The sequence below is a fragment of the Mesorhizobium loti genome (assembly GCF_003148495.1).
Classification (GTDB): domain Bacteria; phylum Pseudomonadota; class Alphaproteobacteria; order Rhizobiales; family Rhizobiaceae; genus Mesorhizobium; species Mesorhizobium loti.
Genome location: NZ_QGGH01000006.1, coordinates 281616 through 337493, shown reverse-complemented (window position 1 = coordinate 337493; position 55878 = coordinate 281616). Strand labels below are relative to the sequence as shown.

Genomic DNA, 55878 nt, shown 5'->3' with positions numbered 1-55878 from the left:
CGGCTGCGGAAAGTCGACGCTGGCCAAGGTGCTGCTCGGGCTGGAGACGGCAAGTGCCGGCACGGTGACGCTGGGCAATAAGGAAATCCAGTCGACCGGTATCGAGAAACGCAGCGTCGAAACCGTATCGTCGATACAGATGGTGTTCCAGAACCCGTTCGACACGCTCAATCCCAGCCACTCGGTCGGTTCGCAGATCATCCGTACGCTGGAGAAGTTCAATGTCGGCAAGACGGTTGCCGATCGCCGCAAGCGCATGCTGGAACTGCTCGACCTGGTGAAGCTGCCAAGGGCGTTCGAGACCCGCAAGCCGCGCCAGCTTTCGGGCGGCCAGAAGCAGCGTATCGGCGTGGCGCGGGCCTTTGCCGGCGACGCCAAGGTGGTGGTGGCCGACGAACCGGTGTCGGCGCTCGACGTGTCGGTGCAGGCGGCGGTAACCGAACTGCTGATGGACATCCAGCGCAAGAACAAGACGACGATGCTGTTCATCAGCCACGATCTGTCCGTCGTGCGCTACATCGCCGACCGCGTCGTCGTCATGTATCTCGGCTATATCGTCGAGCAAGGCACGACCGACCAGATCTTCGCGCCGCCCTATCACCCCTATACCGAGGCACTGCTATCGGCGATCCCGATCGCCGATACCAGCGTGGTCAAGCGGCACATCGTGCTGGAAGGTGACATTCCGTCGGCGATGAACCCGCCGTCGGGCTGTCCGTTCCAGACCCGCTGCGGCTACAAGAAGCTGGTGCCGGACAATCTGTGCGAGACCAAGGTGCCGCCGGTCAAGCATCTCGGCGACGGCCATATGAGCCTGTGCTGGCTCTCCGACGACGTGCTGGCCAAGATGGAGCCGGTGATCAAGTTCGACAAGGAACACGCGGCAAATGAGGGTGTGCCGGAAGACGCGCCGCATGTGACGGATACAGGCCCGACTGCCACCCCACCGAAGCGTCCGCGCGGCAAAAAGCCGAGCTGACGGTCGGAAGGTCGAGATCAGTGATGCGGAGCGTTCAGTTGCCGCACTCGCTCAGTTGCTGCGCATAGTCCCGCGACATCTTTTCGGTGGCGCGGGCATAGCCCTGCACTCCGGCGTCGCCGCGGTTGCCGCGGCCATAGGCGGTCCAGCCGAGATAGTAGGCAAGGTAGAGATTGTAGGTGTCGTTGCGGGCGACGCCGTACGTGTCAGCGGTCTTGGAATGATACCAGCCGACGAAATCGACCGCATCGGCGAATTTCGTCCGCCGCGCTGCCCAGTTGCCGGTCTCACGCTGATATTGCGACCAGGTGCCGTCCAGTGCCTGCGAGAAGCCGGTGGCCGTCGAGACATGCTTCCACGGAATGAAGCCGAGCAGCTTGGTGCGCGGCGGCCGGGCATTGCTCTTGAAGCCGGATTCCTTGCGCACCGTCGCCATCAGCACGGGAACAGGGATGCCGTATTTCTGCTGGGTGCGCTCGGCGGCCGACTGCCAGTTGTCGAACCAGCCGTCATTCTGGTCGAAGACGGCGCAGACATTGTTGATGTGATTGGGCGGCGTGGCGCAGGCCGAAAGCGCCAGCAGCACGCAAACCGCACCAATTTTACTAAAACTCGAACTACGCATTGGCAGAGCAATAGGCCGAAATCATAAAGGGAATCTTGCAGCGTCCGTTAACGCTTGGCCGGAGCAGTCCCTTCAGGAAATCCCGCGCCTGCAATCCGACATATTTTGTCGCTTTTTCTAAACAGATATTGCAGAAATGCCGCCGTGGCTAAAATCACGCCCGCAAACGGCGTATTTCTGACAGCTTGCCCGGGTTGCCGGGGCTTTGATGCCAGGCATGAACGAACCAAGACGCAAACGCGGCGCCGAGCGCACCAGCAACAGGGGCCCGTCGGCCATCCCGCAACTGCCGCTCAGGCGGGTGACAAATCCCTATCCGCCGATGGCCATGCTCTCGCCCGACCAGATCGAGCAGATCCACCAGGCTTCGATGCACATCTTGGAGAATTTCGGCATCGAGGTGATGAGCCCGCGCGCACTGTCGCTGTTCGAGAAGGCAGGCGCCAGCGTCGATCATGCCTCGGCGAATGTCCGTATTGATCGCGGCCTGGTCGAAGACGCGCTGAAGACCACCCAGTCCAGCTATGTGTTGACGCCGCGCAACCCGGCCAACGCGGTTCATCTCGGCGGCAACACCATCAATTTCACGCTCGTTGCCGGGCCGCCCAATGTGCACGACATGGAGCGCGGCCGCCGCGCCGGCAATTTGCGCGATTATTCGGATCTCACCCGGCTGGCGCAGCATTTCAACTGCATCCACATGCTCGGCAACCAGGTCTGCGCGCCGGTGGAACTGCCGGCCAACTCCCGCCATCTCGACACCTATTTCACCAACCTGACGCTCACCGACAAGAGTTTCCATGTCTCGGCGATAGGCCGGGGCAGGGCACTGGACGGCATCGAGATGATGGCCATCGCACGTGGGCTGACGCTCGACCAGATGCGCGACGATCCCGGCATCACCACCATCATCTCGGTCAACTCGCCGCGCCGCTTCGACGAGATGATGGCCGAAGGGCTGATGACGATGGCCGAGTTCGGCCAGTCGGTGGCGGTGACGCCGTTCACGCTGATGGGAGCGATGAGCCCGGTGACGCTGGCCGGGGCGCTGGCGCAGCAGAATGCCGAGGCGCTGTTCGGCGTCGTGCTGACGCAGCTGGTGCGGCCCGGCGCGCCGGTGATGTATGGCGCCTTCACCTCCAATGTCGACATGAAGTCGGGCGCGCCGGCCTTCGGCACGCCCGAGAATACCAAGGCCAACATAGCGTCGGGGCAACTGGCGCGGCGCTACGGGCTTCCGTACCGCACGACGCCGGGCTCGGCTTCCAACGCCGCCGATGCGCAAGGCGCCTATGAGACGCTGATGGCGCTGTGGGGCGCGGTGCTCGGCCATGGCAATCTCGTCTACCACGCCGCCGGCTGGCAGGAGGGCGGGCTGACGGCGTCGTTCGAAAAACTCATCATCGACGTCGAGATGATCCAGCACATGATGGAGTTTCTGCGCCCGATCGAGGTCAACGAGGCGGAACTTGCCGTCGAGGCGCTGGGCGCGGTGCCGACCGGAGGGCATTTCTTCGGCGAACTGCACACGCTGGAGCGCTACGCCACCGCCTTCTACCAGCCGATGCTGTCCAACTGGCAGAATTACGAGGCCTGGCAGGAGGCCGGCGGGCTCGACGCCACGGCGCGCGCGACGCGACTGTGGAAGAAGGCGCTGGAGGACTATGTCGAGCCGGTGATGGATATCGCCGTGCGCGAGGCGCTGGAGGCTTACATGGCCAAGCGCAAGGAAGCGATCGGGCAGGGCGAGCCGTGATGCCTCGCAGCTTGAATCCACTCACCCATCCAACTCACTGATATCAGAGAAGAATCCATGAAATCGCATGCAAAGGTCGTGGTCATTGGCGGTGGCGTCGTCGGGTGCTCCGTGCTGTTCCATCTTGCCCGCCATGGTTGGACCGATGTTGTCCTGCTGGAGCGCGACGAACTGACATCCGGCTCGACCTGGCACGCGGCCGGCGGCATGCACACCATCAACGGTGACCCCAACGTCGCCAAGCTGCAGAAATACACGATTAGCCTCTACAAGGAGATCGAGGAGCTTTCCGGCCAGGCGACCGGCGTGCATCTGACCGGAGGTGTGCTTCTGGCGGCGACCGAGGCGCGGCTCGACTGGCTGCGCGGTGTTGTTGCCAAGGGCCGCTATCTCGGCATCGAGCTCGAGGAGATCTCACCCAACGAAGCGGCCGAACTCATGCCGCTGCTCGATCCCAAGCAGTTCGTCGGCGCCGTCAGGAACAAGGAGGACGGCCATCTCGATCCGTCGGGCGTCACCCATGCCTATGCCAAGGCCGCACGCAAGTTGGGCGCCGAGGTCGAGCGCTTCACCAAGGTCGAGGACATCGTGCGGCGCGCCGACGGGCTGTGGCGGGTCATCACCAACAAGGGCGAGGTGGTGGCCGAGCATGTCGTCAATGCCGGCGGCCTGTGGGCGCGCGAGGTCGGCCGCATGGTTGGCCTCGAACTGCCGGTGCTGGCGATGGAGCACATGTACCTGATCACCGAGGATATGCCGGAGGTAGCCGCCTGGAACGCCAAGACCGGCACGGAGATCATCCACGCGGTCGATTTCGACGGCGAGCTCTATCTGCGCCAGGAGCGCGGCGGCATGCTGATGGGCACCTATGAGAAGGCCAACAAGCCGTGGTCCGAATACCAGACGCCGTGGAATTTCGGCCATGAATTGCTGGCGCCCGACATCGACCGCATCGCACCGTCGCTGGAGGTTGGGTTCCGGCATTTCCCGGCCTTCCAGAACACCGGCATCAAGCAGATCATCAACGGCCCTTTCACCTTCGCGCCGGACGGCAACCCGCTGGTCGGGCCAGTGCGCGGGCTGCCTGGTTTCTGGGTCGCCTGCGGCGTCATGGCCGGTTTTTCGCAGGGCGGCGGCGTCGGCCTCGCTCTGTCCAACTGGATGATCGAGGGCGATCCCGGCGCCGACATCTGGGCGATGGATGTCGCGCGCTATGGCGACTGGGCGACGATGGCCTACACCAACGCCAAGGTGCGCGAGAATTATTCCAGACGCTTTTCGATCCGCTTCCCCAATGAGGAGCTGCCCGCCGGGCGGCCGCTGAAGACGACGCCGATCTACGACCTGCTGTCGGCCAAGGGTGCGCAATGGGGCGTTGCTTACGGGCTGGAGGTGCCGCTCTGGTACGCGCCGGAGGGCGTCAAGGACGAGTTCTCCTGGCGTCGCTCGAGCGACTTCACCCAGGTCGCCAAGGAGGTTGCGACCGTTCGTGACGGCGTCGGCCTGTCCGAGATTTCGAGCTTCGCCAAATACAAGGTGACGGGCGAGGGGGCGGCCGCCTGGCTCGACCGGATGCTTGCCTGCAAGCTGCCGAAGCCCGGCCGCATGACGCTGGCGCCTATGCTGAAGGAAGATGGCAGGCTGATCGGCGACTTCACGCTGGCCAATCTTGCCCCTCTTGATCGAGATGGGGAAGGCTGGTTCCTCGCCGGTTCGGGCATCGCCGAGCAATACCATATGCGTTGGTTCGAGAAGCACTTGCCTGACGACGGTTCGGTGCGCATCGAGGCGCTGGGCGCGAAGCTCACCGGCCTGTCGATCGCCGGGCCGAAGGCGCGCGATGTGCTGGCAAAGGCCACACGCTCGGATGTCTCCAATACGGCATTTCCGTTCATGGCCATTGGCAGGATGGATATCGGCATGGCGCCGTGCCTGGTCGGCCGCGTCAGCTACACCGGCGATCTCGGCTACGAGATGTGGGTAGCGCCGGAGTATCAGCGCGCCGCCTTCCAGGCCCTGATGGCTGCGGGTGAGGAATTCGGCATCGGCCTGTTCGGCTCGCGTGCGCTCAACGCGCTGCGGCTGGAGAAGAACTACGGCTCATGGGCGCGCGAATACCGGCCGATCTACGGTCCGCTGGAAGCCGGGCTCGACCGCTTCGTCGCTTATGGCAAGGACGCCGACTTCATCGGCAAGGCCGCGGCTCTCGCCGAGCGCAAGCAGGGCGGCAAATTGCGCCTGCGTGCCTTCATCGTCGAGGCCGACGACGCCGATGTCATCGGTGACGAGCCGATCTGGTTCGACGGTGCGGTGCGCGGCTGGGTGACCTCGGGCGGCTATGCACATCACTCGAAGAAATCCGTCGCCGTCGGCTACGTGCCGAAGGAGATCGCCGATGAGAGCGACGGCTTCGAGATCGAGTTGCTGGGCAAACGCCATGCGGCGCGCATGCAGCCGGCGCCGCTGTTCGACGCCAATTTCGAAAGGATGCGCGCCTGAAGCCTAGGCGCGCATTATTCAAATTATCAAGGTGCTACGTGCTGCGGCGGTTGTCCAGCGCGAAGGCGCCGGCGCCGGCAAAGAACAGATAAAGGAAGATGAAGCAGAACGAGATTGCCAAATCGCCGCCGTTGTTGACCGGGAAGAAGTCGCGCGGCATATGCGCCATGAAATACGCGATCGCCATTTCGCCGGCCAGAAGGAACGCGACAGGTCGGGTGAACAGGCCCAGCGCCAGCAGAATGCCGCCGGCGAATTCGAGAATTCCAGCGGCGATCGTCAACCCAGTGAGCGCATGGGGTTGGTCGCTGACAGGAAAATTGAACAATTTCTGGGTGCCGTGTTCGATGAATTGCAGCGCGGTCACGATGCGCAGCATGCCCAGGGCTTGCGGCTGGTATTTGGCGAGGCTTTCGAAAAGCTTCATCTAAAACTCCGTTTAGCCTCCCGGACCGGCCGTAGATTATCTCCGGGCATCGGACCATTCACTTCCCATGGTCCGCCATCAACAATCGGTGACCGGAAATGTTCCCGCCCTGACCTTTCATATTTTTCTCGTCAAGGTTGCATTTGTATCGCAATGGTTGTATCGATGGATGGCTGTTCCGAACATGTGGGTTCCCTTTGCCATGAAAAAACTCGTCATCAGCCTGTTCGCAATCCTTGCAAGTACCAGCTTCGCCATAGCCGAGGAGGCCGGCTGTGAGGCCTTCAAGTGGCCGGTCACGCGGGAACAGGCGCTGTTTGCCGCCGCCCCGGCAACACCGTCGGGAGCAACGCTGGCGGTGGGCGCTGCCGCGGATCTGGCACTTGTGCCGGTGGAGAAGGCCGGCTTCGCACTGGCACCCGAACGTGCCCCGGCCTCAGACACGTTTGGCGCCGTCGCCAGCGTGGAAGTGCCGCCTAAGGGAGCCATCCAGATAAGTCTGTCAGGCGAGGCCTGGGTCGATGTTATTCAGGATGGCCACGCCATCAAGTCGGCGGGCTATAGCGGCGTGAAAACCTGCCCCGGCATCCGCAAGAGCGTGCGCTTCAAGCTTGCGCCCGGCCCGGCCACCGTCCAGTTCAGCGGTGCGAAAAAGGCGGACCTGAAGGTCGCGGTGCTGGCGCCGGAATAAATCGGTCGCCAAGCAGAGGAATACAGCCCTTCATCGGTGGTGCGATGAAGGGCCGGCGCTTTGTACCAGCGGTGTTTATCGCCGTCAGCGGACCGGCGCCATCAAGGCGAAGTGTGCGCCTTGCGGGTCCTGGCACTGCACGATCCAACTGCCGCCGGGGACCTCCATCGGCCCCATCAGGATCTTGCCGCCATTGTCGGTCACCCGTTTGGCCGCCGCATCGATGGCCGGAACATTGAAGTAGAACTGCCAGACCGGCACGGGGATCTGCTGCGGCTTGTTCATGATGCCGCCGCCGGATTCGGGGCCGGCCGTGAAGGTCTGGTAGGTGCCCATCGGGCCCATGTCGAAATCGCCGGCATCGACCCAGCCGAACTGGTCGGAATAGAAATCGAACGCGGCCTTCCAGTCACTCGTATAGAGCTCGTGCCAGCCGATATGGCCCGGCGTGCTGGCCGGCACGACAGGCTGGTCGGGGCCGTTCGGCTGCAGGAACATGAAGGTCGCGCCCTGCGGATCGGCGACGACGGCAAAGCGGCCGACGCCGGGAATGTCGTCGGGCTGGCGGTGAACGGTGCCGCCGGCTTCCTCCAGTGATGCCGTTGCGGCATCGACATCCTTGGTGTGGATATAGCCGAGCCAGGCGGGCGGCATGCCCATCTTGGCGGCATCCTCGGGCATCGTCATCAGGCCGCCGACGCCACGTTCGCCGACATTCATGACGACATAGCGCGGCATGCCGGGCGCCACGTCGAAAGGCTGCGCCGTCCAGCCAACCACCTTGGGGTAGAACGCCTCGGCGGCGTCGAGATCTGTGGTCATCAATTCGTACCAGAAGAAGGGCATCGGGGATTTTGGCATTTTCGGTCTCCTCACCTTTCATGCATCGATCGTCGTCCGATCCATCCTAGGACGATCTTCACGACAGAAATCCGACACCGCCCGAACAACAATGTCTCTACATGCCAAGCGTTCCCCGGTTGCGCGCCCCGCGGTTTTCGATTTCTCTGCGGTGATGAGGGGTTGTCGTTCATGCGCTTGATGTCGCTCACGCCCGAGCTTGTCGCACTGTGCCATCGGGAAGAGGCCGATCCCGGTCCGGACCCGAGCTGGACGGAGTTGAACGACGAGGATTTCCGCACCCTTGCCTTGCGGCTGTCTGAGGAAGCCGACGAGGGGCCGCTATGGGTGTTTGCCTACGGATCGCTAATCTGGAAGCCGGAATTCGAGTCGGTCGAGCAACAGCTGGCCACTGCCTTTGGCTGGCACCGCTCTTTCTGCCTCGACATTGTGCGTTGGCGCGGCAGCGCCGAGCAGCCGGGTTTGATGATGGCGCTCGAGCGGGGCGGACGCTGCAAGGGGGTGATCTATCGCTTGCCGGAGGGCGAAAAACCGGCCCAGATCGAAAGGCTGCTGCGGCGCGAGATCAGTGACCACGAAAGCATCGACACGGTCAGGTGGCTGCCGGTGCATACGCCGCAAGGCGCGCTGCGCGCGCTTGGCTTTTGGGTCGGCGTGAAGGGCAGGGGAACGTCGCTGAACCAGCCGCTGGACAAGGTGGCGAGCGTGCTGGCCAGAGCCTGCGGGCATATCGGATCCGGCGCCGAATATCTTTACAACACAATCAGCCACCTCGAAGCGTTCGGCATCCACGACCGCAACCTGTGGCGATTGCAGCAACTGGTCGCGGAGGAGGTCCGGGCTATCCATGGCCACGGACTTGAGCCCGCCCATTCGCTCCCGCTGCAAACGCAACCGCAGTCGCAATAATATGAGTGAAAAAATCATGTTATTGTCCAGCCTTTTCAGGGGCTTGCGTCGAAAATTGACCAATTGATAAAAAAATAAAACGTGCTAGCCTTCCCCAAAACAAAACATGGGGAACTGACGATGCCAGAAGGCCAATTCAGGGAAGGCATTGCAGGCGGCAGGCTCTCGGCCGACCAATATGCGGACAATTTTTCCGACCTGCACCCGCCGCTCGATCACCACGAGGCGCTGGTCGAATCCGACCGCTGCTATTTCTGCTACGATGCGCCGTGCATGAATGCATGCCCGACTTCGATCGACATTCCGCTGTTCATCCGCCAGATCTCGACCGGCAATCCGATCGGTTCAGCCAAGACCATCTTCGACCAGAACATCCTGGGCGGCATGTGCGCGCGCGTCTGCCCGACCGAGACGCTGTGCGAAGAAGTCTGCGTGCGCGAGGTGGCGGAAGGCAAGCCGGTGCAGATCGGCCGCTTGCAGCGCTACGCCACCGATGTCGCCATGGGCGAGAACAAGCAGTTTTATCCACGCGCCGAGCCGACCGGGAAGACGGTCGCCGTGGTCGGCGCCGGCCCGGCTGGGCTTGCCGCCGCGCATCGGCTCGCCCGCCATGGCCATGACGTGACCATCCTCGAAGCGCGGCCGAAGGCCGGCGGCCTCAACGAATACGGCATCGCCGCCTACAAGAGCGTCGACAATTTCGCCCAGGCCGAAGTCGACTACGTGACCGCGATCGGAGGCATCGACATCCAGAACGGCAAGGCGCTCGGCAGCGACTACCAGCTGTCCGACCTGATCCGCAACTACGACGCGGTGTTTCTCGGCATGGGGCTTGGCGGCGTCAATGCGCTGCGCGCCGATGGCGAGGACGCCGACGGCGTCATCAATGCGGTCGAGTTCATTGCCGAACTGCGTCAGGCCAGTGACCTTTCCGGCCTGCCGGTGGGCCGCCGCGTGGTCGTCATCGGCGGCGGCATGACGGCGATCGACGCGGCCGTGCAGTCGAAACTGCTCGGCGCCGAGGAGGTGACGATCTGCTACCGGCGCGGCCAGGAGCACATGAACGCTTCCGGGTTCGAACAGGATCTGGCCGCCGCCAATGGCGTCACCATCCGCCACTGGCTGCAGCCGAAGCGGGTAATCGTCGACGGGGGCAAGGTATCGGCCATCGAACTCGAATACACCGCCATGAACGGCGACAGGCTTGCCGGCACCGGCGAGATGCTGACGCTCACCGCCGACCAGGTGTTCAAGGCAATCGGCCAGAGTTTTGTGCCGGCCGCGCTCAACGGCAGCGGTGCGTCGATCGACCTCGAAGCCGGCCGCATCAAGGTCGATGCGGAAGGACGCACCTCGCTGGCGAAAGTCTGGGCCGGCGGCGACTGCATCTTCGGCGGCGACGACCTGACCGTCTCGGCCGTGGCGCAAGGCCGCGACGCGGCGGAGAGCATCAACAGGAGTCTCACGCAGGGATAGGGATCATGGCTACGGTGGAACCGGGCATCGCCCGTCACTACGACATATCGGGTTTAGAGCAGCGGATCCTTGCCGCGCTCGCCGATACCGGCGTGGAAATTGCCCATCTGCGTGCCGGCGATCTCGAAGCGGTCGACGAATTCCATATTGGCGGTGTCGCCGCCACCAGGGAACTCATCGATCGGATGGGGTTGAAGCCAGGGGCCGAGCTTCTCGATATCGGATCCGGTGTCGGCGGTCCGGCCCGCTTTGTCGCGAACAGCATCGGCGCCGATGTTACCGGCATCGACCTGACGCAAAGCTATGTCGATATCGCCACCAGCCTGTCGAAGCGAACCGGATTGGCCGACAAGACGCGCTTCGTGCAAGGCAGCGCGCTGGACATGCCATTCGCCGATGCCAGCTTCGATGCGGCAATGATCCTGCATGTCGGCATGAACCTTCCCGACAAGCCGAAGCTGATGAGCGAGGCTGCCCGCGTGTTGCGGTCGGGCGGTGTCTTCGCCGTCTACGATGTCATGCGGCTGAAGGACGGAGCGCTGACCTATCCGTTGCCATGGGCGTCCGATGAAACCATGTCCTTCGTCGCTACGCCGGACGACTATCGCTCGGCGGCAGTCGCCGCGGGGTTCTCGGTGACCGCTGAACGGCCACGCGGCGCTTTTGCCGTCGAGTTCTTCGCGACAATACGTGCTCGAATGGCCGCCGCGCAAGCGGAAGGCAGGAAGCCGCCGCCCGGCGTCGGCCTGATCATGGGCGAGGACGCCCGCACCAAGGTCGCCAATATCACCGCCGCGCTTGAAGGCGGCATTCTCGCACCCGTCGAACTGCTCCTTCGTCTCGGCTGAAAGGGACCTGTCATGGCAGACATCCGCAACAATTTCGTCGGCATCAAATCGCCAAATCCGTTCTGGCTGGCCTCGGCGCCGCCGACCGACAAGGCCTACAACGTCATCCGCGCCTTCAAGGCCGGCTGGGGCGGCGTGGTGTGGAAGACGCTGGGCGAGGAAGGTCCGCCGGTGGTCAACGTCAACGGCCCGCGCTATGGCGCGATCTGGGGCGCCGACCGCCGCCTGCTCGGCCTCAACAACATCGAGCTGATCACCGACCGCGACCTGCAGGTCAATCTGCGCGAGATCAAGCAGGTCAAGAAGGACTGGCCCGACCGCGCCATCGTCGTTTCGCTGATGGTACCCTGCGTCGAGGAGGCCTGGAAGGCGATCCTGCCGGTGGTCGAGGAGACGGAGGCCGACGGCATCGAGCTCAATTTCGGTTGTCCGCACGGCATGTCGGAGCGCGGCATGGGTGCCGCCGTCGGCCAGGTGCCGGAATACATCGAAATGGTCGTGCGCTGGTGCAAGCAGAACACCCGCATGCCTGTCATCACCAAGCTGACGCCCAACATCACCGATGTGAGGAAGCCCGCGCGCGCGGCACACGCCGGCGGCACCGACGCCGTGTCGCTGATCAACACCATCAACTCGATCACCGGCGTCGATCTCGATAGTTTCGCGCCGCAACCGACCATCGACGGCAAGGGCTCGCATGGCGGCTATTGCGGCCCGGCGGTGAAGCCGATCGCCATGAACATGGTGGCCGAGATCGCGCGCGATCCGGAAACGCACGGCCTGCCGATCTCCGGCATAGGCGGCATCACCACCTGGCGTGACGCGGCCGAGTTCATGGCGCTCGGCGCCGGCAATGTGCAGGTGTGCACGGCGGCGATGACCTACGGTTTCAAGATCGTGCAGGAGATGATCGCCGGCCTCGAAAACTGGATGGACGAGAAAGGCCATGCCTCGCTGGACGACATTGTCGGCCGCGCCACGCCCAATGTCACCGACTGGCAATATCTCAACCTCAACTACGTCGCCAAGGCGCGTATCGACCAGGACGCCTGCATCAAATGCGGCCGCTGCCACATCGCCTGCGAGGACACCTCGCACCAGGCGATCACCAGCATGGTCGACGGCGTCAGGCACTTCGAAGTGATCGAGGCTGAATGCGTCGGCTGCAATCTGTGCGTCAATGTCTGCCCGGTCGAGAACTGCATCACCATGGAGCCGCTGGCCGCCGGCGTGATGGACCAGCGCACCGGCAAGCCGGTGTCGCCGATCTACGCCAACTGGACGACGCACCCGAACAATCCGATGGCCAAGGTAGCGGCGGAGTAGGGGCCGGCGCTCAACGAAAAAACGGCGCCTTCGGGCGCCGTTTTTCATTTTCTTATTGCAGATAAAAATTATCCACGATAAGAGATATCCATGAATTGGAGACCAACACAGTGAAGCTGGGCGAGGGCGTTGAAGCAGCCATCCACTGCGCCGCCATGCTGGCCGGCGTCGAGGGCAACAGCACCATGGCGGCCTCCGCCATGGCGGAGGCCTTTGGCCTGTCGCCAAGCTATCTGCTGAAGCATCTCAACATGCTGAGCGCGGCGCGCATCCTGGAATCGGTCTCGGGACCGGCCGGCGGCTACCGGCTGGCGCGGCCGGCCGAGCGGATTTCGCTGCTCGATATCGTGCTGGCGGTCGAAGGGCGCGAGCCGGCTTTTCGCTGTGGCGAAATCCGCCGCAACGGTCCGGTCACGTTCGACGCCTCAGCCTACGTTAAACCCTGCGGCATCAATGCCGCGATGCTGAAGGCCGAACGGGCTTATCGCGCCGCACTCGCCGAGGCAAAGCTGTCGGATATCGTGGCCACTTACGCGGCAGAAGGCGACCCCAGATCGCTTGCCGCGAGCTGCGCCTTCGTCGAGCGCCATCAGCGGCCGCAGAAATCCAGTTCAACCAAGCAAGCGTAAAGGACATCAAGATGAAACAGAGGCTGCAATTTTTCGCCAGGGCGCCGGAGATCATGAAGGCGGTGTCGGCGCTCAACAAGGCGGTGGACGAATGCGGGCTCGAGGAGAGCCTGCTGCACCTGATCAAGCTCAGGGCGTCGCAGATCAATGGCTGCTCGTACTGCGTCGAGATGCATAGCCGTGAGGCGAGGCGTGACGGCGAGACCGAGCAGCGGCTCTATCTGGTTTCGGCCTGGAAGGAATCGCCGCTGTTTTCCGAGCGCGAACGCGCCGCCTTGGCCTGGACCGAGGCCGTCACCCTGATCGCCAACAATGGCGTGCCGGACGAACTCTATGCAACGACACTCGAGCATTTCTCGGAAGAGGAACTGGTCAAGCTGTCCGTTGCGCTCGGCATGATCAACACCTGGAACCGGCTGTGCATCCCGTTCCAGGCCATTCATCCGATGCCGGCGGCCAAGGCCGCCTGATTGTCCGGATTGTGTTTTGGAGCGCCGTCGAGAAGGCGGCGCTCCAATCGTTTTCAAAGGGAGAGTTTGATGCCTGCCGATTTGCCTTCGACACTGTTGTTTCTCGGCCGCCTTTTGCTCGGCGGCGCCTTCGTCTTCGCCGGCCTGCGCAACATCCAGAACGCGGCCTTCCTGACCCAACTGATGGCCGCGCGCGGCGTGCCGCAGGCGCGGTTGGCGCTGTGGCTCGGCATCGTGCTTCAGGTCGCTGCCGGTGTGCTGGTGATCGCCGGCCTGTGGACGGCAATTGCTGCATCGGTGCTGCTGCTGTTCCTGATCGTCGCTACGCCGATGTTCCACAATTTCTGGGACCATCAGGGCGCGGACCGTGCGTCGCGCATCAACGGCTTCGTCGGCAATGTCGCGCTGAGTGGTAGTTTTCTGACGCTGATCGCGCAGTCTGCTTGATGCGGCTCCATGCCGAGTTCGGCAGTGTGGTGCCGACGGCATCCATCATTAAATCGGAACCAATCCAGCCGTTGACGCATTTCGCACCTGTATGCCGAGCATCCAGGATGAAATATGAAAATAGCCCATGTCGCGCCGCTTTATGAATCGGTGCCGCCCAGACTCTATGGCGGCACCGAGCGCATCGTCTCGTATCTGACCGAAGCGCTGGTCGATTTGGGCCATGAGGTGACACTGTTTGCCAGTGGCGACAGCCAGACCTCCGCGAAGCTGGTGGCTGGCCGGGAGTGCGCCCTTCGCCTCGACCCGCGCCCGCTGAAATCCGAGATTGCGGCACATCTTTCGATGTTGGCGCAGGTGCGAGACCGGGCGCGAGAGTTTGACGTCATCCACTTCCACCTCAGCCACTTCCTGCACTTTTCCTTCTTCGAGGACATTGCCGAGCGGACGGTGACGACGCCGCATGGCAGGCTGGACTATGTCGACCTGGCGCCCACCTATGAGCGTTTCCCGCGTTTTCCCCTGATTTCCATTTCGCACAGCCAGAAGGCAGGCCTAGCCAAGGCCAACTGGCTGGCGACGATCCACCACGGACTGCCGACCGGTATCTACGAACCCACTTTCGGGGCGACACCGGAAGAACCCTATCTTGCCTTCCTCGGCCGGTTTTCACGCGACAAGCGCCCCGACCGTGCCATCGAGATCGCGATGCGCTCGGGGCTCAAGCTGAAGCTTGCGGCAAAGATCGGCGACGACGATCGCGCCTATTTCCATGAGGTGGTCGAGCCGTTGATCGACGGCGATCGCATCGTCTATGTCGGCGAGATCGAGGAGCACCAGAAGGCGGAATTTCTCGGCAAGGCGGCCGGCTTGCTGTTCCCGATCGACTGGCCGGAACCGTTCGGCCTTGTCGCTATCGAGGCAATGGCCTGCAGCACGCCGGTGATCGGCTGGAATTGCGGTGCACTGCCGGAAATCATCGATCACGGCGTGACCGGGTTCATCGCGGAGTCGGTGGATGGCGCGGTCGCAGCGGTGCCTGACCTGCTGCAACTCGACAGGCGAAAGGTGAGAGCGGTTTTCGAAAAGCGGTTTTCCGCCAGAAGAATGGCCGGCGACTATCTAGCCGCCTATGCGCGGCTGATCGGCGTCCCGAGCGAGGCGAAAGCGTCGTGAGCAGCGGTGTGCACCAGCGGCAAGACCGCAACAACGGGGATCTGTGACCAATGGCCCTACTCGATGAGCGCCAGCTCGATCCTGCGGTTGCGCTTGCATCGCTCGACGCGACCGCTCCTCGCGAGCCGCACCGGCTGTTTGCGCTCAAGCAGGGCGACTGCTTTGCGGTTGCTGATGCCTATGGCGACATACGCGGCGCCGGCGACGGTTTCTTCCGCGACGACACACGGGTGCTCTCCGAATTCCGGCTGACCGTCGGCGGCCGGCAGACATCGCTGCTAGGCGCTTCGCTCAGCCAGGACAATGTGCTGTTCACCACCAACCTGACCAATCTGCCGATGCAAAGTGCCGCCGGTCGCGACATTCCGCAGGGCGCCATTCATGTCGAACGCGTCAGGCTGCTGTGGCAAGACAGGCTGTTCGAACGCATCACACTTTCCAACTACAGCCGGGAAACCTCGACAATCGGCGTTTCCCTGCACTTTGCCGCCGATTTCCGCGACATGTTCGAAGTGCGCGGCTCGACACGGCTGCGCCGTGGGATGGCGCATGTGGCCGAAATGGACGCGACATCCGTTCTGCTGCGCTATGACGGGTTGGACGGGCTGGCGCGCGCATCGGCGATATCGTTCTCGCAAGCACCGGACCAGCTGACGGCCGACCGCGCCGATTTCCTGCTTGCCGTGACCAAGCGCAGCAGCATGGTGCTGTATGTCGAGGTTGGTCCCGAGTTGGCCGAGCCGCCCGATCGCGACCGTTTCCGCGCCGCTGCCGCCCGGGCGCGCTTTGGCATGCGGGCCAAGCGTCGCCATGGCGCGACGGTGCACAGTTCTGGTCGCGTCTTCAACGATTGGGTCGAGCGTGCCCGTGCCGATGTCGCGCTGCTGACCACCGAGCTTGCGACCGGACCCTATCCCTATGCCGGAATTCCCTGGTTCTCGACGGCGTTCGGCCGTGACGGCGTCATCTCGGCGCTGCAGATGCTGTGGCTCAATCCGGGCCTGGCACGAGGCGTGCTGGCCTTCCTCGCCCAGCACCAGGCGACGGAGACGTCGCCGTTCAGCGATTCGCAGCCGGGCAAGATCATGCACGAGACGCGCAAGGGCGAGATGGCGGCGCTGCGGGAGCTTCCCTTCGGCCGCTACTATGGCGGCGTCGATACGACGCCGCTCTACATCCATCTCGCCTGCGCCTATGCCGATCGTACCGGTGACATGGCGTTCATCGACAGCCTGTGGCCGTCGCTGTGCGCCGCGGCCGAATGGACGGAGGAGGCGGGCCGAGAGACCGGCTTCGTGACCTACCAGCGGGCCGCCGAGTCCGGTCTCGCCAACCAGGGATGGAAGGACAGTTTCGATTCCGTCTTTCATGCCGATGGCCGCATTCCCAAGGGCCCGATCGCGCTGGTCGAAGTGCAGGGCTATGTCTTTGCCGCCTTTCGGGGGCTGGCCAAGCTTGCCCGCCGCCGTGGCGAAGACGACAAGGCCGATCACTGGGAGGACCGCGCCGAGGCCATGCGGGTGGCCGTGGAACGCGACTTCTGGCTCGACGATCTCGGCTTCTACGCCCTGGCGATCGATGGCGAAGGCGAACCCTGCAAGGTGCGGACCTCGAATGCGGGCCATCTCCTCCTTGTCGGATTGCCTGAGCCGGCGCGGGCGCAGATGGTCGCAGACCAGCTTCTTTCCGCCTCCTTCCATTCCGGCTGGGGGCTGAGAACGCTTGCCGACGATGCCGTGTTCTTCAACCCGATGTCCTACCACAATGGCTCGATCTGGCCGCATGACACCGCCATGTGCGGTGCCGGCCTGGCGCGTTATGGCGAGCGTGAAAGCGTGGTCCGCCTGATGAGCGGCACGTTCGAATCCGCGGTCCATTTCAACATGCGGCTGCCCGAACTGTTCTGCGGTTTTACCCGCGCGCCGGGCGAAGCACCCATCGCCTATCCCGTCGCCTGCCTGCCGCAAGCGTGGTCGGCAGGCTCCGCCTTCATGCTGATGCAGGCGTGCCTTGGCCTGGAGATCGACGGCTGGGATGGCGAAATCCGAGTTACCCGCCCGAGGCTGCCGATCGGCATCGACACGCTCACGCTTCGCCACCTGGGCGTTGGCGAACAAGTGGTCGATCTCACTTTCCAGCGCGTCGGCGACCGGGTCGTCGCTTTCCTCGCCGACCGCCATGAAGGGCTGGTGCCGCTCATCGTCAGAACATGATTCGAACAAAATTGGCGGAACCGATCCGGGCTTTGTGCGTTGCAAAATACAGGTCCGGACGGCGACCCCTGTCGCCGCGGACAGTTTCAAATCGGAAACACGAACAAAACGGCCGCCGAACGGCCGGAGGTGAGTTGGCATTCCCATGACAAATTACGGTGCGGACCTGCTCTGGGTTCTAATCCTCGCGAGCCTCGGTTTTTCCGCTTTTGCCGTTTTCTTCTCTCTATCGCGGCAGCGCCGCAGTCACCCTCCGGCGGTTGCGCATACAGCGGGCGAAGACGTGGCCGCGGAAGCGGCGCGCAAGGTGATCCGGGAATTCGAAAAGAATGGTCAATCGGCCGATGCTGCGCTGGTGACGTGGTCGCCCGAAACATTGCGCAAGATACTGGCCGACGACCTGCCGGAGGCGCAGGTCATCGTGGTGTCCAACCGCGAACCCTATATCCACAACATCAGGGATGATGGCGTCGAATTGCTGGTGCCGGCCAGCGGGCTGGTGTCGGCGCTCGAGCCGATCACGCGCGCCTGTGGCGGCACCTGGATCGCCTATGGCGGTGGAACCGCGGACCGTCTGACGGTCGACCAGGACGACCGGGTACAGGTGCCGCCCGGCCATCCGTCCTACACGCTGCGCCGGGTCTGGCTGACGGAGGAAGAGCATCAGGGTTACTATCTCGGCTTCGCCAATGAGGGCCTCTGGCCGCTTTGCCATATCGCCTTCACCCGACCGATTTTTCGCGCCTCGGACTGGGAGGCCTATGAGGCCGTCAACCGGAAGTTCGCCGACACGGTGGTGGCCGAAGCGCGCAACGAGCGGCCGATCGTGCTGGTCCAGGACTACCACTTCGCGCTGCTGCCGCGCATGATCCGCGAGCGCCTGCCGGAGGCGATCGTCATCACCTTCTGGCACATCCCATGGCCGAATTCGGAAGTGTACAGCATCTGTCCGTGGCGTGAGCGCATCCTTGAGGGGCTGCTCGGCAGCTCGATCATCGGTTTCCACACCCAGTTCCACGCCAACAATTTCACTGAAAGCGTCGATCGCTTCCTGGAAAGCCGCATCGAGCGGGCGGATGCGGCGATCTCCTATGGCGGGCAGACGACGCTGGTGCACGCCTATCCCATTTCGATCGAATGGCCGGCGGACCTGCTGGCAAAATTGCCTGATGTCGATGACTGCCGCGCCCGCCTGCGGAACAGGTTCGGACTGAAAGCGGATGTGAAGCTGGCCGTAGGCGTCGAGCGTCTCGACTACACCAAAGGCATTCTGGATCGGTTTCAGGCGCTGGACGAATTGTTCAAGCGATACCCTGAATGGATCGGAAAGCTGTCTTTCCTGCAGATCGCGGCGCCCAGCCGCGGCACGCTGCCGGCTTACAAGCTACTCCACGACGAATGCCACCACTATGCCGAGGAGCTCAACCAGCGTTATGGCAGCGAGGGTTACAGGCCTGTGATCATGGTGGCCGAACATCACTCGCAGGAACAGGTCTATGAGATCTATCGCGCCGCCGACATATGCATGGTCACCAGCCTGCATGACGGCATGAACCTGGTCGCAAAGGAATTCGTCGCGGCCCGCGAAGACGAACAGGGCGTCTTGATGCTCAGCACATTCGCCGGTGCCTCGCGCGAATTGCTGGAGGCGCTGATCGTCAACCCCTACGACGCGGCCATGATGAGCGAGGCGTTGCTGCAGGCACTGACCATGACGCCGGACGAACAGCGCGAGCGCATGCGGCCGATGCGGCAGATGGTCCGCGACAACAATGTCTATCGCTGGGCCGGCAGCATGCTTCTGGACGCGGCGCGCCTGCGCAAGCGCGGTGACCTCGATCGGGTAACCGGTGCTGGCGACCGGCCGCCCGGCATCGACAATGTCGTATCCATGTTCGAACGCAAACGGGTGGCAATGTTATGAGCGAGACCCTGGTTATGAGCGAGAGCCTGAAAAAAATTGCCAGCGAGAGCCTGCAAAAGCCGCCGGCCTTGCTGACTGGCGAATGGGCGTTGTTCCTCGACATTGACGGCACGCTGCTGGAACATGCGGAACACCCCGACGCCGTCTCGGTCAGCGACGAGCTTCGCTCCTTGCTGCAGGGGCTGGATCGCAAGCTGAACGGGGCATTGGCCTTCATCACAGGCCGCTCCGTTGCGGCAGCGGATCAGCTGTTTCAGCCTTTGAAGCTGCGCGCAGCCGGGCTTTATGGCCTGGAACACAGGCTGTTGCCGGACGACGACGTCGAAGTCGCCGGCGAGCCGGCGGATATCGCGGCGCTTGCCGACGAGATCCAAGCCGAGCTCGGTCGTGGGGCCTATATCGAGCGCAAAGGACGGGTGCTGGCCATCCACACGCGCGCTGCCCCGCACCTGCTTCCCCGCGCGACGCAGCTTGTCGAGCAGGCGCTGGCCACGCTGCCAAAGGGCTACCGCGTGGTTCCCGGCAATGCCGGTGTGGAACTGCTGCCGCTCGAGGCCGCCAAGGGCGCCGCGATCCGGCGCTTCATGGACATCGCGCCATTTGTGGGCCGCCGCCCGGTCTTCTTGGGCGACGACACCTCGGATGAAAACGGCTTCGAGGCCGTCAATGATGCCGGCGGCCTGTCGATACGGGTCAAGCCACCTGCGCATACCACCGCGCAGTACGGGCTGGCCGGTGTTGCCGAAACGCTCGCCTGGCTGAAAAGTCAGCTCTAGGTCCGGCCGAAGCGCACCCCGATCGCGCATCTGGAAAGGGCAAGGAAAGGAACGGTTCGATGGGACGCTTTGCACAATTGGTTCGAGAGATCACGCCAAGTTGGCTTCATTCCCGCTCCTCCCGCCACGGGGCCGCCGACATTTCACCGTCCGATGCCGACTCCAGTTGGCAGGAAGCGATCGACAACAAGATGTATGGGGCTGATACGCCTGATTATTCCTATGTTCCGGAGCAGCCTGTTACGCCGCAAACCGCAGGCCGCCGTCACAGGTCAGGACCTGACCGGTCATGAAACCGTTGGAGACGAGAAAGGCGATTGCCGAGGCGACGTCTTCGGCACGGCCGATGCGGCCAACCGGCGTCTTGCCGGCATAGTCGGCAAAGATAGCCTGCCTCTGCTCCTCGGCCAGGAAATCCCACCAGGGCGTGTCGATGACGCCGGGCGCGACGACATTGACGCGCAGCGGCTTCAGTTCCAGTGCCAGGATCGGCACCACGGTCAAAAGCATGCCGTTGATGGCGGCGATGCCGGCGACGCCGGGCGTTGCGAGCTGCGCCGAGACCGCCGAGATGAAGGTAACCGATCCGGCCTTGTTCAGCGTCGGCAAGGCCGCCTGCAGGCAGGACAGCTGCGGGCGGACTTTCTCGTCGACGCCACTGCCGATGTCGCTCAGGTCAAGTGTTGGGAAGGGGCCAAGGCCCTTGCCGCCGCTGGCCGCAAGCACCAGATGGTCGAAAGGACCGAGGCGCTCGAAGAACTGGCGGACCTCATCCGGCTTCGAGGCGTCGAAAGCAGCCTTCTCGGCAGCGCCGCCAAGGCTTTTCCAAGCGCTCTTCAGTTTCTCTTCGTTGCGCCCGGTAATGGTCACCTTCATGCCCGGGCCGAGCAGCTTGCGCGCCGTCGCCAGGCCGATGCCGGACGAGCCGCCGATGATGACGGCATGTTCGATTGTCTTGGTCATGAATGCTGTTCCTTCGATGTGGGGGAGGCCGGGCCGATAAGATCGAGGCTCAAGGCTCGCAACTGTTGCCTTGCCCTCGCGTCATAGGCCTGGGCGTCGGCACGGGATTCCCGCAGGCCGTCGAAATACAGGCCGCTTTTCCCGTCGAGCGCGGGTGAGGTTGCGAGGTTGAGTATGGCGTCGGCGCCGGTTTCGACCGAGCTCCATGGCGTTACGCCTGCCTGCCGGACCATGGTGGTGTTCATGTAGCTCGCCGGATGCAGCGCGTTGACGGTGACGCCGGTGCCTTTCAGCTGCTCCGCAAGGTCGATGGTGAACAGGATCTGCGCCAGTTTGCTCTGGCAGTAGGCGCGGACACCGCCATAGGAGCGGGTCAGCATGACATCGCTGAAGTCGATCGCCTGCTGTCCCGCCGAGGCGACATTGACGATGCGCGCTGGAGCGCTCGCCTTCAGCAGTGGGAGAAGCTCCGATGTCAGCAGGAAACCGGCGAGATAATTGACAGCGAAGCGCAGTTCGTAGCCGTCGGCGCTGACCTGCCTTTTGGCACCTTGGCCCGCCGTGCCGATGCCGGCATTGTTGATGAGGACGTCTAGCCGGTTCGTCCGGGCGCGCACCGCTTCGGCAAGCCGGCGCACTTCGGCCAGCGAAGAGAGGTCGGCAACCAGAAGCTCGGCCTTGCCGCCGGCTGCTTCGATCTCGGTGACAACAGCCTTGCCGCGCGTCGCATCGCGGCCATGCACCAGCACACGGGCGCCAGCGGCGCCGAGCCGTTGCGCGACGACGCGGCCAACGCCGTCGGTTGAGCCAGTGATGAGGATTGTCTTGTCTTTGAGTTCCATGTCCAGAGCCTCCGTTCTGTTGCTCTGAACGGAAGATGGGGCAGTTAGCGCGAGCCAAACAGTTCAAACTTTATCCTGGTATCAATACTGCTATAATAAGCGCATGGAGTCCCAACCCCACTCGGCCCCCACGCACTCCGCTGAAGACAGCCGCCGGCGCGAACTCGGCGCCTTCCTGCGCTCGCGCCGCGAAAGGCTGACGCCCTCGGCCACAGGCATCGCCACCGGTCTCAGGCGGCGCACGCCCGGCTTGCGGCGCGAGGAGGTGGCGATGATCGCCGGTGTCGGCACGACCTGGTACACATGGCTGGAGCAGGGGCGGGAGGTCAGGCCCTCGGTGGAGGTGCTGACGGCGCTTGCCGAAGCATTGCGCCTCGACGCGGCCGAAAAACAGCATCTGTTCATCCTCGCCGACCGCCAGCAGCCGGAGCGCCGTGCCGTGGCGCCGGAAAAGGTCGATGGCCCCTTGCTGCACATGCTGCAGAGCCTGGTGCTGCAGCCGGCCTATGTCGTCGGGCGGCGCTGGGACGTGCTGGCCTGGAACCCGGCGGCCGTCGCGGTGTTCGGCGACTACGGCCTGCTGGAGGGTGATGCCCGCAACATCGTCCACATGGTGTTCACCAACCCGCACCACCGGCGCCTGCTGGTCGACTGGGAGGAATTGGCGCGCACAGTGCTGGCTTCGTTCCGGGCCGCGAGCGCCCGCTATGTCGGCGATCCGGATTTCGAGCGGCTGATCGAGTTGATGACGCGCTCGAGCCCGGAGTTTCGCAACTGGTGGCCGCAGCGCGACGTCGCGCACCGATTGTCGGGGGTGAAGCATGTCCGGCACCCGAGCGCGGGCGCCATGACCTTCGAGCATATGAGCCTGTCGATCGGCGACGGCTCCGACATGAAGCTGATCGTCTACACGCCGCTTGCCGAGCAGAACTCGGTCGCCAAGCTGCAGACATTGCTGGACGCGCTGCCGGCCGAGCGGCGCAGCGCCTGAAGCGTCAGGTCTTTGGCTTCAGCCCGTCGAGGAACAGTTGTTCCAGGAAGCGGGCGGCATCCTCGAAGCGACCGTCGCCGCCGCGGTTGGGCCCGAGCACGGCGCGGACCTGGACGTCGAAATCGGCATAATGCTGTGTCGTTGCCCAGATCGAAAAGATCAGGTGCCAGGGGTCGGTCCGGGCGATCTTGCCGGCGCGCATCCAGCCCTTGATGACGGCGGCCTTCTCGTCGACCAGCGTCTTCAGCTCGCCGGCCAGCAGCGGCATGATGCGCGGCGCGCCTTGCAGGATCTCGTTGGCGAACAGCCGGCTCTCGCGCGGAAAATCGCGCGCCATCTCCAGCTTGCGCCTGATGTAGCTGCGCAGTTCGGTGAGGGGATCGCCGATGTCGTCGAGTTCACGCAGCGGCGCCAGCCAGGTGTCGAGCAGGCGCTGCATCAGCGTCTCGTGGATGTCTTCCTTGCGGCGGAAATAATAGAGCAGGTTGGGCTTCGACATGCCGGCGGCTTCGGCGATCTGGTCGATGGTCGAGCCGCGAAAGCCGTTGGTGGAGAAGACCTCAAGCGCCGCCTCCAGGATCAGTTCGCGCTTTTCCTGTTGGATGCGGGTGCGGCGAGGGTGGTCCGTGCCGGTGGTCACCGTTGCCAGCCCTCGCGTTGAGGGTCATCTGGACCAATTCTCTGGACCAGTTTTTCCCTAGCCTGTGGAACGCACTTCAGGTGCCGCATTTCCGCTAGTAATCCCTTGACCGCCGACAGGGCGGTGCTAACGTTTGTCCAATCGGTCAAAAATTTGCGTAGCATGAAAACGCAGCAAAGACCAAGCGTTGGGCGCACCGAAACAGTTTACAAGGGGAAGTCTTGGTCATGTCCAACCGGCTGAAAGTCACGCCGAACGATCTCAGTGCATTCTGGATGCCGTTCACGGCAAACCGGCAGTTCAAGCAGGCGCCGCGCATGATGGTGTCCGCCAAGGACATGCATTACACGACCAGCGACGGCCGCAAGGTTCTCGATGGCACCGCCGGACTCTGGTGCGTCAATGCCGGCCACTGCCGTCCGAAGATCACCGAGGCGATCCAGCACCAGGCCGCCGAGCTCGACTATGCGCCGGCCTTCCAGATGGGCCATCCGATCGTGTTCGAACTGGCCAACCGCCTGGTCGACCTCGCGCCCAAGGGCATGGACCATGTCTTCTTCACCAATTCCGGCTCGGAATCGGTCGAAACCGCGCTCAAGATGGCGATCGCCTATCACCGCGTGAAGGGCGAGGGCTCCCGTACTCGCCTGATCGGCCGCGAGCGCGGCTATCACGGCGTCAATTTCGGCGGCATCTCGGTCGGCGGCATCGTCACCAACCGCAAGATGTTCGGCACGCTGCTCGGCGGCGTCGACCATATGCCGCACACGCATCTGCCGGAAAAGAACGCTTTCACCAAGGGCGTGCCGGAGTACGGCGCGGAACTCGCCAACGAACTGGAGCGCATCGTCGCCCTGCATGACGCCTCGACCATCGCCGCCGTCATCGTCGAGCCGGTCGCCGGCTCCACCGGGGTCATCCTGCCGCCGAAGGGCTATCTGCAGAAGCTGCGTGAGATCTGCACCAAGCACGGCATCCTGTTGATCTTCGACGAGGTCATCACCGGTTTCGGCCGCCTCGGCACGCCGTTCGCAGCCGATTATTTCGGCGTCACGCCCGACATCATGACCACCGCCAAGGGCGTCTCCAACGGCGTCATCCCGATGGGCGCGGTGTTCGTGAAGAAGGAAATCCACGACGCCTTCATGACCGGCCCCGAGCACATGATAGAGTTCTTCCACGGCTATACCTATTCGGGCAATCCGATCGCCTGCGCAGCCGCACTCGGCACGCTCGACACCTACAAGGAAGAGGGCCTGCTGACCCGTGGCGAGGAGTTGGCGCCCTATTGGGAAGACGCACTGCATTCGCTGAAAGGCGAGCCGAACGTCATCGACATCAGGAACATCGGCCTGATCGGTGCGATCGAGCTGGCGCCGATTGCCGGCCAGCCGACCAAGCGGGCCTTCTCGGCTTTCGTCAAGGCGTTCGAGCGCGGCGCGCTTATCCGCACCACCGGTGACATCATCGCGCTGTCGCCGCCGCTGATCATCACCAAGGGCCAGATCAACGAATTGATCGACCATGTGCGCGATGTGCTGAGGTCGATAGACTAAATCTGCTTTGCCTGGACGGGTGGCGGCGGGAACCGCCGCCCGACCAGTATATGAAATGAGAGGACTTTGAATGGCCGCACCCGGCGAGAATCTGCGAATCAATTCAGACCGTTTGTGGGATTCCATCATGGAAATGGCGAAGATCGGCCCCGGCATTGCCGGCGGCAACAATCGCCAGACCGTGACCGACGAGGACGGTGAGGGCCGGCACCTGTTCAAGCGCTGGTGCGATGCGGCTGGGCTCGAAATGGGCGTCGACGAAATGGGCACGATGTTTGCCCGCCGCGAAGGCACCGACCCCAGCCTGCCGCCGGTCTATGTCGGCAGCCATCTCGATACGCAGCCGACCGGTGGCAAATATGACGGCGTGCTTGGCGTGCTGGGCGGGCTTGAAGTGGTGCGCTCGCTCAATGATCTCGGCATCAAGACCAAACATCCGATCGTCGTCACCAACTGGACGAACGAGGAAGGCGCGCGCTTCGCGCCGGCGATGATGGCGTCCGGTGTGTTCGCCGGCGTGCTCGAGCAGGCCGATGTCTACGGGCATGTCGACAAGCAAGGCAAGAAATTCGGCGAAGAGCTCGAGCGCATCGGCTGGAAAGGCAGCGAGAAGGTCGGCGAGCGCAAGATCCACGCCTTCTTCGAACTGCATATCGAACAGGGTCCGATCCTCGAGGACGAGGGCATCGACATCGGCGTCGTCACCCACGGCCAGGGCCTGAAATGGCTACAGGTGACGCTGACCGGCAAGGAAGCGCATACCGGCTCGACGCCGATGCCGAAGCGCCGCAATGCCGGGCTGGGCATGGCGCGGGTGATCGAACTGGTGCACGAGATCGCCATGGACTACCAGCCGGACGCCGTCGGCGCGGTCGGCCACATGGAGGTGTTTCCCAACTCGCGCAACATCATTGCCGGCCGCACCGTCTTCACCATCGACATCCGCTCGCCCGAAAAGGAAGTGCTGGATGCCATGGACGGCCGCATCCGCGAAGGTATCGACACGATCTGCGAAGCGCTCGACATCCGGTACGAGATCGAGCAGGTCGGCGCTTTCGACCCCGTGACCTTCGATGTTGGTTGCGTCAAGGCGATCCGCGATGCCGCCGAACGCCTCGGCTATTCCCATCGCAACATCGTCTCCGGCGCCGGCCATGACGCCTGCTGGATCAACCGCGTCGCGCCCACCGCCATGGTGATGTGCCCCTGCGTCGACGGGCTCAGCCACAACGAGGCGGAAGAGATCACCAAGGAATGGGCCTCGGCTGGCGCCGACGTGCTGTTCCATGCCGTGGTGGAGACGGCTGTCATCGTGGAGTGAACCAAAGATCCGGATTCAAACGCCGCTCGCAAAGAAGCGCGAAGAGAACAAGGGAACAAGAAAAATGACCAAAGTCATCAAGAACGGCACCATCGTCACCGCCGACCGCACGTGGAAGGCCGATGTGCTGATGCAGCATGGCAAGATCGTCGCCATCGGCTCCAACCTGCATGGCGACCACGAGTTCGACGCCGCCGGCTGCTACGTCATGCCGGGCGGCATCGACCCGCACACGCATCTCGAAATGCCATTCATGGGCACCTATTCGGCCGATGATTTCGAATCCGGCACGCGTGCAGCGCTTGCCGGCGGCACCACCATGGTGGTCGATTTCTGCCTGCCGGCGCCGCAGCAGTCGCTGCTCGAAGCCTTGCAGATGTGGGACAACAAGACCTCGAAGGCGTCGTGCGACTATTCCTTCCACATGGCGATCACCTGGTGGGGCAAGCAGGTGTTCGACGAGATGGCCACTGTCGTCGACAAGGGCATCACCTCGTTCAAGCATTTCATGGCCTACAAGGGCGCGCTGATGGTCGATGACGACGAGATGTACGCGTCGTTCCAGCGCTGCGCCGACCTTGGCGCGCTGCCGCTGGTGCATGCCGAGAATGGCGACGTCGTTGCTGCCCTGTCGCAGAAGCTGCTGGCCGCCGGCAACAACGGTCCCGAGGGCCACGCCTATTCGCGACCGCCTGAGGTGGAAGGCGAGGCGACCAACCGCGCCATCATGATCGCCGACATGGCAGGCGTGCCGCTCTATGTCGTGCATGTCTCCTGCGAGCAGAGCCATGAGGCGATCCGCCGGGCGCGCCAGAAGGGCATGCGGGTGTTCGGCGAACCGCTGATCCAGCACCTGACGCTGGACGAGAGCGAGTATTTCGACAAGGACTGGGATCATGCGGCGCGCCGCGTGATGAGCCCGCCCTTCCGCAACAAATGGCACCAGGATTCGCTGTGGGCCGGCCTGCAGGCGGGCTCGCTGCAGGTGGTGGCGACCGACCATTGCGCTTTCACCACCAAGCAGAAGCGCAACGGCGTCGGCGATTTCACCAAGATCCCGAACGGCACCGGCGGGCTTGAAGACCGCATGCCGGTGCTGTGGACGACGGGCGTCAACACCGGCCGGCTGACGATGAACGAGTTCGTCGCGGTGACCTCGACCAACATCGCCAAGATCCTCAACATGTATCCGAAGAAGGGCGCCATCGTCGAAGGCGCGGATGCCGACATCGTCGTCTGGGATCCGAAGCGGAAGAAGAAGATTTCCTCGAAGAAGCAGCAGTCCGTCATCGACTACAATGTCTTCGAAGGGTTCGAGGTGACCGGCCTGCCGCGCTTCGTGTTCTCGCGCGGCGAACTGTCGATCCAGGAGGCCGAGGTCAAGGCCAAGCCCGGTCATGGCGAGTTCGTCGGCCGCGAGCCGAATGCGGCGGTCAACCGGGCGCTGTCGAGGTGGAAAGAGATTTCCGCGCCCCGCAAGGTGGAACGCACCGGTATCCCGGCGACCGGGGTTTGAGCTTGGCGCGTTCGGCCGCGCTCATTTCGTTGGTCTTGGCGGCAAGTGTCGCCAGCCCGGTAGCAGCAGGCGGCGTGCTGGCCGGCTCCTGGGGCAATGATGTCGGCTGTGCCGGCGTCAAGGCCGGTTATCAGGATAGCGATGCCTATATCGTGCTGACGGCTGAAGGCATCGAGACCTATGGCAGCGGCTGCCGGTTCGCGCAGCAATTGACGCCGGTGCTGGGCGCACAATCGCTGACTTCGACCTGTTCCGCCGAGGGCGAGGCGGGAACGACAATCGAAACCGTCGTGGTCACCAACAAGGGAGAGGATGGTTTCTTCGTCACCATTCCAGGCCTTGAGGAAATGGGGCCGCTGCAATCATGTTTGTAACGTTGGGCATTGGGGGGTGAGCATGCGTGGTTTTTGTTTTTCTGTTGCGATGGTTTTTGTGTTGGCGGCCGGCCAGGCTTCGGCGGCCGGTATCGATCTGTCGAAACCCTATGGCGACAAATATGGCTGCATCAACCGCAACGGCCAGGAAGTCGCCGCCGATCAGATGCTGCTTTTGACCGACAAGGAATTGATCACCGCCGCCAGCGCCTGCACGTTCACGAAGACGCAAGCGCAGGCTGACGGATCGATCGTGGTGACAGCGACGTGTGAGGCGGAAGGCGAAGAGGGACAGGAGCCGACAAAGTTTACCATCAAGCACAGCGCTAAGAACGCCAAGAAGCTGACGATCGCCGATGAGGACGGCAACGTCATGGGGGAAGTTTCGCGGTGCAAATGACAGCGATCCCGTCAGCGTCAGGCGACCAGCGCGTCCAGTTCCGGCAGCAGGACGACGCTTTCCTGTTCGTTGGGATCGGTGCGGGCAATGACGGCCGAGGACGGGGCGCCGCTCAGATTGGCCGGCAGATGCGGGACGCCGGCGGGAATGTAGAAGAGGTCACCGGCCTTGACGACGATATGATGCTCCAGCCGGTCGCCATACCAGGTGTGGACCTCGCCGGAGAGGACGTAGATCGCCGTCTCATGGCTTTCGTGCATGTGCGCCTTGGCGCGGGCGCCGGGCGGCAAGGTGAGCAAGTGCATGCAGATGCCGGAGGAGCCGACGGTCTCCGTGGCGATGCCGGCGAAATAGGTCAATCCCTGCTTGCCTTCATAAGTGCTTTCAGGGCGGATAAGATGACAAGTGGGTTTGGGCGACATCGGGGAAACTCCGGGCGTCGATTGCGTGGGACAAGACCAATGGGACAGGGCGAGTGGAAAACAACATCGCGATAAAAGCAATCGGATTCCAGCCGGCACCGCAGGGGCGGGAACAGGCAGGCGGCAGCCGATGACAGGGACTTCGCCAGCCGTCGTCGCGGCAAGCAAACTCGGACTGACCTTCCAGACCAATGACGGGCCGGTGCAGGCGCTGTCCAATGTCGATCTCACCATCGGCAAGGGTGAGTTCGTCTCCTTCATCGGGCCTTCGGGCTGCGGCAAGACCACGCTGCTGCGCGTCATCGCCGATCTGGAGAAGCCGACCTCGGGAACCATTTCGGTCAACGGCATGACAGCAGAACAGGCGCGGGAGAAACGCGCCTACGGCTATGTCTTCCAGGCGGCGGCGCTGTTTCCGTGGCGGACCATCGAGCGCAATGTCGGGCTGCCGCTGGAGATCATGGGCCTGTCCAAGGCGGAGCAGGTGGAGCGGATCAAGCGCACGCTCGATCTCGTCAACCTTAGGGGATTCGAGAAGAAATATCCCTGGCAGCTCTCGGGCGGCATGCAGCAGCGCGCCTCGATCGCCCGTGCGCTGGCCTTCGACGCCGATCTCCTGCTGATGGACGAGCCGTTCGGCGCGCTGGACGAGATCGTGCGCGACCACCTCAATGAGCAATTGCTGGAGCTGTGGGGGCGCACCAACAAGACCATCTGCTTCGTCACCCACTCCATCCCCGAAGCGGTGTATCTGTCGACGCGCATCGTCGTCATGTCGCCGCGTCCGGGCCGTGTCAGCGACATCATCGAATCGACGCTGCCGAAGCAGCGACCGCTGGACATCCGCGAGACGCCTGAGTTTTTGGCGATCGCAGCGCGCGTGCGCGATGGTCTGCGGGCAGGGCATAGCTATGATGATTGAGCGAGGGCAGGATGAGGCTCCTCCTCTCCCCAACGGGGAGAGGGTGGCCGGAGCGAAGCGGAGGTCGGGTGAGGGGGCGGCGCCGACGGATCCGACCAAAAGAAAGGTCGGGGCAACCGCTCGCGCCCGAAGGCTGCGGGTTGACGAGACCGAGGCTGAATACAGGCTTTGGGGCGAACTGAGAGGACGTCATCTCAACGGTTACAAATTTGTGCGGCAGGTGCCGCTCGGACCTTTCATCGCGGATTTTATTTGTCGCGAGGTAGGCCTGATTGTCGAACTTGACGGTAGTCAGCACGCAGATTCTCCTACTAACCCTGCCAGGACAGCTTGGCTGAACGGACAAGGTTATTCGGTTCTGCGGTTCTGGAACCATGAAGTTTTGGCCGAACGCCGAACGGTCCTGGATACGATCTTGGCGTGCCTGGACGGAAAGATTTCTACCCCCTCACCCGACCTCCGCTTCGCTCCGGCCACCCTCTCCCCGTTGGGGAGAGGAGGGCGCTCGTCCGGCGAGGGCCGCTAAATGGACACCTTCCGCGACAAGCTTATCCCTGTCACCTCGATCCTCGCTGGGGTGATCGTGCTCTGGTATGTCTTCGCTGTCATCCTCAACACGCCGTTCCAGCGCGATCTCGATCGCCGCGCCGGCGAAACACATACTTTGAGCGAATTCATCGGCAAGACGCTGGCGCAGCCGAAGCCGACGCTGCCGGCGCCGCATCAGGTGGCGGTGAACTTCTTCGAAAACACCTTCCTGCGGCCCGTCACCTCGAACCGCAGCCTCGTCTACAATGCCTGGGTGACGCTGTCGTCGACGCTGCTCGGCTTTGCTTTCGGCACGGCGCTCGGCATCATCATTGCTGTCGGCATCGTGCATGTGGCGACGCTCGACCGCAGCCTGATGCCGTGGATCATCGCCTCGCAGACCATTCCCATCCTGGCGGTGGCGCCGATGATCATCGTCGTGCTGGCGGCGGTCGGCGTCACTGGCCTGGTCCCGAAGGCGATGATCTCGACCTATCTGTCGTTCTTCCCGGTGACGGTGGGCATGGTGAAGGGCCTGCGTTCGCCCGAGATCATGCATCTCGACCTGATGCACACCTACAATGCGAGTCGTGCGCAGACCTTCTGGAAATTGCGCGTGCCAGCCTCGGTGCCGTTCCTGTTCACCTCGATGAAGGTTGCGGTGGCGGCAAGCCTGGTCGGTGCAATCGTCGGCGAACTGCCGACCGGCGCTGTCGCCGGCATCGGCGCCAAGCTGTTGGCCGGTGCCTATTACAGCCAGTCCATCGACATCTGGTCGGCGCTGGTCGCCGGTTCGATGGTGGCCGCACTTCTGGTCATGGTGGTCGGCATTGCCGGGCGTATCGTTGACCGCGCGATGGGCGGGAGGCCGGCATGAACTGGCTGAAACCCTCCTGGCAAGCAGTACTGGCGATCGTGCTGTGCCTGATCGCAGTGGCGCTCGGTGCGATCGCCGCGCCGAAAGTGGATCCGCTGGCGCAGCCTGCAGGGACGTTGATATATCCCTATGCGGCGACGAGCTGGCTGATCTTCGGCGCGCTGCTTCTCACTGCTTTGATCTCGATGGCCAGAATACCGTCCATCGTCGAAGCTGTCGTGCTTTTCATCGGCGCGCATCTCGTCGCCTGGCTGCTGATCGGTGGTATCGCCGGCTTCGAAGGTCAGGCACGGGCACCGTATTTCCTGCTGCTCGCGGCTGCCTGGCTGCTTGGCTGGCGCTGCGTGGCGGTGCTGTCGGGCATTCGCCCGATGGCGAACTGGGCTCGGACCGCGCTGCGGCTGATCATCCCGGCCATCTTCGGCGCCTGGATCCTGATCATCTGGGAAGCAGTGACGCGCGGCGCCGGCATCCCTTTCATCCTTTTGCCGCCGCCAAGCGCCATCGGCGCGCGCATCGCCAGCTCGCTGCCGGTGCTCGGCGCCGATGTGCGGCAGACCATCTTCAAGGCGGTGATCTTCGGCTATGTCGTGGGCAGCGGCGCCGGCTTCATCACCGCCGTGCTTGCCGACCGCGTGCCGTTCCTGCGGCGCGGCCTTTTGCCGATCGGCAATATGGTCTCGGCGCTGCCGATCATCGGCGTCGCACCGATCATGGTGATGTGGTTCGGTTTCGACTGGCAGTCCAAGGCGGCGGTGGTCATCATCATGACCTTCTTCCCGATGCTGGTGAACACGGTCGCCGGCCTTGCCGCCTCCGGTCACATGGAGCGCGACCTGATGCGCACCTATGCGTCCGGTTACTGGCAGACTCTGCTGAAGCTCAGGTTGCCGGCAGCCGCCCCCTTCATCTTCAACGCGCTGAAGATCAACTCGACGCTGGCGCTGATCGGCGCCATCGTCGCCGAGTTCTTCGGCACGCCTGTCGTCGGCATGGGCTTCCGTATCTCGACCGAGGTCGGGCGGATGAACATCGACATGGTCTGGGCCGAAATCGCAGTTGCAGCACTTGCGGGTTCGGTCTTTTATGGCGTGGTCGCTCTTGTCGAAAGAGCCGTCACGTTTTGGCATCCCTCTGTCCGTGGTGGATAGGGGCGGTGGGTTTAGGGCACTAACTTCAGAGGGTAATAAAATGAAAAGACTGATTATTCCCGTTCTGGCCGGCGCGATGTCGCTTGCCGCTTTCCAGGCAATGGCCGCTGACAAGGTGACGTTGCAGCTGAAATGGGTCACGCAGGCCCAGTTTGCCGGCTATTATGTCGCCAAGGCCAAGGGTTTCTATGAGGCCGAGGGTCTTGACGTCGACATCAAGCCGGGCGGTCCCGATATCGCGCCCGAGCAGGTGATCGCCGGCGGCGGCGCCGACGTCATCGTCGACTGGATGGGCGGTGCGCTGGCCGCCCGCGAAAAGGGCGTGCCGCTGGTCAACATCGCCCAGCCGTTCAAGAAGGCCGGCATGGAGCTGGTATGCCCGAAGGACGGCCCGATCAAGACCGAAGCTGACTTCAAGGGCCACACGCTCGGCGTCTGGTTCTTCGGCAACGAGTATCCGTTCTACGCCTGGATGAACAAGCTTGGCCTGAAGACCGAAGGCGGCGCCGATGGCGTCACCGTCTTGAAGCAGAGCTTCGACGTGCAGCCGCTGATCCAGAAGCAGGCGGATTGCATCTCGGTCATGACCTACAACGAGTACTGGCAGCTCATCGACGCCGGCTACAAGCCGGAACAGCTGACCGTGTTCAACTACTCGGCAATGGGCAACGACCTGCTCGAGGACGGGCTCTATGCGTCCGAAGACAAGCTCAAGGATCCGGCCTTCGAAGACAAGATGGTGCGTTTCGTGCGTGCCTCGATGAAGGGCTGGAAATACGCCATCGACAACAATGACGAAGCCGCAGGCATCGTCATGGACGGCGGCGGCCAGGACGAGAACCACCAGAAGCGCATGATGAGCGAAGTCGCCAAACTGATCGACAATGCCGACGGCAAGCTCGACCCGGCCACGTACGAGCGCACCGCCAAGGCGCTGCTCGACCAGAAGATCATCACCAAGGAGCCGACCGGCGCCTACACCACCGCCATCACCGACAAGGCTGTGAAGTAAGCCTAGTCGGCAACATATCGATCTAGAGAACGGCGCCTCTTGCTAGAGGCGCCGTTCCTTTATGGTGTTCATGACGAAGCTGGTTTCGATCGAGGCCACGCATTTCAGCCGCGCGATCTTTTCCTTGATGAAGCGCTCGTACTGCTCGAGGTTTCCCGTCACCACTTTTCAGCACATAGTCGCGCGAACCGGTGACGAGGTGGCATTCCAGCACCTCTTCCCAGCCGCGGATCGCGTCCTCGAACATCACGATCTCGTCCTCGTTCTGGCGGCTGAGCCGGATGGTGGCGATGGCGACCATGCTCCAGCCGAAGGCGGCCGGATCGACCAGCGTGGTGTAGCCTCTGATGACACCGGTCTCCTCCAGCCGCCGCACCCGCCGCAGGCAGGGCGACGGCGACAGGCCGATCCGCTCGGCAAGCTCGTTGTTGGTGATGCGGGCGTCAGCCTGCAGTTCGCGCAGAATCTTGCGGTCGAAATCGTCGGCTATCTTCTGCTGCATTTTTGGTCTCTCCGGGCAATTTGTTGCGGGAATGCAGCCATGCGAGCCCAAAAATAGCAAGGACTGGCGGGTCGGGATCGCATAAATTGCCGTGCGACACTCTTTCAAAAGCAGGAAAAGCCATGACCGCGCCACGCCCGTCGAAAACCCATATCGGCAACCACAAGCTCCACCCGGAGACGCTGATGCTGAGCTATGGCTTCGATCCGCAGCTTTCGGAGGGTGCGGTCAAGCCACCGGTGTTCCTGACCTCGACCTTCGTGTTCAAGTCGGCGGAAGAGGGACGCGACTTCTTCGATTACACCTCCGGCCGCAAGGAGCCGCCGAGCGGCACTGCGTCGGGCCTGGTCTATTCGCGCTTCAACCATCCCAACAGCGAGATCGTCGAGGACCGGCTGGCGGTCTATGAGGGGACGGATGCCTGCATCCTGTTTTCATCAGGCATGTCGGCGATCGCCACGACACTGCTCGCCTACGCCCGTCCGGGCGACGTCATCCTGCATTCGCAGCCGCTTTACGGCGGCACGGAGACGCTCTTGACGCGCACGCTTTCCGGTTTCGGCATCAGCGCTGTCGGCTTCGCGGACGGCGTCGATGAGACAGCGGTGCGCACGGCTGCCGATGCGGCCGTCGCGAAGGGCCGCGTGTCGGTCATCCTGATCGAGACCCCGTCAAACCCGACCAACAGCCTGGTCGATATCGCGCTGATGCGGAAGATCGCCGACGAGATCGGTGGGATGCAAGGGTCGACGCCGATCATCGTCTGCGACAACACGCTGCTCGGCCCGGTGTTCCAGCGGCCCATCGAACACGGCGCCGACGTTTCCGTCTATTCGCTGACCAAATATGTCGGCGGCCACTCTGACCTGATCGCGGGCGCCGCCATGGGAAGCAAGGCGGTGACCAAGCCGATCAAGGCGCTGCGCGGCGCGATCGGCACGCAACTCGACCCGCATTCCTGCTGGATGCTCGGCCGCTCGCTGGAGACGTTGTCGATCCGCATGGAGCGGGCCAACGACAATGCGCGTCTGGTCGCCGAATTCCTGCGTGATCATGCCAAGGTCGGGAAGGTGCATTACCTGCCGTTCCTGGGCGAGGACACGCTGGCGGGCCGCGCCTACAGGGCGCAATGCACCGGTGCCGGCTCGACCTTCTCCTTTGATATCAAGGGCGGGGAGAAGGCGGCTTTCGCCTTTCTCAACAACCTGCAGATCTTCAAGCTGGCGGTAAGCCTCGGCGGAACGGAATCGCTGGCCAGCCACCCCGCGGCCATGACCCATTCGGGCATTCCCTTCGAGGTTCGCCAGCGCATCGGTGTGTTGGAGACCACGGTCAGGCTGTCCATCGGCGTCGAGCACCCAGATGATCTGATCGCCGACCTGACGCAGGCGCTGGCGGCGGTCTGACCGCCGCTTTCCCCTGGCGGGTAGGCAATCGGGCTTTTTGCCTGCCATCACATATGCGTGCGCCGAAGGATACTTTTGGCCGTCCGACCGTTGTACAGATGCATCCATGCGTCGGAGAGCCGCAAGGGTGTCACATCCAACGGAGGTTTTTAAAAATGCGCATGCATTCCTTTTCGCCGATCGTTTCGGCACTCGCCGTCTCTGTTTCTATCTTTCTTGTCTCGCCGGCCCTGGCCGACATGGAAAAGTTCAAGGCGACGCTCGACGGCGGCCAGCAGAGCCCGCCCGTCACCACGAAGGGCAAGGGCACGGCCACTTTAACGTTCGACACGGCCAAGAAGAAACTCAGCTGGAACGTCAAGTATTCCGGTCTCAGCGGGCCGGCGACGGCGGGGCACATTCACGGTCCGGCGGCGATGGGTGAAAACGCTGGACCCGTTATCCCATTCAAGAAACTCAAGAGCCCGATCAAGGGATCGGAGACGTTGACCGATGCTCAGGCGGCTGACCTTGAGGCCGGCAAATATTACGTCAATATCCATACGGCAGCCAACAAGGACGGCGAGATCCGCGGCCAGATCGAAAAAGCAAAATAGGACGTAGCCGGTGCCGCGACTCTCCCCCTTTTGAGGGGGAGATGTCCGGCAGGACGGAGAGGGGCGCGAAGGAACTCGGCCTCTGCCTTTGGCGCTTTATGCCTTATCGCGGATCTGGGTCATCGTCCGGGTCGGCGTGATCGCCTCGGGGTCAAGCCTGATTTCGACGATCGCCGGCTTGCCGCTGGCGCGGGCTCGTTCGAAGGCCGGGGCGAAATCGGCGGTCTTCTCGACCGTCTCACCGTGGCCGCCATAGGCGCGAGCCAACGCCGCGAAATCAGGATTCTTCAAATCAGTGGCGACGACGCGGCCGGGATATTCGCGCTCCTGATGCATGCGGATGGTGCCGTAGATGCCGTTGTTGACGACGACGACGACGATCGGCAGGTCGTATTGCACGGCGGTGGCGAATTCCTGCCCGTTCATCAGGAAGCAGCCGTCGCCGGCAAAAGCGACCACGGTGCGCTCTGGAAACAGTTCTTTGGCGGCGACCGCCGCAGGCGTGCCATAGCCCATCGAGCCTGAGGTCGGCGCTGCCTGCGTGGCGAAGCGGCGGAAGCGGTGGAAACGATGCACCCAAGTGGCGTAATTGCCGGCGCCGTTGGTGAGGATGGCGTCGTTGGGCAGCATCTTTTCGAGGTATTTCATGATCGGCCCCATCTGGACCGAGCCGGGGCCGCTTTCCGGCGGTGTCGACCAGTCGAGATAGGCGGCATGCAGCTTTGGCGTCTCGGCTGCCCAGGCGGGTGCGGTGGCCGGCTTGCGCTTGGCGAAGGCGTCGACGAAGGCGGAAGGCGAGGCATTGATCGCCAATGTCGGCCGGTAGACGCGGCCGAGTTCGCCGGCGTCGGCATGGATATGGACCAGCGTCTGGTCGGGGTAGGGGCTTTTCAGCAGGGTGTAGTCGGAGGACGGCATCTCGCCCATGCGGCCGCCGATCAGCAGCACGAGATCGGCCTGCTTGATCGCCGTGGCCAGCTTCGGGTTGATGCCGATGCCGACATCGCCGGCATAGTTCGGGTGCAGATGGTCGAACAGCATCTGGCGGCGGAAGGAACAGCCGACCGGCAGCGACCACGTCTCGGCGATCGTGCGTATCCGTGCCACGGCCTCGGCGTCCCAGCGCGTGCCGCCGAGGATGACGAACGGCCTGATGGACTTGGCCAGCAGCTTTTCCAGCGCATCGAGCTCGGCTTCGCCCGGCCGGGTTTCGACCGGTGTGTGCGGCAAAGCGATGGGTGCCTCGACGACACTGGTCAACATGTCTTCCGGCAGTGAGATGACGACGGGGCCGGGGCGGCCCGATGTCGCCACGGCGAAGGCACGGGTGACGAATTCGGGGATGCGCGAGGCGTCGTCGATCTCGACCACCCATTTGGCGATGTCGCCGAAGAACCTCTTGTAGTCGACTTCCTGGAAGGCCTCGCGCTCCTTGGCGTGGCTGGCGACCTGGCCGATGAACAGGATGACGGGTATCGAATCCTGCATGGCGATGTGGATGCCGGCCGAGGCGTTGGTGGCGCCGGGGCCGCGGGTGACGAAGCAGATGCCGGGCTTGCCGGTCAGGCGGCCGTGGCAATCTGCCATCATGGCGGCACCGCCTTCCTGGCGGCAGACGATGGTGCGGATCGCTGAATCGTGCAGCGCGTCGAGCACCGCCAGATAGGATTCACCAGGCACGCAATAGATGCGGTCGGTGCCGTTGGCCTCAAGCGCGTCGACGATGAGTTGTCCGCCGGTCTTCATTGTCCAGACTTCTCCAGTTCGGCAAGGATTTCTTGCGTGTGTTCGCCCAGGCGCGGCGAGGGGCGCTCATAGACCAGCGGCGTGCCGGACATGACCATCGGCGCACGCACCGAAGGCAGAAGATTGCCATGGCCGTCGTCGAGGTCGAGCCGCATGCCGCGCGCGATTGTCTGCGGGTCGGCAAACATCTGGCCGATCGTGTTGATCGGGCTCGCCGGAACGCTTGCCGCTTCCAGCTTCGCCAGCAGCGGATCGCGGTCAAAAATCTTCAGCGCCTCGATCATGCGCTCACGCAGCCTGACCCGGTTGGCGACCCGGGCAGGATTGGTGGCGAAGTCGGGATTTGCAGGCAAATCGTCCAGTCCGACAGCGGCGCAGAATTTGGCGAACTGGCCGTCATTGCCGACCGCCAGGATGATGTGGCCGTCCCTGACTGGCACCACTTCGTAGGGCGCAATGTTCATATGCGCATTGCCCATCTGCACCGGCGATTTGCCGGAGACGAGATAGTTGAGGTTCTGGTTGCCAAGCGCGGAGATCTGGGTGTCGAAGAGCGCCATGTCGACGTGCTGGCCTTCGCCGGTTTGTTCGGCGTGGCGCAGGGCCGCCTGGATGGCGATGACCGAATAGAGGCCGGTGAAGATGTCAGAAATGGCGACGCCGGCCTTTTGCGGCTCACGGCCAACCTCGCCGGTGATCGACATCATGCCGGCCATGGCCTGGATGATGAAGTCATAGCCGGCGCGTGGCGCATAGGGACCATCCTGGCCGAAGCCGGTGATCGAGCAATAGACGAGGCGGGGGTTGATCTTGCGCAGGCTGTCGTAGTCGAGGCCGTATTTCTTCAGGCCGCCGAGCTTGAAGTTCTCGATCAGCACGTCCGAAGTCGCGACAAGCCGGCGCACGGTTTCGGCGCCTTCCGGTGTCGAGAAATCGATGGCGATGGAGCGCTTGCCGCGGTTGCAGGAGTGGTAATAGGCGGCCGACAGGTTCTCGCCGTCCTTGCCCATGACGAAGGGCGGGCCCCATTTGCGGGTGTCGTCGCCGCCATCGGGGCTCTCGACCTTGATGACATCGGCGCCGAGATCGGCAAGCAACTGCCCGGCCCATGGCCCGGCAAGGATGCGGGCGAGTTCGACGACGCGGACGCCTTTCAGCGGGGGCTCAGCCATAAATCACCGTGGTTGCTGCAATCACCTTGATTGCTGCGAAGGCAGAGCCTCTATCAAGCCCTGCAACGGCTGTCACGGCTCTTGCGATGGGCCAATCCGTCACGCTTTCAGGATGTCGTCCGCCCAGGCCGCGAAATCGCCCATGATGATGTCGCGATTCACCTCGTTCAGGCTTTCGTGGCGGGTGTCAGCGTAAACCTTTGAAACCAGATTCGAAAAGCCCATCTTGCGCATGCGATTGGCAAGATGGGTGATCCCCTTGCCGTAATCCGAGGCGGGATCCTTTTCGCCGCCGACGATGCTGACGGGGAGGTCGCGCCGGACGCCGGCAAAGCCGGCATCCTTGCCGCCGTTCAATGCCATGCCGACGACGTCGCGCCACATTGATACCGAAGCATCCCAGCCGCACAACGGATCGGCAATGTATTTCGCCACTTCCGCCTCGTCGCGCGACAGCCAGTCGAACAATGTACGGTGATTGGGCACCGCCTTGCCCCAGGCCTGAAAGGTGAGCTTTGGCAACAGGCGCGACGGGACATCAGAGCCGAGCCGCATCCGTTCCCAGGCAAGGATGCCGAGCGCCACCTGGCCAAGCAGGCCTTGGGAGAAATTGCCGTTCCAGATCGCGGCGGCATGAACGCGCGGCGAGTGGCGCAACAGGTAGTTCAGCGCCACCGACGCACCCATCGAGTGGCCGAAAAGGATGACGGGCAGGTTCGGCTGTTCGCTGGCGATCAGATCATGGATGGCGTCGACGTCGGCGATCACCTTGGCGGGGCCGTTGCTGTCGGCGAACCTGCCGAGCGGTGCGTGGGGGGCCTTGGTCGCGCCATGGCCGCGATGATCGTGGACATAGACGTGGAAGCCGCGGGAGCCAAGAAAATCGGCAAAGCGGGCATAGCGCGCGGCGTGCTCGGCCAGACCATGATTGATCTGGACGACGGCACGTGCCCGGCCATCGGCTTGCCTGACGAAAAGATTGAGATCGGCACCGGTCGGCGAGGCAATCACACGCTGCTGGCTGAATGACATGCCGCTCGGTCTCCAGGCTCTGGCCGCCACCGTGGCGCCGGCTTTGTTTGCGCCGGCGCCGGTTTTGCGTCAATTGGCAAAGCCTGCTTTTTCGCGACGATGTTTCTTGCGTTTGGACAGCAAAATATCGCAATTCTGACATGGAGACAGCTTCAGTCTGTCGCCCACTTCTTCAGCCGGGGATTTTCCATGCGCATTGGTGTCGTTTTCGGATTGGCCATGCTGGCGGCGTCACTGGCCGGGGCGGCGCGTGCCGACGTCAAGATGAGCGGCTCTTTCGTTGCCGACGCTGCCTGTCCGGCGACGCAGGCCATCAAGAACGGCAAGAACCCCGGCAACGTCTCGACCGATGCCGGGCAGAGCTACCAGCTGCTTGCCGGCAACAAGGATACGCCGACGCATTACCTCATCCTGGTGCCGGGCGCCGATCCGGAGCGCCGCTGGGTGAAAGTCACCTGCGGCCATGTTTCGGGTAGCAGCGCCGCGACCGTGCCGGCCGCACCGGGCGGGCAAGGCAAGCCGGCGGCATCGGGAAAACCCGAATATGTCTTCGCGCTGAGCTGGCAGCCGGCCTTCTGCGAGACCAAGTCGAGCAAGACGGAATGCAAGGTGCAGAGTGCAGGTGATTTCGACGCTACGCATTTCACCTTGCACGGCCTGTGGCCGCAGCCGAACGGCAATTTCTATTGCCAGGCGACGGCGAGCGACAAGGCCAACGACAATCCGGCCCACTGGAAAGACCTGCCGCCGGTCAATCTGGACGCCAACACCCGCACAGAGCTCGATCAGGTGATGCCGGGGACAGCTTCCAAACTCGAACGGCATGAATGGATCAAGCACGGCACCTGCTACGGCAAGAGCCAGCAGGACTATTTCTCCGACGCGCTCAACTTGATGCGCGCGGTGAACAGCTCGCCGGTGCGCGATCTCTTTGCCAAGAACATCGGCGGCAAGCTGACGGCGGACCAGATTCGCGGCGCCTTCGACACTGCCTTCGGGGCGGGAGCAGGGGACCGCGTGCGTGTTTCCTGCGTCATCGATCCGTCGAGCGGCAGGCGGCTGATCGGCGAACTGACGCTCGGCCTCGCCGGTCCGATCGGCTCCAACAGCTCGCTCAAGGACCTGCTGCTGGCTTCGGTGCCGACCAACAAGGCCGGTTGCCCGACAGGCACTGTCGACGCGATTGGGTTCCAGTAAGTACGGGGCGGCTTCCAGTAAGTACGGGCGGTTCCAGCAGGCGCTGGCAGGACGCAGACACCGGACTGTCGCCTTGCCGCGTCCCGATGCTATGCTGCCCGCGCATCATTTCGGCGGGGCTCGCAATGGATGGCATGACGAGCAGCGCGCTGGCGCGGCTGGCTTTCTGGGCCAGGGGCATGGTCTCGATAAACGATGCCCGCATGGAATGGCCGGGCTTTTCCTACACCGACGCCGAATGGGCGCGCATGCGAACGCTATCCGAACCGATCGGCGTCGGCACCTACCAGCTGTTCACGATCGTCAATGCGGTGATTTTCATCACTATCGCGGCGATCGGCATTTTCGGTGTCTTCCTGCCGCTGGCGACGCTGCTGTTTCCCATACCGGCGGAAACCAGCGCGCTGAAGTTTTCGCTGCTGCTGGCGACTTGTGCTTTCCTGATCATCGGGCTCGGCCTGCCGATCTCGATGCGCCTTTCGGCCATGCTGGTGGGCGGCAGGGCGGTGCGGGCGGCACTTGTTTCCGCGCCCGGCGACGAGGCGTTGGCGTCAAAAGTGTCGTGGCAGATCAACCGCATCATGCTGATTCTATGCGGCCTGCTGGTGCCGGGCATCCTGCTGTTCATTGCCTATGACATCGAAGCCGGGCCGATCATCACCGCGCTGAAATGGCTGGCGATCGCGCTGATGGCGGTTTCCACCGTGACAGGCTTTCGGCGGCAGAAGAAGTCGTAACGACAGACCTAGATCTGCGCGGACTTGGTCCACGCAACGGCTGCGTCGGCTTCGTGGCCGCCCGGCTCGCCGACGACGCGATCGCGCCCGGTCGACTTCGCCTTGTAGAGGCGCTGGTCGGCAAGCGCGAACAGGTCGGCAAGGCAGCGCGTCGTTTCGCTGACGCTGGAAACGCCGGCGCTGACGGTCAGCTCGAACCGGCTGGTGGCGGCCGAGGCCTTGACCGCGTAGCGGATGCTTTCGCCGAACAGCCTGGCGACCGAGTGCGGGCGAGAACTGAGGATGGCGAATTCCTCGCCGCCGATGCGGAACACCTGGTCTTCGGCGCTTGCCGCCTCGGTAAGCAGGATCGCAACCGCTTTCAGCACCTTGTCGCCTTCGGCATGGCCGAAACGGTCGTTGATCGACTTGAAATGGTCGACATCGATGATCAGCAGGCTGAGCGGCCTGGCGGTGCGCAGGCTGTCCTGGACGGCGGCTTCACCGTCGGCGTCGAAGCGCCCGCGATGCAGCAGGCCGGTCAGGCCGTCACGGCCGACATGTTCGACCAGCGCTTCATAGCGTTCGCGATAGGTGAGTGTTTCGAAAATGTCGGTCAGCCCGCGCGGCGCCGCGACCTGACGCTCCTCGAACCATTTGAGATAGGCCACGAGCATGGTGCTGAAGATCAGCGCCGCCGCCATCTTGGCAAACCAGCCGCCGAAAAAGACCGCGATCGGCGCGCCGGCGACGAAATGCAGCGCGGTGAAGAACCCGGCCTGGTCGAAGGTGAGCACGCAAGCGACCGAAATCAGGATGCGCGCGAACTGTGCCTTGCGCAGGTAACGCCCGAGCTTTTCATAGAGCAGGATGATCAGGATGGCGTCGACGAACAGCAGCGTCGTGCCCCAGACCATCAGCCAGCCCATCTCGTCGATGAAGCCGATGTCGGGGAGCCTGCCGTCGGGAAGTGCCGCGATGACGTGCAGGCGCAGCAGCAGCACCAGCCCGATCATCAGCGCATTGCCGAACAGCAGGCCGTAGATCGGCTGACGCACGGTGGCGGCATCCTCTTTCATATAGAGCAGCAACAGCATGACCAGCTTGCCGGAAAACAGCACAGCCGAGCCCGGCGAGACCATGCCGAACGGCAAGGCGACGTAAAAAACGCTGGCGAGATAGGTCTCGAGGAAGTGCATGACGCCGAGCGCGCAGACGAAGACGCCGAGGCCGATACGCTGTCTGAAGCGGAAAAGCGTCACCATGACGCTGAAGTAGACGACCGCTTCGGCAAGGAGCAGGAAACTGTTCAGCAATGCCGTCGATCCGATCTTTCTCCTGAAATCGCTGCAAATCAGCGATTCCACCCCGATCCTGTTTTGACCCGGAAGGGTTAACCGGAGCTTTCATCGCGTCCGATGAGCGTGGAAAACTTCAGCGGTTGGCGGACACTTCCGCGTGTGACCGGCCAGATGCGGCAAAAGCGATTGCCGTTCGCCGCCGCATCGCCTACATAGCGGCCAACCTCCACTCAATTCGACAATCCAGTCAGTTTTTTCAGGGAAAGCGCGCGTGGCACGCCAGTTCATCTATCACATGGCCGGCCTCAACAAGGCCTATGGCACCAAGAAGGTGCTCGAGAATGTCCATCTCTCCTTCTATCCCGACGCCAAGATCGGCATTCTCGGCCCCAACGGTTCGGGCAAGTCGACGATCCTCAAGATCATGGCCGGGCTCGACAAGGAGTGGAACGGCGAAGCCTGGCTCGCCGAAGGCGCCACCGTCGGCTACCTGGCGCAGGAGCCGGCGCTTGATCCGGACAAGACCGTGTTCGAAAACATCATGGAAGGCGTCGCCGCCAAGACCGCCATCATCGAGCGCTACAACGAATTGATGATGAATTATTCCGACGAGACGGCCGACGAGTCGGCCAAGCTCCAGGACGAGATGGACCGGCTCAACCTGTGGGATCTCGAGCAGCAGGTCGAGATGGCGATGGAAGCGCTGGGCTGCCCGCCCAAGGATTCGGAAGTCACCAAGCTTTCGGGCGGCGAGCGCCGCCGCGTCGCGCTCTGCCAGCTCTTGCTGCGCCAGCCCGACCTTTTGCTGCTCGACGAACCGACCAACCATCTCGACGCCGAGACCACGGCGTGGCTGGAAAAGCATCTGCGTGCCTATCCGGGCGCTGTGATGATCATCACCCACGATCGCTACTTCCTCGACAACGTCACCGGCTGGATCCTTGAACTCGACCGCGGCCGCGGCATTCCCTATGAGGGCAACTACACCAAATACCTCGAAGCCAAGGCCAAGCGGCTCAAGCAGGAAGGCCGCGAGGACGACGCCCGCCAGCGCGCCATCGGCCGCGAGCGCGAGTGGATCCAGTCGAGCCCCAAGGCCCGCCAGACCAAGTCCAAGGCGCGTATCCAGGCGTTCCAGGACCTTTTGGATGCAGCCGACAAGCGGCGTCCGAGCGACACGCAGATCGTCATTCCGCATGGCGAGCGGCTCGGCAATGTGGTGATCGAGGCGGAAGGCCTGTCGAAGGGCTTTGGCGACACGCTTTTGATCGACGGGCTGGAATTCAAGCTGCCGCCCGGCGGCATCGTCGGCGTCATCGGCCCGAACGGCGCCGGCAAGACGACGCTGTTCCGCATGATCACCGGCCAGGAAAAGCCGGACGCGGGCTCAGTGCGCGTCGGCGAGACGGTAAAGCTCGGCTATGTCGACCAGAGCCGCGATGCGCTCGATCCCTCAAAGACGGTGTGGGAAGAGATTTCCGGTGGCGCCGAAGTGGTCAAGCTCGGCAAGTTCGAGGCCAACACGCGTGCCTATTGCGCCTCGTTCAACTTCCGTGGCGGCGACCAGCAGCAGAAGGTCGGCAACCTGTCCGGCGGCCAGCGCAACCGCGTGCATCTGGCCAAGATGCTGAAGACCGGCGGCAATGTGCTGCTGCTCGACGAACCGACCAACGATCTCGATACGGAAACGCTTGCCGCACTTGAAGACGCGCTGGAAAACTTCGGCGGCTGCGCGGTCATCATCTCGCACGATCGTATGTTCCTCGATCGCCTGGCGACGCACATCCTCGCCTTCGAGGGCGACAGCCATGTCGAATGGTTCGAGGGCAATTTCGAGGATTACGAGCAGGACAAGATACGCCGCCTTGGGCCCGATGCCGTCAACCCGCACCGCATGACGTATAAGAGGCTGACGCGGTAAGGGGTTTTCCGGGCGGCGAATTCTCAAGAAGACATGAGGAGCTCACATGGCTGATTGGTCCGCCGCCCAATATCTGAAATTCGAGGACGAGCGCACGCGACCCGCGCGCGACTTGGTCGCGCAGGTCCCCGTCGACTTCCCGCGCCGGGTCGTCGATATCGGCTGCGGGCCGGGCAACTCGACCGAGCTGCTTGTCGAGCGCTGGCCGGATGCTGAGGTGAGCGGCTTCGACACCTCACCCGACATGATCGAGAAGGCGAGGGCGCGTCTGCCCGAGGTCACCTTTGACCTGGCCGATGCCTCCAAATGGCAGCCGGCGGAGCCGGTCGACGTGATCTTCGCCAATGCGGTGTTCCAGTGGCTGCCGCAGCATCCCGCGGTCTTCCAGCGGCTGATGGGCTTCCTCGCCCCAGGCGGTGCGCTGGCCGTCCAGATGCCCGACAATCTGGGCGAGGACTCCCACCGCCTGATGCGGGAGACCGCCGCGGAAATGCCGTTTGCCGACAAGCTCAAGGGCGCGGCGCGCGGGCCGCTGCAGCCGGTGTCGTTCTACTATGACCTGTTGTCGCCGCTCAGCGATCGGCTGGATATCTGGCACACCATCTACAACCACCCGCTTGCCGACGCGCAGGCGATCGTTGAATGGGTGAAGTCGACGGGCCTGAAGCCTTTTGTCGACCCGCTCGATGCGAACGAGAAGACACTGTTCCTCGACAGCTACACGGCCAAGATCGCCAAGGCCTATCCGAAGACGGCTGATGGCAAGGTGCTTTTGCGCTTTCCGCGCATCTTCATCGTCGCCAAGCGGGCTTGATTATCCACGTTGCGCGGCGCCCGTTGCGGCCGCTTGACCCGATTTCGCCGCCATGCGCATTTCATCGCGTTGGGGTCACGATGGCCCATGGCAGGGGGTGGATGATGACATTGAAAAAGATGCTTTTCGGCGGCGGCGTGTGCGCGGCGGCGCTTCTGGCGTTCTCGATTTCGGCGCAAGCCAAGCGAGCACGCTGCTTCACCAGCGATGACGGCTATTTCGCATGCAGCTACCGCGCGATCGACGATGCGGGTAGCTTCCGCATCTCGGCGCCGGGCTATCCGACCTATGTCCTGGAAATCGACGGGCCGGGCTTTGCCTATGGCTTTGTCAATCTCGGCCGCCGCAATGTGCCGTTGCCGGGCCAGTTCGTGCGCAGCCGCGACGATGGCGCTTGCTGGAACAACCCGCAGACCAACACCAAGCTCTGCGCCTGGTGAGGCCGGCTTGAGTCGGCCTAAACCCTTGGTTTAAGTCGGCGTAAACCGCCTCGGTGAGAAAAGTGTTGCGCCGGAGCGTTCCGGCGCCCACATGAAGCCCGCAACGCCCGCGGATGGGACGGACTGGATATATGCATCGCGTCATCATCAGCGGCATCGGCGTTGAAATCCCTGAAGCCAAGATCACCAACGAAGAACTGGTCGCCAGCTTCAATGCCTGGGTCGACACGGAGAATGCGCGCCGCCTGGGCACCGACGAGCCGCCGCTGTCGAAATCGGACAGCGACTTCATCGTCCACGCCTCGGGCGTGCGCACCCGCCATGTCATCGAGCGCGAGGGCATCCTCGATCCGACCCGCATGGCGCCGCGCATTCCGGCACGGCCTGACGATGCGCTGTCGCTCGAAGCCGAGTTCGGCATCGCCTCGGCCCAAAAGGCTCTCGACCATGCCGGGCTGAAGCCGTCCGATATCGACCTGGTGATCTGCTCGGCCTCGCATCACCAGCGACCCTATCCGGCGATCGCCATCGAAATGCAGGAGGCGTTGGGGACAAAGGGCGCCGGCTTCGACATGGGGCTCGGCTGTTCGTCGGCGGCTGCCGCCTTGCACATCGCCGTCAACCTCGTGCGGTCGGGCGCACACAAGCGCATTCTGGTGACGACGCCCGAGATCATCACCGGTCATCTCAATTTCCGCGACCGGCAGACGCATTTCATCTTCGGCGACGCTTCGGTGTCGATGGTGGTCGAAGGTCTGGCCAAGGGCGATAAGCGGCCGGGGCGTTTCGAGGTGCTCGACACGCGCGTCTGGACGCAGATGTCGAACAACATCCGCACCAATCTGGGCTATCACACCCGCACCGCCCAGGACGATCCCTACATGATCAATCTGGAAGGCAACCTGATCAAGCAGGTCGGCAACAAGGTGTTCAAGGAAGTCACCGTCGCCGGGCAAAAATTCATCGTCGAATTCCTCGCCGAGCACGGGCTGACGCCGCAGGCGATCAGGCGCTTCTGGCTGCATCAGGCCAATGCGCGCATGAATGCGATGATCCTGAAACTGTCGTTCGGCCACGAGGTGGATCACGACCGCGCGCCGATGGTGCTGGAGCGGCTGGGCAACACGGCGGGCGCCGGCGCCATCGTCGCGCTGTCGGAAAACCACGCCGACATGAAGCCCGGCGATTTCGGCCTGATCTGCGCCTTTGGCGCGGGGTATTCGATAGGCGGCGCGCTACTGCGGATGCTTTGAGCTTGCCGTGTCAGGCTGGCGCGAACGGCACCAGCATCGGCACGCGCCTGGCATAGTCGTCATAGGCGCTGCCCAGTTCGCCTCGCAGGAAGCTTTCTTCCAGTCTTGCCTTGGTCACGATGCCGATGATGAGCAGGGCGGTTCCGGCTATGCCCCAAACGGTGCCCTTGGCCGCCATGGTGGCGAGGACCGCCAGCAGCAATCCGGTGTAGATCGGATGCCGGACAAGGCCGTACGGGCCGGTGTTGACGATCCGGTGCCCGGCCTTGGCGGTGATCGTGCCCGACCACAGCCTGCCGAGATGCAGGCGCGCCCACCAGGCAAAGGCGATGCCGATGGCGATCAGGGCGACACAGATCCAGGCTTCGGGGAGATCAGGCATCCATAACCTGAGCCGGCCTTCATAGCCGTGCGCCGGAATGAACAGCAGCACCGCGCCGGCCAGCCAGAGACCCCGATAGCGGGCCTCCGCCCTCAATCCGGCGCGCTTCTGGGCAGGGTCGGACCACAAAGCGGCGACGGCCCAGGTTCCTGCCCAGATCAACCAAAGCAATGTGATTGCCGTCACGGGTCGCATGATCAGCCTCCGCGAACTGTCCTGATATCACCATGAAACCGGCACAGCGCGGCGGCAATGCGGCGCGACGCCGGACGGGCTTCATTCCTGGTAAGAAGATCGTGATCCGCGGGTCTATCCCCTGGAACAACTGAACATCCATTGCACGCCGAAAGCGTCGACCAGCATGCCGAAGCTGGTTCCCCAAATTTGCCGCGCCAGAGGCACGGTGATCCGGCCGCCTGTGCTCATGCGGCCGAAAAGCTCCTGCATGGCGGCCAGGTCGTCGAACTCCAGGCAAAGGGCGGAACCCTTCATCGGCTCGGCGTCGTCATTGTCGGAGGCATGAAACAGGACGCCGGGGCCTTCGAACCGGGCATGCAGGACTTTTCCGCGCATGGCTTCGGTCCGCACCGGCATGTCGTTGTCTCCCCAGCGCAGCAGGACCGTTGCTCGGCCGAGGCCACACCGCTCGTAGAAGGCCAATGCCGGCTCGCAATTGGTGGTGAAGAACAGCGAAGGGGAGAGCCGCATCGGTTCGCTTCCGGTCATTGAGCTGGCCAAGTCAGTGCGCGGCTGCGCTGGCGGCAGCGATGAGCACGTCGCCCGTATATTGTCTGTCACCGATGCCCCAGCCGCCGTCGGGCGCATTGACGATGTTGATCCAGGTGTTTTCAGGCCGGTGCCCCGGCACGCAGAGTTCGGCGACAATCCCTGCGGCTGCGGTGATGAAGGCCTTGCGGGCTTCGACCGAGCCAAGTCCGATGTTGGGCAATTTCAATTCCACCATGACGACAGGCCGATTGGCGCCGCCTGCATAGATGTGGTGAGGCGGCAAGATGTGCACCGTGCCGCCGACGATTTCGGTGAAGAACGAATTGCCGGTGGCGCCGGAGGCCTCGATGAGGGCGGCGCTGAGACGCGGCAGGATCTCGCGCTCTCCCGTTGGGGTCAGTATTCCTTCCGGCGCGGTCACGGTGATCGGCATTTGGCTCTCCTTTTCGCTGGTTTTCATGGCTTTCCGACTGACAGGTCTTCCGGCTTGCCATCTGACAGGTCTTCCGGCTTGCCATGTTTCGTATCGATTGGTACGTTATATGGAGAAGACGAGTCAACAGGTTTCGTATCGATCGATATGGATAATTCGGAAAAGCCCCGCGGCGGCCGGCCGCGCGCTTTCGATCCCGACCGGGCGCTGGATGCGGCGATGCATCTGTTCTGGGAGCATGGCTATGAGGCGACATCGCTGGCCATGTTGCGCGAGGCGATGGGACTGACGCCGCCGCAGATCTACAACGCCTTCACCGACAAGGAGACTTTGTTCCGCAAGGCGCTGACGCGCTACCACCAGACCGAGATCGGCTTTGCGCTGGAAGCGCTGAGCGCGCCGGTATCGACGCGGGAGGCGATCCGGCGGTTGCTGCTCGGTGCGGCGGAAGCATATTCCAGGCCCGGCAAGCCTGGTGGCTGCCTGTTCGTCAGCGGCGCGCTGGCAGCCTCGCCACAGGCGCAAGCCATTGCCGATGAACTCAGAACCTATCGCAAGGCGAGTGAAGCGGCGATCGCAGACCGGCTGGCCAGGGGCAGGGCGGTGGGCGACCTGCCGGCGGGCCTCTCGGTCGAGGGGTTCGCCAAATACCTGGCTGGCGTCATGAACGGCATGTCGATCCAGGCGCGAGACGGTGCTTCGGTCGAAGAGTTGCGCGTTTTGGCCCAAACCGCTCTTGCGGCCTTGCCAGCCGAAGGGCAAAACCAAGCGGCATCATCCAAGGAATGAAGCCATGCTGGATCTCTTCCCCGAGGCTGAAAAGCCGGTTGAAATCATCCCCGCACGAAAGCTTGCCGCCAAGGCGGCAGCGCTTTACGTGGCGCCAGCGGATCATTTTCAGACGCGCCCTGTGGACGAATTGCGGCTGGGTTTCGACGGCATATCTGGCGATTTCCATGCCGGACCGACACGGCGCTCCGGCGGGCGCGAGCCCTGGTATCCGCGCGGCACCGAAATGCGCAACGAGCGGCAATTGTCTGTTGTGGCGGCGGACGAGCTGGCGGTTGTAGCCGAACGCATGGGCCTGGCCGAGATCAAGCCGGAATGGATCGGCGCCAATCTTTTGATCGAAGGGGTGCCGAACCTCTCTATGCTGCCTGCCGGCACGCTGCTGTTCTTCAAGGGCGGCGTTACCATCAAGGTCGACGCACAGAACGGACCATGCCGCATCGCCGGCCGGTCGATCGCCGAGAATGCCGGAATGGCCGACGTCGAGGCCGGTGCGCTGCTGTTCCCGAAGGTCGCGAAACGGCTGCGTGGCGTCGTCGCCTGGGTCGAAAAACCAGGAACCATCAAGGCCGGTGAGGAGATGTCCGTGCGCGTGCCTGAGCAGTGGATTTATGAGGCATAGCTGTGCGGCAACCAGAGGGCAGGGGCTACGCCGCCTTATGAGGCGGCGTAGCAAAGCCGCCAAGCGTTAGCTCTTGCGGTTTTTCTTCGCGCCTTGCGCCATGATGGAAACGTGATCCCATTTGTCCCAGGTGGCGAGCCGGTTGGCGTATTCCTGGCGTATCATCGGCAGGCCGCCGTCGCCGAAGAACACCCGGAGCGGTGGCTCGGCAGCATCGACAATGGCCAGCATCGCCGGCCCGGTGGCCTCGGGATCGCCGGCGACCGAATTGGCGCGGCGCTCGGCCATCTTGGCGCGGGCAGGCGCATAGGCCTCGATAGGCTGGGAGACCTTTGCCGACGGGCCGGCCCAGTCGGTGGAGAAGCCACCCGGCTCGACCAGCGTCACATGGATGCCGAATTCCGCGACTTCGATGCTGAGCGACTGGCTGAAAGCCTCCAGCGCCCATTTCGAGGCGTGGTAGAGGCCGAGCGAGGCAAAGGCATTGACGCCGCCGATCGACGAGATCTGGATGATGTGGCCGGACCGCTGCGCCCGCATGATCGGCAGCGCGGCCTGGGTGACCCACAGGGCGCCGAAGACATTGGTTTCGATCTGGTCGCGGGCTTCCTGTTCGCTGACCTCCTCGATGGCGCCGAAATGGCCGTAGCCGGCATTGTTGATGACGACGTCGAGCCGGCCAAAGCGCTTGTGCGCCTCGGCGACAGCGGCATCGACGGCTTTCTTGTCGGTGACGTCGAGCTTTATCGCGGCGACGTTGTCGCCATATTTCTCGACGAGATCGGCGAGCGTGCCGGCGTCGCGGGCGGTCGCGGCAACGCGGTCGCCACGCGCGAGCGCCGCCTCGACCCAGACGCGGCCAAAACCCTTCGACGATCCGGTGATGAACCAAACCTGGTTTGTCATGATGTGGAATCCTTGCCCCTGCGGGCGCAATTTTCTGGTGAAAGCGGAGGCTTCTCCGCTTTCGGCATATACGGCCTATCCCGTGATTTTCCAGAGGCGGGGGGATTCTTTTTGAACAAGAGGCCCCTTGATCAGGGGTAATTCACCTGAGACGACCATGCCGGGTCGTCGTGCTTTTGCCAGTAGAGTGCCATCAGCCGGCTAGTGATCGCGCCGACCTTGCCGTGCGCAATCCGGACGCCGTCGATCTCCGTCACCGGCATGATGCCGCCCGCGGTCGAGGTGATGAAAACCTCGTCTGCCTCGCGCAATGCGGCGACGCTAACATCGGTGGCGGTGGCGGCAAGACCTTCTTCGGCGCACAGGTCGAAGACCGTGCGGCGGGTGATGCCGGGCAGCACGCCAATGGAAGGCGTCGACAGTTTTCCATCCCTGACGCAGAAGACGTTGAAGCCCGGGCCTTCGGCGACGTTGCCATTGAAGTCGAGAATCACTGCGGTCTCGGCGCCGCGGTCATAGGCATCGTAGAGGCCGCGCACCAGATCGAGCCAGTGGTAGTTCTTGATCGCCGGGTCGATCGAGGCCGGCGGAATACGCACCTTGTCGCTGATGGCGACACGCAGGCCGCGCTGCAACTGCTCGGCATTGGCGACCGAGCCGAACGGCACGGCGAACGCCATGAAGCGGTTGACTGCCTGGCGCGGGTCGCGGCTGAAGGTCGGCGAGGTGCCGCGCGTGCACAGCATCTCGACATAGGCGGCGCGATGACCCGACAGCGCCACGCAATTGTGCAGGATTTCGGTCACGCCTTCGCGATCGAAGGGAATGGTCATGCGCAGCTTTTCCAGCCCGCCGAAGAAGCGGTCGAGATGCAAATCGAGGCGGAAGAAACGGCCATTCCAGACATGCACGGTGTCGTAAGTGGCGTCGGAATGCAGAAAACCCCAGTCCAGCACCGAGATCTTGGCTTGCGACATCGGCAGGTACTGGCCGTCGAGGAAAGCGACGCCCTCGGGATAGGAATGCGGGTCGACGTGGCGGTCGCCAACCACGGGCAGTTGCTTCTCGTCCCGTGTCATCTGGCTCATCGGGGCCTCCTGTCGCGCAAGGCGAGGTCAGTAGGCTACCGGCGGTGCGCAGAAGGCATAGAGCCACCCGCCCGGCGCTGTTCGGCCTCGATGACGATCTCGCTGATACATTGGATCGGAATTGCCTTACATTGCGCGCTCTGAACGGAGGGGAAGATGGGCAGGCTTGGGGCCGTCGTAGCAGCCATGACGATGTTCGGCGCTGCGGGCGAAGCCAGCGCCCAGTGCGCGCGCGAAGGCGAGGAATTGTGCCAGAGCAGCCAGACCTATCGCTGCGAGAAAACCGGCAACGAATTGACGCCGATCTTCCAGAACCTGCCTTGCGCGGTGAATGTGCCGTCGCTGAGCGGCACCTGGGTCGGCAGCGGCCACCAGAGCCCGGCCGGCGATGCCGGGGCCGACTGGACGATCGCCATGACGATCAACGATGGCGGCGCGTCGATCGACTATCCGTCGCTCGGCTGCGGCGGATCCCTATCGCAGACGTCCAGGGACGATATTTCGGCGGAATACCACGAGAGCATCACTTACGGTCAGGACAAATGCATAGACGGCGGCAATATCACCGTCAGGTTCTTCAAGGGGAATCTGTCCTGGACCTGGGTCGGCCAGGCTGACGGCCAGCCCTACAACGCAGTCGCCGTTCTGAAGCGGAAATAAGAGACTGTTTGGAAATTCTACACTGGCGGCCATCTAGCGGCGTTTTCTGCGCTTCCAGTGCTCATGGACCCAAATGTCCGCTGCGCTCCGGTTCTCGAAACCACCACCATATGACTCGCCAGAGCGAATTCGAAACAGTCTCCAGGCGGACTACCGCCTCAATCCTCTTCGTCGTCGGCGTCGAGCAGGCGTGTCGCGCGCCAGCGGGTGAGCACGATGTTGATCTGCTCGATGACGAAGAAACGCGCCGAGTCGCGGTCGTAACCTTCGGCCAGAAGCTTTTCGTAGTCGGTGTGCATGTGGCGGATATGGGCAATCGTCGCCAGCCATACGGCGATGCCCGGCGGCAAGGTCTTCATGTGAACCGCGCCGGCGTCGGTGCGGATCTTCTCCATGTCGGCATAGGGCGCCAGCGGCAGAAGTGCGGTCAGCGCCTTGGCGATGGCGCGGCGGCGGCCGGTCGGCGCTGTCATCGCCGACCCCCATTGGGCTCGTCGCGTCCTTCGATGGTCGCCTCCGGTATGGCGTCGGTCGAGGCGAAATAAGGCTTGATGTCGATGACCGGCGTGCCGTCGAGCACATCGATGGCGTCGAGATCGATGCGGCCGGTACCGATGTCGACGGCAATCAGCCTGGCGATATGCAGCCCGATAGGGTTCGGGCGAGCAGGGGAGCGCAGCGAAAATACGCCTTTCGTTTCAGCCGCATGGCGCGGTTTCTGCACAATCAGAGTCCGCGGCGCATGATGCAGCCAGGACAGGATGATGACGTGGCTGGCGCGCTCCAGCCCCTGCAGGCCATCGCGATAGGGCGCGTCGATGGTCAGCACCGCCTCCTGCCCGGTCTCGCGCGCGGTGCGCATGTTCTTCGGGCATGTTTCGCGCGTCGTCCATGGCGAGGCGATGTGGCCGATGAAGACGATCCCGCCATCAGGCGGCATCAGTGCCGGATCGTTCTCCAGCCTCTGCTCGCCTTCGCGCGTCTCGAACATCTCACGCGTTTCGGTCATCCTGCTCTCATCTCGCATCTTTTTGTTCGTGCATGTCGTTGCCCCAAAACCGCGACCCACTTTTGGGCCACATGCATCGCGAGTCGACGCATGCGCCATTTTCTTGTCCGGAAGCGACATAGCGCTTGCAAGGTTTTGAAAATCGACATAAACATATGTTTATATCTTTTCAAAGAGAATACGCTGATGCATGTCTCGCTCGACACCATGGTGGATACGTTGAAGGCGGCGGCCGAATCCAGCCGGCTGCGCATACTGGCACTGTTGTCGCGCGGCGACCTCACCGTTTCCGACCTTACCGAAATTCTCGGCCAGTCGCAGCCGCGCGTTTCGCGGCACCTGAAGCTCTTGCTGGAGGCCGGGTTGATCGGCCGCTACCAGGAAGGGTCGTGGGCCTTCTTCCGCCTGTCGGACGCGGATTCCGCGCGGGACTTCGTCATGGGGCTGGTTTCCGGCATTCGCGGTGCCGATCCGCAGGTCGAGCGCGATCTTGAGCGCCTGGCCTCGGTCAAGCGCAAGCGGCAGGACCGGGCGGTCGAGTATTTTTCCGTGAATGCTGCGAGCTGGGATCATATCCGCTCGTTGCATGTGCCGGACCGCGCCGTCGAAGCCGCAATGTTGAAGCTGGTGGGCAAGCGGCCGTTCCAGTCGATGCTCGATCTCGGCACCGGCACCGGGCGGTTGCTCGAAATCTTCTCGCCGCTCTATCGGCGCGGTGTCGGCATCGACATGTCGCGCGAGATGCTGACCGTGGCGCGCGCCAATCTCGACAAGGCCGGCGTTTCGAATGCGCAGGTGCGGCAGGGCGACATCTTCGCGCCGCCGGTCGAGCGCGATGCCTTCGATCTCGTCACCATCCATCAGGTGCTGCACTATCTCGACGATCCCGCCCGCGCCATCCACGAGGCGGCGCGGCTTTTGCGTCCAGCCGGGCGGCTGGTCATCGTCGATTTCGCGCCGCATGCGCTGGAATTCCTGCGCGAGGAGCACGCGCATATGCGGCTCGGCTTTTCCGACCGGCAGATCGCCGACTGGTTTGCGGAAGCCGGACTCGATCTCGAGGATGCCCAAGAGTTCGAGCCGCGCGGCGGCAACGAGGCGAGGCTCACCGTGAAACTCTGGCTTGGCCGCGACCGGCGCCTCCTGATCGCCGATCCTTCCAACGACACAAGGCAGGCCAAAGCGAACTCGATAGGGGAAATCGCATGAACCAGTTCCGCTTTTCCCGCCGCCCCGACATTGGCGACAAGGTCCGGGTTTCCTTCGAATTCTTCCCACCGAAGACGGACGAGATGGAAGCAAGGCTGTGGGAGACGGTCACAAGGCTGGAGCCGCTGAAGCCGAAATTCGTCTCGGTGACCTACGGCGCCGGCGGCTCGACGCGCGAGCGCACCGCCCGTACTGTAAAGCGCATCCTGACGGAAACCGCTATTCCCGCCGCGGCGCATCTGACCTGTGTCGGTGCAACGCGCGACGAGGTCGATGCGGTCATCCAGGATTACAAGTCGATCGGCATCAACCGGTTCGTGGCGCTGCGCGGCGACCCGGCTTCCGGCGTCGGCGAACCCTATCGACCGCATCCCGGTGGCTACGAGAATGGCGCGGAACTGGTCGCCG

57 protein-coding genes and 1 pseudogene (2 of these 58 running past the window's edge) are annotated in these 55878 nt (G+C 63.2%); 39 read left to right on the top strand and 19 right to left on the bottom strand.

All coding sequences use genetic code 11. From position 1 onward, the window contains the following. Positions 1-979, top strand: partial view of a dipeptide ABC transporter ATP-binding protein gene (locus C8D77_RS23510; RefSeq protein WP_109668415.1) — the end only. The gene continues 1226 nt to the left of window position 1, outside the view; the window shows 979 of its 2205 coding nt (coding positions 1227-2205); the start codon falls outside the window, past its left edge; the stop codon is at positions 977-979. Between the two features lie 34 nt (positions 980-1013). On the opposite strand, the gene C8D77_RS23505 is transcribed toward C8D77_RS23510, so the two are convergent. Next, complete coding sequence (locus C8D77_RS23505) at positions 1014-1604, bottom strand: transglycosylase SLT domain-containing protein (RefSeq protein ID WP_109668413.1); 591 nt, start codon at positions 1602-1604, stop codon at positions 1014-1016. 217 nt (positions 1605-1821) lie between these two features. On the opposite strand from C8D77_RS23505, the gene C8D77_RS23500 reads away from it, so the two are divergent. Next, on the top strand, positions 1822-3360 hold the full coding sequence (locus tag C8D77_RS23500) for a trimethylamine methyltransferase family protein (protein ID WP_146211798.1): 1539 nt from the start codon (positions 1822-1824) through the stop codon (positions 3358-3360). A gap of 57 nt (positions 3361-3417) precedes the next feature. After that, the gene (locus C8D77_RS23495) at positions 3418-5859 is read left to right on the top strand and encodes a GcvT family protein (RefSeq protein ID WP_109668409.1); all 2442 of its coding nucleotides are present in this window, start codon (positions 3418-3420) and stop codon (positions 5857-5859) included. 34 nt (positions 5860-5893) lie between these two features. Here the strand turns inward: C8D77_RS23495 and C8D77_RS23490 are convergent, their stop codons facing one another. Next, positions 5894-6286 (bottom strand): DoxX family protein, encoded by a 393-nt coding sequence (locus C8D77_RS23490; protein ID WP_109668406.1) that lies wholly within the window; start codon positions 6284-6286, stop codon positions 5894-5896. A 202-nt stretch (positions 6287-6488) separates the two neighbouring features. Between C8D77_RS23490 and C8D77_RS23485 the strand changes: the two genes are divergently transcribed. Then, entirely contained in the window at positions 6489-6977 is a 489-nt protein-coding gene (locus C8D77_RS23485) for a hypothetical protein (protein ID WP_206532385.1), read from the top strand. A gap of 84 nt (positions 6978-7061) precedes the next feature. Here the strand turns inward: C8D77_RS23485 and C8D77_RS23480 are convergent, their stop codons facing one another. Further along, positions 7062-7838 (bottom strand): VOC family protein, encoded by a 777-nt coding sequence (locus C8D77_RS23480; protein ID WP_109668404.1) that lies wholly within the window; start codon positions 7836-7838, stop codon positions 7062-7064. 171 nt (positions 7839-8009) lie between these two features. Here C8D77_RS23480 and C8D77_RS23475 point away from each other — a divergent pair, with 171 nt between their 5' ends. From C8D77_RS23475 to otsB, 11 genes are all read left to right on the top strand, one after another. Beyond that, on the top strand, positions 8010-8747 hold the full coding sequence (locus tag C8D77_RS23475; protein WP_109668401.1) for a gamma-glutamylcyclotransferase: 738 nt from the start codon (positions 8010-8012) through the stop codon (positions 8745-8747). Between the two features lie 120 nt (positions 8748-8867). Beyond that, on the top strand, positions 8868-10223 hold the full coding sequence (locus tag C8D77_RS23470; RefSeq protein ID WP_109668398.1) for an NAD(P)-dependent oxidoreductase: 1356 nt from the start codon (positions 8868-8870) through the stop codon (positions 10221-10223). A 5-nt stretch (positions 10224-10228) separates the two neighbouring features. After that, entirely contained in the window at positions 10229-11071 is an 843-nt protein-coding gene (locus C8D77_RS23465; RefSeq protein WP_109668396.1) for a class I SAM-dependent methyltransferase, read from the top strand. A gap of 12 nt (positions 11072-11083) precedes the next feature. Further along, positions 11084-12397 (top strand): NAD-dependent dihydropyrimidine dehydrogenase subunit PreA, encoded by a 1314-nt coding sequence (preA, locus tag C8D77_RS23460; RefSeq protein WP_109668393.1) that lies wholly within the window; start codon positions 11084-11086, stop codon positions 12395-12397. A 110-nt stretch (positions 12398-12507) separates the two neighbouring features. After that, positions 12508-13026 (top strand): RrF2 family transcriptional regulator, encoded by a 519-nt coding sequence (locus C8D77_RS23455; RefSeq protein ID WP_109668500.1) that lies wholly within the window; start codon positions 12508-12510, stop codon positions 13024-13026. An 11-nt stretch (positions 13027-13037) separates the two neighbouring features. Then, positions 13038-13496, top strand: coding sequence for a carboxymuconolactone decarboxylase family protein (locus C8D77_RS23450; RefSeq protein ID WP_109668390.1), 459 nt, complete (start codon positions 13038-13040; stop codon positions 13494-13496). A 69-nt stretch (positions 13497-13565) separates the two neighbouring features. Then, positions 13566-13943 (top strand): DoxX family protein, encoded by a 378-nt coding sequence (locus C8D77_RS23445; protein WP_109668388.1) that lies wholly within the window; start codon positions 13566-13568, stop codon positions 13941-13943. A gap of 114 nt (positions 13944-14057) precedes the next feature. Continuing rightward, positions 14058-15119: a glycosyltransferase family 4 protein gene (locus C8D77_RS23440; protein WP_109668386.1), complete on the top strand. Its 1062-nt coding sequence runs from the start codon at positions 14058-14060 to the stop codon at positions 15117-15119. 50 nt (positions 15120-15169) lie between these two features. Further along, positions 15170-17332, top strand: a complete 2163-nt coding sequence (locus C8D77_RS23435) for an amylo-alpha-1,6-glucosidase (RefSeq protein ID WP_109668383.1) — start codon at positions 15170-15172, stop codon at positions 17330-17332. Between the two features lie 145 nt (positions 17333-17477). Beyond that, positions 17478-19256 carry an alpha,alpha-trehalose-phosphate synthase (UDP-forming) gene (locus C8D77_RS23430; protein ID WP_109668381.1) on the top strand — a complete coding sequence of 593 codons (1779 nt, stop codon included), beginning with the start codon at positions 17478-17480 and terminating at the stop codon, positions 19254-19256. Then, positions 19253-20032, top strand: coding sequence for a trehalose-phosphatase (gene otsB / locus C8D77_RS23425; protein ID WP_245468938.1), 780 nt, complete (start codon positions 19253-19255; stop codon positions 20030-20032). The genes C8D77_RS23430 and otsB overlap by 4 nt, the downstream gene beginning before the upstream one ends. Positions 20033-20272: 240 nt before the next feature. Here otsB and C8D77_RS23415 read toward each other — a convergent pair whose 3' ends face one another. Next, positions 20273-20995 carry an SDR family oxidoreductase gene (locus C8D77_RS23415; RefSeq protein ID WP_109668376.1) on the bottom strand — a complete coding sequence of 241 codons (723 nt, stop codon included), beginning with the start codon at positions 20993-20995 and terminating at the stop codon, positions 20273-20275. After that, entirely contained in the window at positions 20992-21837 is an 846-nt protein-coding gene (locus C8D77_RS23410) for an SDR family oxidoreductase (RefSeq protein WP_109668374.1), read from the bottom strand. The genes C8D77_RS23415 and C8D77_RS23410 overlap by 4 nt, the downstream gene beginning before the upstream one ends. 103 nt (positions 21838-21940) lie before the next feature. Between C8D77_RS23410 and C8D77_RS23405 the strand changes: the two genes are divergently transcribed. Beyond that, positions 21941-22828, top strand: coding sequence for a helix-turn-helix transcriptional regulator (locus C8D77_RS23405; protein ID WP_109668371.1), 888 nt, complete (start codon positions 21941-21943; stop codon positions 22826-22828). Positions 22829-22832: 4 nt separating this feature from the next. On the opposite strand, the gene C8D77_RS23400 is transcribed toward C8D77_RS23405, so the two are convergent. After that, on the bottom strand, positions 22833-23468 hold the full coding sequence (locus C8D77_RS23400) for a TetR family transcriptional regulator C-terminal domain-containing protein (protein ID WP_109668368.1): 636 nt from the start codon (positions 23466-23468) through the stop codon (positions 22833-22835). A 227-nt stretch (positions 23469-23695) separates the two neighbouring features. On the opposite strand from C8D77_RS23400, the gene aptA reads away from it, so the two are divergent. From aptA to C8D77_RS23375, 5 genes are all read left to right on the top strand, one after another. After that, positions 23696-25024, top strand: a complete 1329-nt coding sequence (aptA, locus tag C8D77_RS23395; protein ID WP_109668365.1) for an omega-aminotransferase AptA — start codon at positions 23696-23698, stop codon at positions 25022-25024. A 70-nt stretch (positions 25025-25094) separates the two neighbouring features. Then, on the top strand, positions 25095-26345 hold the full coding sequence (locus C8D77_RS23390) for a Zn-dependent hydrolase (RefSeq protein WP_109668362.1): 1251 nt from the start codon (positions 25095-25097) through the stop codon (positions 26343-26345). 64 nt (positions 26346-26409) lie between these two features. Then, a complete protein-coding gene (hydA, locus tag C8D77_RS23385; protein ID WP_109668359.1) occupies positions 26410-27861 on the top strand; it encodes a dihydropyrimidinase in 1452 nt (483 codons plus the stop codon). A gap of 2 nt (positions 27862-27863) precedes the next feature. Beyond that, entirely contained in the window at positions 27864-28235 is a 372-nt protein-coding gene (locus C8D77_RS23380) for a hypothetical protein (protein ID WP_109668356.1), read from the top strand. After that, positions 28174-28635, top strand: coding sequence for a hypothetical protein (locus C8D77_RS23375; RefSeq protein WP_245951858.1), 462 nt, complete (start codon positions 28174-28176; stop codon positions 28633-28635). The genes C8D77_RS23380 and C8D77_RS23375 overlap by 62 nt, the downstream gene beginning before the upstream one ends. Before the next feature lie 17 nt (positions 28636-28652). On the opposite strand, the gene C8D77_RS23370 is transcribed toward C8D77_RS23375, so the two are convergent. Further along, positions 28653-29057: a cupin domain-containing protein gene (locus tag C8D77_RS23370; RefSeq protein WP_109668350.1), complete on the bottom strand. Its 405-nt coding sequence runs from the start codon at positions 29055-29057 to the stop codon at positions 28653-28655. 130 nt (positions 29058-29187) lie between these two features. Between C8D77_RS23370 and C8D77_RS23365 the strand changes: the two genes are divergently transcribed. The 5 genes from C8D77_RS23365 to C8D77_RS23345 are packed head-to-tail and all read left to right on the top strand — an operon-like array spanning position 29188 to position 33547. After that, a complete protein-coding gene (locus tag C8D77_RS23365) occupies positions 29188-29979 on the top strand; it encodes an ABC transporter ATP-binding protein (protein WP_109668348.1) in 792 nt (263 codons plus the stop codon). Then, a complete protein-coding gene (locus C8D77_RS23360) occupies positions 29945-30505 on the top strand; it encodes an endonuclease domain-containing protein (RefSeq protein WP_109668345.1) in 561 nt (186 codons plus the stop codon). Before C8D77_RS23365 ends, C8D77_RS23360 begins: the two co-directional genes overlap by 35 nt. Further along, entirely contained in the window at positions 30506-31384 is an 879-nt protein-coding gene (locus C8D77_RS23355; protein ID WP_109668343.1) for an ABC transporter permease, read from the top strand. Further along, positions 31381-32535 carry an ABC transporter permease gene (locus C8D77_RS23350; RefSeq protein ID WP_109668341.1) on the top strand — a complete coding sequence of 385 codons (1155 nt, stop codon included), beginning with the start codon at positions 31381-31383 and terminating at the stop codon, positions 32533-32535. The genes C8D77_RS23355 and C8D77_RS23350 overlap by 4 nt, the downstream gene beginning before the upstream one ends. Positions 32536-32575: 40 nt before the next feature. Beyond that, on the top strand, positions 32576-33547 hold the full coding sequence (locus C8D77_RS23345) for an ABC transporter substrate-binding protein (RefSeq protein ID WP_109668338.1): 972 nt from the start codon (positions 32576-32578) through the stop codon (positions 33545-33547). Between the two features lie 42 nt (positions 33548-33589). Here the strand turns inward: C8D77_RS23345 and C8D77_RS23340 are convergent. After that, positions 33590-34049, bottom strand: a pseudogene (locus tag C8D77_RS23340) (Lrp/AsnC family transcriptional regulator). Between the two features lie 122 nt (positions 34050-34171). On the opposite strand from C8D77_RS23340, the gene C8D77_RS23335 reads away from it, so the two are divergent. Continuing rightward, entirely contained in the window at positions 34172-35455 is a 1284-nt protein-coding gene (locus tag C8D77_RS23335) for a cystathionine gamma-synthase family protein (protein ID WP_109668336.1), read from the top strand. A 155-nt stretch (positions 35456-35610) separates the two neighbouring features. Further along, a complete protein-coding gene (locus C8D77_RS23330; RefSeq protein ID WP_109668333.1) occupies positions 35611-36051 on the top strand; it encodes a CHRD domain-containing protein in 441 nt (146 codons plus the stop codon). Positions 36052-36147: 96 nt separating this feature from the next. On the opposite strand, the gene C8D77_RS23325 is transcribed toward C8D77_RS23330, so the two are convergent. From C8D77_RS23325 to C8D77_RS23315, 3 genes are all read right to left on the bottom strand, one after another. Further along, positions 36148-37797: a thiamine pyrophosphate-binding protein gene (locus tag C8D77_RS23325; RefSeq protein WP_109668331.1), complete on the bottom strand. Its 1650-nt coding sequence runs from the start codon at positions 37795-37797 to the stop codon at positions 36148-36150. Next, on the bottom strand, positions 37794-38969 hold the full coding sequence (locus tag C8D77_RS23320) for a CaiB/BaiF CoA transferase family protein (protein ID WP_109668329.1): 1176 nt from the start codon (positions 38967-38969) through the stop codon (positions 37794-37796). Before C8D77_RS23320 ends, C8D77_RS23325 begins: the two co-directional genes overlap by 4 nt. A gap of 99 nt (positions 38970-39068) precedes the next feature. Then, complete coding sequence (locus C8D77_RS23315) at positions 39069-40001, bottom strand: alpha/beta fold hydrolase (RefSeq protein ID WP_109668327.1); 933 nt, start codon at positions 39999-40001, stop codon at positions 39069-39071. A gap of 189 nt (positions 40002-40190) precedes the next feature. Here C8D77_RS23315 and C8D77_RS23310 point away from each other — a divergent pair, with 189 nt between their 5' ends. Continuing rightward, a complete protein-coding gene (locus C8D77_RS23310; protein WP_109668325.1) occupies positions 40191-41198 on the top strand; it encodes a ribonuclease T2 family protein in 1008 nt (335 codons plus the stop codon). Positions 41199-41323: 125 nt separating this feature from the next. Continuing rightward, positions 41324-41935, top strand: coding sequence for a hypothetical protein (locus C8D77_RS23305; protein WP_109668323.1), 612 nt, complete (start codon positions 41324-41326; stop codon positions 41933-41935). Between the two features lie 8 nt (positions 41936-41943). On the opposite strand, the gene C8D77_RS23300 is transcribed toward C8D77_RS23305, so the two are convergent. Beyond that, entirely contained in the window at positions 41944-43230 is a 1287-nt protein-coding gene (locus tag C8D77_RS23300) for a GGDEF domain-containing protein (RefSeq protein ID WP_109668494.1), read from the bottom strand. Between the two features lie 256 nt (positions 43231-43486). On the opposite strand from C8D77_RS23300, the gene ettA reads away from it, so the two are divergent. The 4 genes from ettA to C8D77_RS23280 all read left to right on the top strand — a co-directional run bounded on the left by ettA (position 43487) and on the right by C8D77_RS23280 (position 47643). Further along, positions 43487-45136: an energy-dependent translational throttle protein EttA gene (ettA, locus tag C8D77_RS23295; protein ID WP_013530923.1), complete on the top strand. Its 1650-nt coding sequence runs from the start codon at positions 43487-43489 to the stop codon at positions 45134-45136. A gap of 46 nt (positions 45137-45182) precedes the next feature. Beyond that, positions 45183-45950, top strand: coding sequence for a trans-aconitate 2-methyltransferase (gene tam / locus C8D77_RS23290; protein ID WP_109668321.1), 768 nt, complete (start codon positions 45183-45185; stop codon positions 45948-45950). Positions 45951-46054: 104 nt separating this feature from the next. After that, positions 46055-46390, top strand: a complete 336-nt coding sequence (locus tag C8D77_RS23285) for a hypothetical protein (RefSeq protein WP_109668491.1) — start codon at positions 46055-46057, stop codon at positions 46388-46390. A gap of 131 nt (positions 46391-46521) precedes the next feature. Beyond that, the gene (locus tag C8D77_RS23280) at positions 46522-47643 is read left to right on the top strand and encodes a beta-ketoacyl-ACP synthase III (protein WP_109668319.1); all 1122 of its coding nucleotides are present in this window, start codon (positions 46522-46524) and stop codon (positions 47641-47643) included. A gap of 10 nt (positions 47644-47653) precedes the next feature. Here C8D77_RS23280 and C8D77_RS23275 read toward each other — a convergent pair whose 3' ends face one another. The 3 genes from C8D77_RS23275 to C8D77_RS23265 all read right to left on the bottom strand — a co-directional run bounded on the left by C8D77_RS23275 (position 47654) and on the right by C8D77_RS23265 (position 49187). Beyond that, complete coding sequence (locus C8D77_RS23275; protein ID WP_109668317.1) at positions 47654-48220, bottom strand: methyltransferase family protein; 567 nt, start codon at positions 48218-48220, stop codon at positions 47654-47656. 114 nt (positions 48221-48334) lie between these two features. Then, positions 48335-48733, bottom strand: a complete 399-nt coding sequence (locus tag C8D77_RS23270; RefSeq protein WP_109668489.1) for a VOC family protein — start codon at positions 48731-48733, stop codon at positions 48335-48337. 31 nt (positions 48734-48764) lie between these two features. Then, positions 48765-49187: a tautomerase family protein gene (locus C8D77_RS23265; RefSeq protein WP_109668487.1), complete on the bottom strand. Its 423-nt coding sequence runs from the start codon at positions 49185-49187 to the stop codon at positions 48765-48767. Here C8D77_RS23265 and C8D77_RS23260 point away from each other — a divergent pair, their 5' ends adjacent. Together C8D77_RS23260 and C8D77_RS23255 are read left to right on the top strand one after the other, a co-directional pair. Continuing rightward, positions 49188-49976, top strand: a complete 789-nt coding sequence (locus C8D77_RS23260) for a TetR/AcrR family transcriptional regulator (RefSeq protein ID WP_245951856.1) — start codon at positions 49188-49190, stop codon at positions 49974-49976. Positions 49977-49980: 4 nt separating this feature from the next. Continuing rightward, positions 49981-50598, top strand: a complete 618-nt coding sequence (locus C8D77_RS23255) for an MOSC domain-containing protein (protein WP_109668312.1) — start codon at positions 49981-49983, stop codon at positions 50596-50598. 66 nt (positions 50599-50664) lie between these two features. Here C8D77_RS23255 and C8D77_RS23250 read toward each other — a convergent pair whose 3' ends face one another. Continuing rightward, on the bottom strand, positions 50665-51504 hold the full coding sequence (locus C8D77_RS23250; RefSeq protein ID WP_109668310.1) for an SDR family oxidoreductase: 840 nt from the start codon (positions 51502-51504) through the stop codon (positions 50665-50667). A 131-nt stretch (positions 51505-51635) separates the two neighbouring features. Beyond that, complete coding sequence (locus C8D77_RS23245; protein WP_109668309.1) at positions 51636-52592, bottom strand: D-amino acid aminotransferase; 957 nt, start codon at positions 52590-52592, stop codon at positions 51636-51638. A 156-nt stretch (positions 52593-52748) separates the two neighbouring features. Here C8D77_RS23245 and C8D77_RS23240 point away from each other — a divergent pair, with 156 nt between their 5' ends. Beyond that, positions 52749-53252: a hypothetical protein gene (locus tag C8D77_RS23240; RefSeq protein ID WP_109668307.1), complete on the top strand. Its 504-nt coding sequence runs from the start codon at positions 52749-52751 to the stop codon at positions 53250-53252. Positions 53253-53410: 158 nt separating this feature from the next. Here C8D77_RS23240 and C8D77_RS23235 read toward each other — a convergent pair whose 3' ends face one another. Both C8D77_RS23235 and tsaA read right to left on the bottom strand, forming a co-directional pair. Next, positions 53411-53725, bottom strand: a complete 315-nt coding sequence (locus tag C8D77_RS23235) for a DUF2293 domain-containing protein (RefSeq protein ID WP_109668304.1) — start codon at positions 53723-53725, stop codon at positions 53411-53413. Further along, a complete protein-coding gene (tsaA, locus tag C8D77_RS23230; RefSeq protein ID WP_109668303.1) occupies positions 53722-54261 on the bottom strand; it encodes a tRNA (N6-threonylcarbamoyladenosine(37)-N6)-methyltransferase TrmO in 540 nt (179 codons plus the stop codon). Before tsaA ends, C8D77_RS23235 begins: the two co-directional genes overlap by 4 nt. 186 nt (positions 54262-54447) lie before the next feature. On the opposite strand from tsaA, the gene C8D77_RS23225 reads away from it, so the two are divergent. Both C8D77_RS23225 and metF read left to right on the top strand, forming a co-directional pair. Further along, positions 54448-55470, top strand: coding sequence for an ArsR/SmtB family transcription factor (locus C8D77_RS23225; protein WP_109668485.1), 1023 nt, complete (start codon positions 54448-54450; stop codon positions 55468-55470). Further along, positions 55467-55878: the 5' portion of a methylenetetrahydrofolate reductase [NAD(P)H] gene (metF, locus tag C8D77_RS23220; protein WP_109668301.1), read on the top strand. Its footprint extends 506 nt past the window's final position; 412 of the gene's 918 nt are visible here — the first part of the coding sequence; its start codon is at positions 55467-55469; its stop codon lies off the right edge, out of view. The genes C8D77_RS23225 and metF overlap by 4 nt, the downstream gene beginning before the upstream one ends.

Coding starts and splice junctions, on each gene's coding strand:
- C8D77_RS23505 (WP_109668413.1), bottom strand. CDS start 1,604: ATGCGTAGTTCGAGTTTTAGTAAAATTGGTGCGGTTTGCGTGCTGCTG.
- C8D77_RS23500 (WP_146211798.1), top strand. CDS start 1,822: ATGAACGAACCAAGACGCAAACGCGGCGCCGAGCGCACCAGCAACAGG.
- C8D77_RS23495 (WP_109668409.1), top strand. CDS start 3,418: ATGAAATCGCATGCAAAGGTCGTGGTCATTGGCGGTGGCGTCGTCGGG.
- C8D77_RS23490 (WP_109668406.1), bottom strand. CDS start 6,286: ATGAAGCTTTTCGAAAGCCTCGCCAAATACCAGCCGCAAGCCCTGGGC.
- C8D77_RS23485 (WP_206532385.1), top strand. CDS start 6,489: ATGAAAAAACTCGTCATCAGCCTGTTCGCAATCCTTGCAAGTACCAGC.
- C8D77_RS23480 (WP_109668404.1), bottom strand. CDS start 7,838: ATGCCAAAATCCCCGATGCCCTTCTTCTGGTACGAATTGATGACCACA.
- C8D77_RS23475 (WP_109668401.1), top strand. CDS start 8,010: ATGCGCTTGATGTCGCTCACGCCCGAGCTTGTCGCACTGTGCCATCGG.
- C8D77_RS23470 (WP_109668398.1), top strand. CDS start 8,868: ATGCCAGAAGGCCAATTCAGGGAAGGCATTGCAGGCGGCAGGCTCTCG.
- C8D77_RS23465 (WP_109668396.1), top strand. CDS start 10,229: ATGGCTACGGTGGAACCGGGCATCGCCCGTCACTACGACATATCGGGT.
- preA (WP_109668393.1), top strand. CDS start 11,084: ATGGCAGACATCCGCAACAATTTCGTCGGCATCAAATCGCCAAATCCG.
- C8D77_RS23450 (WP_109668390.1), top strand. CDS start 13,038: ATGAAACAGAGGCTGCAATTTTTCGCCAGGGCGCCGGAGATCATGAAG.
- C8D77_RS23445 (WP_109668388.1), top strand. CDS start 13,566: ATGCCTGCCGATTTGCCTTCGACACTGTTGTTTCTCGGCCGCCTTTTG.
- C8D77_RS23440 (WP_109668386.1), top strand. CDS start 14,058: ATGAAAATAGCCCATGTCGCGCCGCTTTATGAATCGGTGCCGCCCAGA.
- C8D77_RS23435 (WP_109668383.1), top strand. CDS start 15,170: ATGGCCCTACTCGATGAGCGCCAGCTCGATCCTGCGGTTGCGCTTGCA.
- C8D77_RS23430 (WP_109668381.1), top strand. CDS start 17,478: ATGACAAATTACGGTGCGGACCTGCTCTGGGTTCTAATCCTCGCGAGC.
- otsB (WP_245468938.1), top strand. CDS start 19,253: ATGAGCGAGACCCTGGTTATGAGCGAGAGCCTGAAAAAAATTGCCAGC.
- C8D77_RS23415 (WP_109668376.1), bottom strand. CDS start 20,995: ATGACCAAGACAATCGAACATGCCGTCATCATCGGCGGCTCGTCCGGC.
- C8D77_RS23410 (WP_109668374.1), bottom strand. CDS start 21,837: ATGGAACTCAAAGACAAGACAATCCTCATCACTGGCTCAACCGACGGC.
- C8D77_RS23405 (WP_109668371.1), top strand. CDS start 21,941: ATGGAGTCCCAACCCCACTCGGCCCCCACGCACTCCGCTGAAGACAGC.
- aptA (WP_109668365.1), top strand. CDS start 23,696: ATGTCCAACCGGCTGAAAGTCACGCCGAACGATCTCAGTGCATTCTGG.
- C8D77_RS23390 (WP_109668362.1), top strand. CDS start 25,095: ATGGCCGCACCCGGCGAGAATCTGCGAATCAATTCAGACCGTTTGTGG.
- hydA (WP_109668359.1), top strand. CDS start 26,410: ATGACCAAAGTCATCAAGAACGGCACCATCGTCACCGCCGACCGCACG.
- C8D77_RS23375 (WP_245951858.1), top strand. CDS start 28,174: ATGGTTTCTTCGTCACCATTCCAGGCCTTGAGGAAATGGGGCCGCTGC.
- C8D77_RS23370 (WP_109668350.1), bottom strand. CDS start 29,057: ATGTCGCCCAAACCCACTTGTCATCTTATCCGCCCTGAAAGCACTTAT.
- C8D77_RS23365 (WP_109668348.1), top strand. CDS start 29,188: ATGACAGGGACTTCGCCAGCCGTCGTCGCGGCAAGCAAACTCGGACTG.
- C8D77_RS23360 (WP_109668345.1), top strand. CDS start 29,945: ATGGTCTGCGGGCAGGGCATAGCTATGATGATTGAGCGAGGGCAGGAT.
- C8D77_RS23355 (WP_109668343.1), top strand. CDS start 30,506: ATGGACACCTTCCGCGACAAGCTTATCCCTGTCACCTCGATCCTCGCT.
- C8D77_RS23350 (WP_109668341.1), top strand. CDS start 31,381: ATGAACTGGCTGAAACCCTCCTGGCAAGCAGTACTGGCGATCGTGCTG.
- C8D77_RS23345 (WP_109668338.1), top strand. CDS start 32,576: ATGAAAAGACTGATTATTCCCGTTCTGGCCGGCGCGATGTCGCTTGCC.
- C8D77_RS23335 (WP_109668336.1), top strand. CDS start 34,172: ATGACCGCGCCACGCCCGTCGAAAACCCATATCGGCAACCACAAGCTC.
- C8D77_RS23330 (WP_109668333.1), top strand. CDS start 35,611: ATGCGCATGCATTCCTTTTCGCCGATCGTTTCGGCACTCGCCGTCTCT.
- C8D77_RS23325 (WP_109668331.1), bottom strand. CDS start 37,797: ATGAAGACCGGCGGACAACTCATCGTCGACGCGCTTGAGGCCAACGGC.
- C8D77_RS23320 (WP_109668329.1), bottom strand. CDS start 38,969: ATGGCTGAGCCCCCGCTGAAAGGCGTCCGCGTCGTCGAACTCGCCCGC.
- C8D77_RS23315 (WP_109668327.1), bottom strand. CDS start 40,001: ATGTCATTCAGCCAGCAGCGTGTGATTGCCTCGCCGACCGGTGCCGAT.
- C8D77_RS23310 (WP_109668325.1), top strand. CDS start 40,191: ATGCGCATTGGTGTCGTTTTCGGATTGGCCATGCTGGCGGCGTCACTG.
- C8D77_RS23305 (WP_109668323.1), top strand. CDS start 41,324: ATGGATGGCATGACGAGCAGCGCGCTGGCGCGGCTGGCTTTCTGGGCC.
- tam (WP_109668321.1), top strand. CDS start 45,183: ATGGCTGATTGGTCCGCCGCCCAATATCTGAAATTCGAGGACGAGCGC.
- C8D77_RS23285 (WP_109668491.1), top strand. CDS start 46,055: ATGACATTGAAAAAGATGCTTTTCGGCGGCGGCGTGTGCGCGGCGGCG.
- C8D77_RS23280 (WP_109668319.1), top strand. CDS start 46,522: ATGCATCGCGTCATCATCAGCGGCATCGGCGTTGAAATCCCTGAAGCC.
- C8D77_RS23275 (WP_109668317.1), bottom strand. CDS start 48,220: ATGCGACCCGTGACGGCAATCACATTGCTTTGGTTGATCTGGGCAGGA.
- C8D77_RS23270 (WP_109668489.1), bottom strand. CDS start 48,733: ATGCGGCTCTCCCCTTCGCTGTTCTTCACCACCAATTGCGAGCCGGCA.
- C8D77_RS23265 (WP_109668487.1), bottom strand. CDS start 49,187: ATGCCGATCACCGTGACCGCGCCGGAAGGAATACTGACCCCAACGGGA.
- C8D77_RS23255 (WP_109668312.1), top strand. CDS start 49,981: ATGCTGGATCTCTTCCCCGAGGCTGAAAAGCCGGTTGAAATCATCCCC.
- C8D77_RS23250 (WP_109668310.1), bottom strand. CDS start 51,504: ATGACAAACCAGGTTTGGTTCATCACCGGATCGTCGAAGGGTTTTGGC.
- C8D77_RS23245 (WP_109668309.1), bottom strand. CDS start 52,592: ATGAGCCAGATGACACGGGACGAGAAGCAACTGCCCGTGGTTGGCGAC.
- C8D77_RS23240 (WP_109668307.1), top strand. CDS start 52,749: ATGGGCAGGCTTGGGGCCGTCGTAGCAGCCATGACGATGTTCGGCGCT.
- C8D77_RS23235 (WP_109668304.1), bottom strand. CDS start 53,725: ATGACAGCGCCGACCGGCCGCCGCCGCGCCATCGCCAAGGCGCTGACC.
- tsaA (WP_109668303.1), bottom strand. CDS start 54,261: ATGACCGAAACGCGTGAGATGTTCGAGACGCGCGAAGGCGAGCAGAGG.
- C8D77_RS23225 (WP_109668485.1), top strand. CDS start 54,448: ATGCATGTCTCGCTCGACACCATGGTGGATACGTTGAAGGCGGCGGCC.